The organism is Burkholderia cepacia complex sp. TUM26381, from assembly GCF_057439935.1.
Window position 1 is genome coordinate 1,240,092 of sequence record NZ_CM172006.1, and the last position, 57,671, is coordinate 1,297,762.

The following is a 57,671-nucleotide window of genomic DNA, read 5'->3' on the forward strand; positions in this document are numbered from 1 at the left end:
GTGCTGCGCCACCGTCCGCACGGCGTCGTCGCGGTGTTCGGCCCGTACAACTTCCCCGGCCACTTGCCGAACGGCCATATCGTGCCTGCGCTGATCGCCGGCAATGCGGTCGTGTTCAAGCCGTCGGAACTCGCACCGGGCGTCGCGCGCGCGACGGTCGAAGTGTGGAAGGAAGCCGGGCTGCCGGACGGCGTGCTGAACCTCGTGCAGGGCGAGAAGGACACGGGCATCGCGCTCGCGAACCATCGGCAGATCGACGGGCTGTTCTTCACGGGCAGCTCGGACACGGGCACGCTGCTGCACAGGCAGTTCGGCGGTCGCCCGGAGATCGTGCTCGCGCTCGAGATGGGCGGCAACAACCCGCTCGTGATCGGCGAAGTCGAGGATATCGACGCGGCCGTGCATCACACGATCCAGTCGGCGTTCCTGTCGGCCGGCCAGCGCTGCACGTGCGCGCGCCGCATCTTCGTGCCGCAGGGCGCCTTCGGCGACCGCTTCCTCGCACGCTTCGCCGACGTCACGTCGAAGATCACGGCCGACGTGTTCGATGCCGATCCGCAGCCGTTCATGGGCGCGGTGATCTCGGCCCGCGCGGCCGCGAAGCTGGTCGACGCGCAGTCGCGCCTGATCGAGCAGGGCGCGAAGCCGGTCATCGCGATGACGCAGCGCGATCCGCGCCTCGGCTTCGTGAACGCCGCAATCGTCGACGTGACGAACGTCGCGAACCTGCCCGACGAAGAACATTTCGGCCCGCTCGCGCAGATCGTCCGCTATGCGACGTTCGACGACGCGATCGAGCGCGCGAACGACACGGCGTTCGGCCTGTCCGCCGGCCTGCTGGCCGACGACGAGAAGGCATGGGAACACTTCCGCCGCACGATCCGCGCCGGGATCGTCAACTGGAACCGGCCGACCAACGGCGCATCGTCCGCCGCGCCGTTCGGCGGCGCGGGCCGCTCGGGCAACCATCGCCCGAGCGCGTACTACGCGGCCGACTATTGCGCGTACCCGATGGCGTCGGTGGAAAGCACGCAACTGACTTTGCCCGCGAGCCTGTCGCCGGGCCTGCATTTCTGATCGAGGGAACGACGATGAACGCACAAGAAGCCAATTTCGACGGGCTCGTCGGCCCGACCCACAACTACGCCGGCCTGTCGTTCGGCAACGTGGCGTCGCTCAACAACGAGAAGTCGGCCGCGAACCCGAAGGCCGCCGCGAAACAGGGGCTGCGCAAGATGAAGCAGCTCGCGGATCTCGGGTTCGCGCAGGGCGTGCTGCCGCCGCAGGAGCGGCCGTCGCTGCGCCTGTTGCGCGAGCTCGGTTTCTCGGGCAAGGACGCGGACGTGATCGCGAAGGCCGCGAAGCAGGCGCCCGAGCTGCTCGCCGCGGCGAGTTCGGCGTCGGCGATGTGGACCGCGAACGCGGCCACCGTCAGCCCGTCGGCCGACACGAGCGACGGCCGCGTGCACTTCACGCCGGCGAACCTGTGCAGCAAGCTGCATCGCGCGATCGAGCACGACGCGACGCGTCGCACGCTGTCGACGCTGTTCGCCGATCCCGCGCATTTCGCGGTGCATGAAGCGCTGACGGGCACGCCGGCACTCGGCGACGAAGGCGCGGCGAACCACACGCGCTTTTGCGCCGAATACGGCAAGCCGGGCATCGAGTTCTTCGTGTACGGCCGCGCGGAATACCGCCGCGGGCCCGAGCCGAAGCGCTTCCCGGCACGCCAGACCTTCGAGGCGAGCCGCGCGGTCGCGCATCGCCACGGTCTGGCCGAAGAAGCGACGGTCTATGCGCAGCAGGATCCGGACGTGATCGACGCGGGCGTGTTCCACAACGACGTGATCTCGGTCGGCAACCGCGACACGCTGTTCACGCACGAGCGCGCGTTCGTCAACAAGCAGGCAATCTACGACACGCTGACCGCTGCGCTCGACGCACGCGGTGCGCGCCTGAACGTGATCGAGGTGCCGGAAGCTGCCGTGAGCGTGAACGACGCGGTGACGTCGTACCTGTTCAACAGCCAGCTGCTGTCGCGCGCGGACGGTTCGCAAGTGCTCGTCGTGCCGCAGGAATGCCGCGAGAACGCGAACGTTGCCGCCTATCTCGACCAGCTCGCAGCTGGCAACGGCCCGATTCACGACGTGCTCGTGTTCGACCTGCGCGAAAGCATGAAGAATGGCGGCGGGCCCGCGTGCCTGCGCCTGCGCGTCGTGCTGAACGACGCGGAGCGCGCGGCCGTCACGTCGAACGTGTGGATCAACGACACGCTGTTCGCGTCGCTCGACACGTGGATCGACAAGCACTACCGCGATCGCCTTGCACCGTCGGACCTCGCCGATCCGGCGCTGCTCGAGGAATCGCGCACGGCGCTCGACGAGCTCACGCAGATCCTGCGCGTCGGTTCGCTGTATGACTTCCAGCGCTGAGGCACGGATGCCGCCCACCGCGCTGCTCGACGATTTTCTCGCGTTCACGCTGGACGGCAGCGTACCGGCCGAGCAGCACGGTAGCTGCGCGGGCGGTGCGGTGCGCTGGCGGTGGCCCGGCGACGGGCTGCTCGTGCTCGAACCGGCGGCAGCCGACGCGGCGGCCCGCGCGAGCGTGCTCGTGTCGGCCGGCGTGCATGGCGACGAGACGGCGCCGATCGAGCTGCTGTCGATGCTCGTGCGCGATCTCGCGTCGGGCGCGCTGCCGCTCGCGTGCCGGCTGCTCGTCGTGCTCGGCAACGTGCCGGCGATGCGCGCGGGCGAACGCTATCTCGACGACGACCTGAACCGCCTGTTCAGCGGCCGTCACGCGCAGGTGCCCGCGAGCCGCGAAGCGCCGCGCGCCGTGCAGCTCGAAGCGGCGGCCGCCGCGTTCTTCGCGGCCGCGCCGGCAGGCAGCGCACGCTGGCATATCGACATGCATACGGCGATCCGCGCATCGGTGTTCGAGCAGTTCGCACTGCTGCCGCACACGGGCACACCGCCGACGCGCACGATGGTCGAATGGCTCGGCGATGCGCGCATCGCGGCCGTGCTGCTGCATACCGCGAAGGGCAACACGTATTCGCATTTCACGGCCGAGCACTGCGGCGCGCTCGCGTGCACGCTCGAACTCGGCAAGGTGCGGCCGTTCGGCCAGAACGACCTGACGCGTTTCGCGCCGGCCGACCGGGCGGTGCGCAAGCTGGTGTCGGGGGCGTCGACGGATGTTGATGCGCGAGGCGGCCATCCGTCGCTGCCGCGCGTCTTCACGGTGATCGACCAGATCACGAAGCAGAGCGACGCGCTCGAGCTGTTCGTCGCGGCCGACGTCGCGAACTTCACCGCGTTCGCGCGCGGCACGGTGCTCGCGCAGGACGGCGACTACCGCTACACGGTGACGCACGACGAGGAGCGGATCGTGTTCCCGAATCCGACGGTGAAGCCTGGCCTGCGCGCCGGTCTGCTCGTGATCGACACGACGCGCGAGACGATTGCGGCACTCGTCTGACCGATCGGTACGGCCGCACTCGGCGTGCGACCCCGCCTTGCGTATTTGCGACATCGTCTTGCAAGTTTGGCGGCCGGCCCGGCCGGCGTTGCGTGCGCACCGCAGCATCGTGCGCCGACGGCCGCTTTGCCATACCGGGCCGCGCGGATTGGTACAATCGCGGCCTTGCGGCTGTTGCGCCGCATCACGGCGCGGCAGCCGCATTGCCGTGGTCATCTGACCCTGCAATGATGCATGCGCCCGTAGTTTCGGAACATTCGAGTATCGAGGAGAACACCTGATGAAGTTGGATTGGCGTAAAGTGGCCGCGCATGCGGTGGTGGCGGCATCGGCGGTGGCGGCAGGCAGCGCGGTTGCCGCGGATCTCAAGGAGATCCGGTTCGGCGTCGAGGCCTCGTACGCACCGTTCGAATACAAGACGCCCGACGGCAAGCTGACCGGCTTCGACATCGACATCGGCAACGCGGTGTGCGCGAAGCTGAAGACGAAGTGCGTGTGGGTCGAGAACGACTTCGACGGCCTGATCCCTGCGCTGCAGGCACGCAAGTTCGACGCGATCAACTCGGACATGACGATCACCGATCAGCGCAAGCACGCGATCGCGTTCACCGACCCGATCTATACGATTCCGAACCAGCTGATCGCGAAGCAGGGCAGCGGCCTGCTGCCGACCCCGCAGTCGCTGAAGGGCAAGCGCGTCGGCGTGCTGCAGGGCACGATCCAGGAAGCGTACGCGAAGAAGAAGTGGGCGCCGGTCGGCGTTGAAGTCGTGCCGTACCAGACGCAGGATCTGGCCTATGCCGACCTGAAGTCGGGCCGTCTCGACGCGACGTTCCAGGATTCGGAAGCTGGCTCGAAGGGCTTCCTGACGAAGCCGCAAGGCCAGGGCTTCGCGTTCGCGGGCGGCACGGTCAGCGACACCGAGATCCTCGGCTCGGGTGTCGGCTTCGGCCTGCGCAAGAACGACGCGGCGCTGAAGACCGCGCTCGATCAGGCGCTGAAGGACCTGAAGGCCGACGGCACGATCGACAACCTCGCGAAGAAGTACTTCAGCGTGCCCGTGACGCTCAAGTAAGCGTTTCGTTCGAACGCACGATGCAAGCAAACCGGCCGCTGATGCGGCCGGTTTGTTTTTGCGGAGCGCAAACGCCGGAGGCGGCCCGGGCGTCAGCCGTGCTGGGCGGGGAAGAACCGCCCCAGCTCACGCGCGAGCTCGTTGAGGATGCTCATTTCCTGTTGCGAGATCTTGCGGGCCGGCTGCGCGCCGGCCCAGTCGCCGTACAGCAGCGCGACCGTGGTCGTATCGACGCGCACCGGCAGCAGCACGAACGCACGCGTGTCGTCGAACACGTCGAGGTACCACGCGGGCAGGCGCTTGAGCATCTTCGGTTCCTGCGCCTGCTCGATGAAGATGCCGACCGAATTGGTGATCGCGAGATGGAACACGTCCGGCTCGAAGCGCTCGTCGAAGCGCAGCCGGTAGAGCGCCGCGTCGACGCCGGGACCGAAGCCCAGGCGCGCGGCGAAGGTGCCGTCGTCGTGCCGGACGAACATCACGGTGCGCGTGAATGCGAGGCTGGCGAGCAGGCTTTCCGACGCGAGCGCGAGCACCGGCGTCAGCACATGCTCGGACGGCAGCGCACGCAGGTCGGCGAGGCCGGCTTCGAGGCAGGCCTCGGGTTCGGCCTGCGCGCGCGCGATCGCATCGGCGTTCGCGCGCAGTTCGACGATCTCGCGCATCACCGTGTCGCTCGCTTCCTCGTGCGCGAGCTGCTCGGCGATCTCGACGAGTGCGTCGGGTTCCGTGTCGAGCGCCAGCGCATAGTGCTGCGCAAGCGCGTCGATGTGCGCATCGCGCTGCGGACTGTCGGGCATCGCGAGCACGCTTGCGACGTCGGTCGAGCAGCGGCTCACCGCACGCAGCCAGTTCACGCGCTCGATCCGCTCCTCGTCGGCGGGGAGTTCGCGGCCGAATGCGTCGACGCGGTTCAGATGGTGGTGATCGTCGGCGATGCCGTCCCGGATCGTGTCGGGCAGCCGCCAGCGCGTGGCCGCCTCGAGCCCGATCTCGTCGAAGCCGACGCCGAGCACGGCGACGCAGGCGGCCGATTCGTCGCCATGCATCTCCGCTGCGCGGCGGCGGATCTTGTCCCATTCGCTGTCGAGATAGCAGACCACCAGCAGCTTGCCGACCTGGCGCATCAGCGTACAGACGACGGCTTCCTCGCCCGCGCGCAGGTCGGCGCGCTCGGTGAGCTTGCGTGCGACGCAGCCGGACAGCAGCGCACGGTTCAATTCCAGCTTCGCGTCGATGCGCCGCGGCGTGCTGTGGTGGAAATGGTCGACGAGCTTCAGCCCGACGACGAGATGGCCGACGGCGTCCATGCCGAGCACCATCAGGGCGCGGGTCACGGTCGTGATGTTGCCGCCGAACGCCATGTACATCGCGGAATTCGCGAGCCGCAGCACTTTCTGCGTGAGCGCGAAATCCGACAGCACGACGCGCACGAGCGCGGTGAAGTCGAGGTCGTCGTTCTTCATCGCGGCCATCGTGGCGCGCAGCGATTCCGACAGCAACGGGAAATCGCCCCGTTCGTTCATCCGGGCCCACAGCTTGTCGAGCAACGCAGTGCGGGGCAGGTGTTCGGTGATTGACATACGGATCTGTCCGGTTCGCCGCGCGTCAGGCGGCGGCGTGCAGGTGCAGCTGCTGCGCCTCGAAGCGCCGCGCGAGCTCCTCGGACGGCAGCGCCTGGCAGACGAGCCAGCCCTGGATGTGATTGCAGCCCATCTCCGTCAGCAGCTCGCGCTGCGCCTCGGTCTCGACGCCTTCGGCGACGAGCTCGAGATCCAGTGTTTGCGCGAGGCCGACCACTGCCGACACGATCGCGCGGTCGTTGCGCGACGTCAGCAGGTTCTCGACGAAGCTGCGGTCGATCTTCAGCTTCGCGAGCGGGAAGCGCTGCAGATAGGCGAGGCTCGAGTACCCGGTGCCGAAATCGTCGATCGCGAAGCGGATGCCGAGATCGGTCAGCTCCTCGAGCAGCACTTTCGCGTGCGCGGGATCGTGCATCAGCAGGCTTTCGGTGATTTCGAGCACGATGCGGCGCGGGTCGATGCCCGTCAGCGCGATCGCCTCGCGCACGCTCTGCGTGAAGCGCGGGTCGCGGAACTGCTGCGGCGACACGTTGACGGCCACGTATTGCAGCGCGAGCCCCTGTCCGTCCCAGGCAACGAGTTGCATGCACGCGGCCTTGAGCACCCAGTTGCCGAGGTAGTTGATCAGGCCGATCGATTCGGCGAGCGGAATGAAGGTCGCGGGCGGCACGAGGCCGTGCACCGGATGGCGCCAGCGGATCAGCGCCTCGACGCCGACCACCGCGCCCGACTGGCTGCGCGTGATCGGCTGGAAATGGAGCGAAAACTCGCCGTTGCGCACGCCGTCGTACAGGTCGGCTTCGAGCTTGAGCCGCTCGGCGTCGGCCGGATCGTCGACGGGCGCATGGAAGGCGAGCGCGTTGCCGCCCGATGCCTTCGCTTGCGCGAGCGCATGGTCGGCGCGGCGCAGCAGCGGACTGTGATGCTGCGCCCGATGCGGCGCGGCACGTTCGTCGGGGTAGAGCGCGATGCCGATGCTCGCCGACAAGTGCACGGTCTGCCCCTGGTACACGTAGGGCTCGCGCACCGCGGCCTGCAGCCGGCGCGCGAGCGCGTCGGCGGTATTGCTCGCCTGCGTGCGGCCGGAGGCGCTCAGCACGACCGCGAACTTGTCGCTCGCGACGCGCGCGAGCTGCTCGTTCGGCGTGACGAGCGCCTTCAGCCGCTGCGCGGTCTCGCGCAGCAGCGTGTCGCCCGCGTCGTAGCCGAGCGCGCGGTTGATCCGCTGGTAGTCGTCGAGGTCGAGCAGCAGCAGCGCCGCGCAGGTGCCGTCCTCGTCGGCGGTCTGCTGCGCGCGCATCAGCGCCGGCACGAGCGCGGACAGGTTGTCGAGCCCCGTCATCGGATCGTGGTGCATTTCATACGTCAGCTTTGCTTCGAGCGCGCGCCACGACGACACGTCGAACGCCGCGATCGCGAAGCCGTCGACGCCGTGATGGCGGCTCTTGAACGCGCGGATCTCGACGTCCAGCGGGTAGGTGAGCGACTTGACGATGCACATCGTCGCCTTCTCGACCTGGCCGGAACGCGCGGCGCGGGCAAGCAGCCCTTCGAGCGCCGGGGTATCCTGTTCGGCGATGAGGTCGCGCAGCGTCAGCGTGTGCAGATAGTCGCGGTGATAGCCGATGAAGCGCAGGCTCGCGTCGGAGACGTACAGAAAGCGCAGCTCGCGGTCGACATGGGCGAGGAAGTCCACCGTGCCGACCGTCTGTTCCAGCCAGTTGCGCACGGAATCGTCGCGGCGCGGCGCGCCGGCGCGCGCGGGCATCAGCGCGCCGCCCGACCAGGCGAAGCGGCGCAGCGTATGCAAGGCGCTGCGCCAGGAGCCCTTGCGTGACGTCTGTTTCCTGTTGGCTTCCATGTTTCTCGCTGACGTGAAGGGCTGGAACCGGTTGTCCGCAAGGAATAACGGCAGACTGTGCGGAATCTTTAACGGACCGGCCGCGGCTGGCGCTGCCGGCGGTCCGGATCGTATGCGCAGGTGTTCGACAGGCGAACGCCTACGTGGCCTACATCGAGGCTGACTTTATAAGAAATGAGGACGCAGATGAAGCGAAAACTGTTGCTGGGCGCCGTTGCGGCGCTGGTGGCCGGCCATGCGCTGCTGGCGCAGGCGGAACTGAAGCCGGGCGCCGCGGCGCCCGATTTCACGACGCAGGCGTCGCTGGGCGGCAAGACTTACACGTACTCGCTCGCGGACGCGCTGAAGCAGGGGCCGGTCGTGCTGTACTTCTACCCGGCCGCGTTCACGAAGGGCTGCACGATCGAGGCGCATGCGTTCGCGGATGCGGTCGACCGTTACAAGGCTTACGGCGCGACGGTGATCGGCGTGTCGGCCGACAATATCGACACGCTGACGAAGTTCTCGGTGAGCGAGTGCCGGAGCAAGTTCCCGGTCGCGGCCGACCCGGACGCGAAGATCATCCGCGAATACGACGCGAAGCTGCCGGCGCTCGACCGCGCGAACCGCGTGTCGTACGTGATTTCGCCGGAAGGGAAGGTTTTGTACGAGTACACGAGCCTGTCGCCCGACAAGCATGTGGAGAACACGCTCGCCGCCGTGAAGGCGTGGGCCGACGCGCATCCGAAGCAGTAAGCGGCGGCGCCTGGCGTGAAAGCGGCCCGTCGTGCGGGCCGCGGGCATGCGCGTACGCGCCGCCGGGCGGCGGCGCGCGGCGGGGCGTTATGCGCGCAAGGCCTGTTCGATCGGCACGCTGCCGCCGACGAAGCCGACGATCTTGCGCGAGATGCCGAGCTTGATCGCCTCGATCGCGGCCCAGGCAACGTCCTGGCGCGACACGGGCGGTGCGGGATCGAGCCATGCGTCGGTCAGCGCGATCTTGCCGACGCCCGGATCGTCCGTGAGCGGGCCCGGGCGCAGGATCACGTAGTCGACACCCGACGCGATCACGCGATCGTCGCCTTCGCGTTTCATCTGCGAATAATGGCGAATGGCATCCGGCGCCTGCTCGGGCCGGTAAGCCGACAGCGAACTGATCACCACGAGCTTCTGCGCGTTGTAGGCCAGCGTGTATTCGGCCGCGCGGGCCACCGCGTCGCGGTCGACCTGTTCCTCTTCGGCCGCGCCCTCCGATTCGGCCGAGCCGGCCGCGTAGATCACGTGCGTGATGCCCTGGAATGCGTGCGAGAAATCGTTCGTCAGATCGGCCTCGGCGACCCGTGCGCCCGCCAGCGCATAGCCGTGGCGGCGCACGAGCGCCGTGACCTCGAACTCCGGCTGCTTGAGCAGCAGATCCGCGCAGGCCTGGCCCGTTCGGCCGGTCGCGCCAATCAGCAGTACCTTCGTTGTCATGAAACCGCTCCTTGCTCGATGCGTCATCCATCCAGATAGGGACGGACGACGGATAACTCAAGTGTAATGTCGAATTGGCCCGGCCGCGGGTGCGTATTAAGGGGCGTACCGGCATCGGGCGTACCGGCATCGGGCGTACCGGCGTCGGGTATATCGGCATCGGGCGCAAGCAGGGCGGCGCGGGCACGCGATCTGCGGTGTCGCGGCTGGCGGTCGGGCGTTCATTCATGCAACGGATGCGGGAATGACGCGCCGACCGGCTATCATGTGCGCGATGGATTTTTCGCCGTGACGCGTGATAACGCGCCGGCCCACCGGTTGGAGTACACATGGCATTACCCCTGGACAACGTCAGCATGGCCGTGTTCTGCGACTTCGAGAACGTTGCGCTCGGCGTGCGCGACGCGAAGTACGAGAAATTCGACATCAAGCCCGTGCTGGAGCGCCTGCTGCTGAAGGGCAGCATCGTCGTGAAGAAGGCCTATTGCGACTGGGATCGCTACAAGGGCTTCAAGGCGTCGATGCACGAGGCGAGCTTCGAGCTGATCGAGATTCCCCACGTGCGCCAGTCGGGCAAGAATTCGGCCGACATCCGGCTCGTCGTCGACGCGCTCGACCTCTGCTACACGAAGTCGCACGTCGATACGTTCGTGATCATCAGCGGCGATTCCGACTTTTCGCCGCTCGTATCGAAGCTGCGCGAGAACGCGAAGAAGGTGATCGGCGTCGGCGTGAAGAAATCGACGTCGGACCTGCTGGTCGCGAACTGCGACGAATTCATCTTCTACGACGACCTGGTGCGCGAGCAGCAGCGCGCGCTCGCGAAGCGCGAACAGCAGCAGCGTGCGGGCAACGGCGGCGCGAAGCGGTCCGACGAGCCGTCGTCGCGGAAGCACGACCTGGACGCACGCAAGGCCGAGGCGATCGCGCTGGCGGTCGAGACGTTCGATGCGCTCGCATCAGAGCGCGACGACGTCGGCAAGATCTGGGCGTCGGTGCTCAAGAGCGCGATCAAGCGCCGCAAGCCGGATTTCAACGAGTCGTACTACGGGTTCCGCGCGTTCGGCAACCTGCTCGACGAAGCGCAGGCGCGCGGCCTGCTCGAAGTGGGGCGCGACGACAAGTCGGGCGCATTCGTGTCGCGGGCCCGCCAGCCGGCGGTCGTGGAGCATGTCGCGACGGGCGGTGAAGGCGGCACGCACGGCGGCGCGCACCACGGTCACGGTACGCGTGCGGCCGAGCCGGCGCGGGCCGGGCGCAATGCGCAACGTCGCGGGCAGCGGGCGGAAGCGGTCGTGCACGAAAGCGTGCAGGTCGAGGCGGACGAGGAAACGGTTGCCGAGGCCGTCGAGGCGGTGACGCCGCCGGCTGAAATAGCCGAAGCGGCCGACGCGCATGGCGATGCGAAGGATGGCCGCAAGCGTGCGCGCAAGAGCGCGGCGAAGAAGACCGGCGCGAAGAAGGGCGTGGCCGCGAAGGGCGCGGGCCGTCACGCGGCCGGGAAGAGCGGCGACGCTGCCCGCGATGCGGCGACGCACGCGCACGGCAAGCATGCCGACGACGCGCACCGCGACGCGGAGCAGGGCGGCGAGCGGCACGTCGCGGTGGCGCACGCCGAGCCGGCAGCCGGCGATGTCGGCGGCGAGGTTGCCGCCGCCCAGCCGTCGCACGACGCGGCGCCGGCCGAAGCGGCTGCCGAAGGGCCGGCTGCTGCCAAGAAGAAGCCGGCCCGCAAGGCGGCACCGCGCGCGCGCCGTCCGCGCAAGACGGCGGCCGACGCTGCCGAGTAACGCCGGCCGGGTGCCTTCCCGGGCGGAGCGGCACCCGCACCGCGATACGGGCCGGCGCAATGCCGGCCTGCCGCGCTAGCCGTTCAGCGCATACGGCCGCGTCATCACTTCGAGGAAGTGGCCGTCCGGATCGTCGAAGTACACGCCGCGTCCGCCGTTGTGGCGGTAGATGTCATCGGGTTGCCGCTTCGCCGGATCGGCCCAGTGCGCCAGCCCGCGCTCGCGGATGCGCGCCAGCACGCGATCGAAGCCGGCTTCGTCGAGCAGGAACGCGTAATGCTGCGACCGGATTTCCCCCGCCTGTTCGTAAAAATCGAGCGACACGCCGTTGTCGAGCGCGACGACCAGCATCGCGCCGAACGGCGTCGGCGGCGGCAATTCCAGGAGTTCGGTGAGGAAGCGGCTCGACGCACGCTTGTCGCGGCACCAGACGATCGTATGGTTCAGCTGGACGTTCATGGTGTGTCCCCGTGAAGGGCCCCGCGGTGGGCATGGACTCACGATAGCCGATCGTCGCTGGCGTTCAAGCGCAAAAAATGGCCGCCCACCGGGCGGCCGCTTTCATCACTCGCCGGCGACTGCCGGCCCGCCGGTATTGCCGCGGCGGTTGCGCCGCTTCTCGCCCCACACGCGGAACCGGTCCATGTACAGGTAGACGACCGGCGTCGTATAGAGCGTCAGCACCTGCGACACGATCAGGCCGCCGGCGATCGCGATCCCGAGCGGCGCGCGCAGCTCGGCGCCGTCGCCGCTGCCGAACGCGAGCGGCAGCGCGCCGAGAAGCGCCGCCATCGTCGTCATCATGATCGGGCGGAAGCGCAGCAGGCACGCCTCGTGGATCGCGTCGAACGACGATTTCTGGTTGTTGCGCGTCTGGTCGATCGCGAAGTCGACCATCATGATCGCGTTCTTCTTCACGATGCCGATCAGCAGGATCACGCCGATCAGCGCGATGATGCTGAACTCGGTCTTGAACAGCAGCAGCGCGAGCAGCGCGCCGACGCCGGCCGACGGCAGCGTCGACAGGATCGTGATCGGGTGGATGTAGCTCTCGTACAGGATCCCGAGCACGATGTAGACGGCCAGCAGCGCGGCGAGGATCAGGATCGGCTGGTCGTTCATCGACTGCTGGAACGCCTGCGCGGTGCCCTGGAAGCTGCCGACGATCGTCGGCGGGACGCCGACCTGCGCCATCGTCTGGTAGATCACCTGCGTCGCCTGCGACAGTGACACGCCCGGCGGCAGGTTGAACGAGATCGTCGTCGCGACGAACAGCCCCTGATGGTTGACCGACAGCGGTGTCGTGCTCGGCCCGAACGTCGCGATCGCCGACAGCGGGATCATCGTCGACTTCGACGTCGACACCGACGCGCCCGACGACGCGCTCGACTTGCCGCTCGCCGCGATCGAGTTGAGCGCCTGGTTGCGCGCGGAATCGGACGCGATCGCCGCGGCGCTTTGCGTGGCCGTGCCGGCGCTCGACGTGCCGGCCGACGTCGCGACATAGGTGCCGGCCGCCGCGTTGGTGGTCTGCGAGCCGTTCGCGCTGCCGCCCGACGTGCTGATCCACACCTGGTTCAGCATCTCGGGGCTCTGCCAGTATTTCGGCGCGACTTCCATCACGACGTGGTACTGGTTCAGCGGGTTGTAGATCGTCGAGACCTGGCGCTGGCCGAACGCGTCGTACAGCGTGTTGTCGATCTGCGCGGGCTTGATGCCGAAGCGCGCGGCCGTCGCGCGGTCGATCGTCACCATCGCCTCGAGGCCGCCTTGCTGCTGGTCGGAGTTCACGTCGGTCAGCTCCGAGCGCTTCTGCAGCGCCTCGGTCAGGATCGGCCCCCACTTGTACAGGTCGGCGCTCGAATCGCCGAGCAGCGTGAACTGGTACTGCGCGTTGCTCTGCCGGCCGCCGACGCGGATGTCCTGCGCGGCCTGCAGGAAGGTGCGCGCACCCGCGACGTCCGCCAGCGGCGGGCGCAGCTGCTGGATCACCTGGTCGGCCGACAGCTTGCGCTCGGTGCGGTCCTTCAGCGTGACGAACATGAAGCCCGAGTTGGTCTGCGTGCCGCCGGTGAAGCCCGCGACGCTCTTCACGTTCGGGTTGCTCTGCACGATCCGCATCATCTCGGAGAACTTCAGCTTCATCGCCTGGAACGACGTCGACTGGTCGGCCTGGATGCCGCCGATCATCAGCCCGGTGTCCTGCTGCGGGAAGAAGCCCTTCGGCACGACGATGTACAGGTAGACGTTCAGCCCGATGGTCGCGAACAGCGTCAGCAGGATCAGCAGCGGCCGGCGCAGCGCCCACGACAGCGAGCGCTCGTAGCCGCGCTGCATGCGCGAGAAGCCGCGCTCGAGGAAGCGCCCGAAGCGGCCTTCGCTTTGCGGGTCGTGCGACTCGGGCAGCAGGCGCGCGCACATCATCGGCGTGACCGTGAGCGACACCGCGAGCGACACGGCGATCGCGAGCGACAGCGTCAGCGCGAATTCGCGGAACAGGCGCCCGACGATGCCGCCCATCAGCAGGATCGGCAGGAACACCGCGACGAGCGAGATGCTCATCGACAGCACCGTGAAGCCGACCTCGCGCGCGCCGTCGAACGCGGCCTGCATGCGCGACTTGCCGTTCTCGATGTGCCGCGAGATGTTCTCGAGCACGACGATCGCGTCGTCGACGACGAAGCCGGTCGCGACGATCAGCGCCATCAACGACAGGTTGTCGATCGAGAAACCGAGCAGGTACATCGCGCCGAACGTGCCGATGATCGAGATCGGTACCGCGACACTCGGGATCAGCGTCGCGCGCCAGTTGCGCAGGAACAGGAACACGACCATCACGACGAGGCTGACCGCGATCAGCAGCGTGTGCTCGGTGTCCTTCAGCGACGCGCGGATGGTGGTCGAGCGGTCGAGCACCGGCGTGACCGTGATGTCGGCCGGCAGCGACGCGGTGAGCTGCGGCAGCGCCGCGCGCACGCGGTCGATCGTGTCGATGATGTTCGCGCCGGGCGAGCGGTAGAGGATCACGAGCACCGCGCGCTTGCCGTTCGACAAACCGAGGTTGCGCAGATCCTCGACCGAATCGACGACGTCCGACAGGTCGGACAGCCGCACGGCCGAGCCATTGCGGTAGGCGACGACGAGGTCGCGGTATTGCGACGCCTGGGAGGCCTGGTCGTTCGTATAGAGCTGGTAGTGCTGCGGGCCGAATTCGATCGCGCCCTTCGGCGCGTTGGCGTTCGCGGAAGCCAGCGCCGCGCGCACGTCCTCGAGGCCGATCCCGTAGTGGAACAGCGCCTGCGGTTCGAGCTCGACGCGCACGGCCGGGTTCGCGGAGCCGCTCACCGTGACCTGGCCGATCCCGTCGATCTGCGACAGCGACTGTTGCAGCACCGTCGACGCGGAGTCGTACAGCTTCGCGGGCGACGACGTTTCCGACGTCAGCGACACGATCATGATCGGCGAATCGGCCGGGTTGACCTTGCGGTAGGTCGGGTTGCTCTTCAGCGCGGCGGGCAGGTCGGCGCGTGCCGCGTTGATTGCGGCCTGCACGTCGCGCGCCGCGCCGTCGATGTCGCGGTTCAGGCCGAACTGCAGGATGATCCGCGCATTGCCGACCGTGCTCGTCGACGTCATTTCGGACACGTCGGCGATCGAGCCGAGGTGCCGCTCGAGCGGGCTCGTCACGCTGGTCGCGACCGTTTCCGGGCTCGCGCCCGGCAGCGACGCCTGTACCGAGATCGTCGGGAAGTCGACCTGCGGCAGCGGCGACACCGGCAGCTTGATGAACGCGAACAGGCCCGCGAGCGCGACGCCGAGCGCGAGCAGCGTCGTCGCGACGGGGCGGGTGATGAAGGGGCGCGACAGGTTCATGTCGGCACTCGCTGGGCCGCCGCGTGTTCCGACGGATGCGTTTTCGGGAGATGGGGGGGCTGCGCCCCCCCACGCGAACGAAGTGAGCGTGGGGGTCGTTTCATTTACGCATCCGTGCGCGTGTCGGCACCGGGGCCGTGGCGTTCGAACCAGCCGCGCACGCGGCGCGCGAGCGAGTCGAAGCCGAGGTAGATCACGGGCGTCGTGAACAGCGTCAGCACCTGCGACACGATCAGGCCGCCGGCGATCGCGATCCCGAGCGGCTGGCGCAGCTCGGAGCCCGCACCGGAGCCGACGATCAGCGGCACCGCGCCGAGCAACGCGGCGAGCGTCGTCATCAGGATCGGCCGGAAGCGCAGCAGACACGCCTGGTAGATCGCCTCGCGCGGCGGTTTGCCTTCGACGCGTTCGGCTTCCAGCGCGAAGTCGATCATCATGATCGCGTTCTTCTTCACGATACCGATCAGCAGCACGATGCCGATGATCCCGATGATGTCGAGGTCGTGCCCGGTGATCATCAGCGCGAGCAGCGCGCCGACGCCGGCCGACGGCAGCGTCGACAGGATCGTGATCGGGTGGATGTAGCTCTCGTACAGCACGCCGAGCACGATGTACATCGTGATGACCGCCGCGAGAATCAGGAACAGCTGGTTCGACAGCGATGCCTGGAACGCGAGCGCCGCACCCTGGAAGCGCGTCTGGAACGACGCGGGCAGGTTGATGTCCTTCTCCGCGGCCTCGATCGCCTTGACCGCTTCGCCGAGCGACGCGCCCTGCGCGAGGTTGAACGAGATCGTCGTCGACGGGAACTGCGACAGGTGCGCGACCAGCAGCGGCGACGGCCGTTCGTGGAACGACGCGATCGACGACAGCGGCACCTGGCCGCCACCGGCCGACGGCAGGTAGATGTCGTTCAGCGATTGCGCGTAGTGCTGCTCCTTCGGCTCCGACTCGAGAATCACGCGGTACTGGTTCGACTGCGTGAAGATGGTCGACACGATGCGCTGGCCGAACGCGTCGTACAGCGCGTTGTCGACGGTCGCCGGTGTGATGCCGAAGCGCGCGGCGCTCGCGCGGTCGATCTCGATGTACACCGACTGGCCGTTGCTCTGCAGGTCGGTCGCGACGTCGGCGAGCGACGGCTCCTGCTGCAGCCGCGCGACGAGCTTCGGCACCCAGGTCGCGAATTCGTCCGAGTTCGGGCTCGTCAGCATGAACTGGTACTGCGTCGGGCTGACGGTCGAATCGATCGTCAGATCCTGCACCGACTGCATGAACAGCGAGATGCCGGTGATGTTCGACACGCGGTGCTGCAGGTTGCGGATGATCTGCGCGGCCGTTTCGGAACGGTCGTCGCGTGCCTTCAGGTTGATCAGCATCCGGCCGCTGTTCAGCGTGATGTTGCTGCCGTCGACGCCGATGAACGACGTCAGGCTGTCGACGTTCGGATCCTTCAGGATCTCGGCCGCGAGCGCCTGCTGGCGTTCGGCCATCGCGCCGTACGAAATCGACTGCGGCGCCTGCGTGATCGCCTGGATCACGCCGGTGTCCTGCGCGGGGAAGAAGCCCTTCGGCACGTACACATAGAGCAGGGCGGTCAGCCCGAGCGTCAGCAGCGCGACGACGAGCGTCGAGCGCTGGCGGTTCAGCACCCATTCGAGCGCGACCGCGTAGCGCGCGATCACCCAGTCGATTGCGCGGTGCACGCGTGCCTCGAAGCGGTGGCTCTCGGGCGGCGGCGAATGGCGCAGCAGCTTCGCGCACATCATCGGCACGAGCGTGAGCGACACGATCGCCGAGATCACGATCGTCACCGCGAGCGTGATCGCGAATTCGTGGAACAGGCGCCCGACCACGTCGCCCATGAACAGCAGCGGGATCAGCACCGCGATCAGCGACACCGTCAGCGAGATGATCGTGAAGCCGATCTGCCGGGACCCTTTCAGCGCGGCCTCGAGCCCCGTTTCGCCTTCCTCGACGTAGCGCGCGATGTTCTCGATCATCACGATCGCATCGTCGACGACGAAGCCGGTCGCGATGGTGAGCGCCATCAGCGACAGGTTGTTCAGCGAGAAGCCGGCCATGTACATCACCGCGAGCGTGCCGATCAGCGACAGCGGCACCGACAGGCTCGGGATGATCGTCGCGTAGACGTTCGCGAGGAACAGGTACATCACGAGCACGACGAGCGCGACCGCGAGCAGCAGCTCGAACTGCACGTCGCGCACGGCCGCGCGGATCATCGTCGTGCGGTCGGTGACGATCTCCACGTCGAGCGCGGCCGGCAGCGTTTCCTGCAGCTTCGGCAACTGCGCCTTGATCGCGTCGACCGTCTGGATCACGTTCGCGCCGGGCTGGCGCTGCACGTTCAGGATGATCGCGGGGTCCGAATTCACCCACGCGCCGAGCTTGGTGTTCTCCGAGCCGGCGACGACCGTCGCGACGTCGGTCAGCATCACCGGGCGGCCGTTCTTGTACGCGACGACCGCGCTGTTGTACTGGTCGGCGCTCGTCAGCTGGTCATTCGCGTTGATCGTGTACGCGCGCGTCGGGCCGTCGAAGTTGCCCTTCGGCGTGTTCACGTTCAGGTTCGAGATCGTCGTGCGCAGGTCGTCGAGGTTCATCCCGTACTGCGCGAGGGCGGTCGGGTTCGCCTGGATCCGCACGGCCGGGCGGTTGCCGCCCGACAGGCTGACGAGACCGACGCCCGCGATCTGCGAGATCTTCATCGCGAGGCGCGTGTCGGCCAGGTCCTGCACCTGCGTGAGCGGCAGCGTCTTCGACTTGACGGCGAGCGTCAGCACCGGCGCATCGGCCGGGTTGACCTTCGCGTAGATCGGCGGGGCTGGGAGGTCGGACGGCAGCAGGTTGCCGGCCGCGTTGATCGCGGCCTGCACTTCCTGTTCGGCGATGTCGAGCGGCAGGTCGAGCGAGAACTGCAGCGTGATCACCGACGAGCCGGCCGAACTCTGCGACGACATCTGGTTCAGCGACGGCATCTGCCCGAACTGGCGTTCGAGCGGCGCGGTGACCGACGAGGTCATCACCTCCGGGCTCGCGCCCGGATAGAAGGTCTGGACCTGGATCGTCGGATAGTCGACTTCCGGCAGCGCGGCGAGCGGCAGGAAGCGCAGCGCGACGAGACCGGCGAGCAGGATCGCCGCCATCAGGAGCGCGGTGCCGACCGGCCGGAGAATGAAGAGGCGGGATGGATTCATCGAGCGGCCCGCGCGTTATTGGGCCGCTGCTTGCGACGCGCCGTGCTTGTGTCCACCGCGATGGCCGGCTGCGCCCGATGCAGCCGATGCACCCGACGCCGCACCGGCGCCGCGCGCGCCCGACGCACTCTTCGGCTTGTCGGCCGGAATCGAGATCTTCGAGCCTTCGCGCAGGCGGTCGGAGCCGTCGGTCACCACGCGTTCGCCGAGCGTCACGCCGCTGGCGATGCTGGTGCGCTCGCCGTCGACCGGGCCGATCGTGACCTTGCGTACCGTGACCGTGTTGTCGGGTTTCACGACATAGACGAACTGGCCGATCGAACCCGTCAGGACGGCGGACGTCGGCACGATCGTCGCGTTGCGCAGCACGTCGACGAGCAGCCGCGTGTTCACGAACTGATTCGGGAACAGCATGCCTCCCTTGTTATCGAAGTTCGCGCGCAGCTTGACCGTGCCGGTGCTCGTGTCGATCTGGTTGTCGAGCGTCGCGAGCGAACCCGTCTCGAGCGGCACCGTGTTGTTGCGGTTGTAGGCGGTGACCGACAGCTTCTGGCCCGCGTTCACCTGCTTGAGGATCTGCGGCAGGTTGTCTTCCGACGTCGTGAAGATCACGCTCATCGGCTGCAGTTGCGTGATCACGACGAGGCCGTTGGCGTCGCCCGGCGTCACGTAGTTGCCCGGGTCGACCTGGCGCAGGCCGACGCGGCCCGAGACCGGCGCCGTGATGCGCGCATACGTGAGGTTCAACTTCGCGGAATCGATCGCGGCCTGGTCGGTCTTCACCGCGCCTTCGTACTGCTTGACGAGCGACGCCTGCGTATCGACGGTCTGCGACGCGATCGAGTCCTGCGACAACAGCGTCTGGTAGCGCTTCAGGTCGAGGCGCGCCGTTGCGAGCAGCGCCGAGTCGCGTGCGTGCGTGCCTTCGGCGTTCTCGAGCGACACCTGGTACGGGCGCGGGTCGATCTGCGCGAGCACGTCGCCTTTCTTGACGATCTGGCCTTCCTGGAACGACACCGACTGCAGGTAGCCCGACAACTGCGTCTTGACCGTCACGTTCGCGAGCGGCGTCACGGTGCCGAGCGCCGACAGCACGATCGGCATCTCGCCCTGTGTCGCGGTCGCGACCTGTACCGGCTGCGGAACGTTCGCCATCGCAGCGGGGCCGCCGCGGCCGCGATGGCCGCCTGCGCCGCTGGCGCCCGCGCTTTGCGCCGTGCTGCCGGCTGCCGGCGTGCGGTTCCACGGGTGCCACCACAGCAGGCCGCCGATGACGACGACCGCGATCGTCCCGATCATCAGCGTGCGGCGCGGGCGCTGCGCGGCGGGGGACGCGGGGTCTTTCGAAGGGGGCGTGGGCTTTTGTTCGTTATCCATCGTGTTCTGTCAGGAAGACGGCGCGGCGTGCCGGAAATCGGACTGCTGGGCTGCGCGTGGGCGGGCGGGTGACGGGACGGGGTGGCCCGGCTCGGTCCGGGACCCCGCCGACTCGCGCGGGAAAAGAGCGGTGCGCACCGCGAATGCGGCGCGACGATGGGCATGATCCTACGTCCCGTCCCCGTTACAGTCCAGTGGTCTATCTTTCAACGGGTTACTGTCGTTACAGAACGCGACAGGACGGTGACGGAACGATTACACGCTGATGCGCCGGGCCGGAGCGCCGCCGATCTCGCGGGTGATTTTCGCGATGCATTCGTGCAGCGCGGGCACGACGTGTTCCTGCAGCCATTCGGGCGAACACTGGTGCGCCGCGCCGCCGCAATTCACCGAGTAGCGCTGGCCCGACGGGCCGACGAAACCGGCTGCCACCGCATTCAGGCCCTCGCGCCATTCGCCGATCGCGATCGCGTGGCCGTCGCGCATCGCTTCGTCGAGCGCGGGGGTCAGGCGTGCGGACACGTGCGGCCAGTCGTCGCCCGCCGTGGTGCGCAGCGACTCGAGCAGCAGGCGCCGCTCGTCTTCCTCGAGTGCGGCGAGATACGCGCGGCCCACGGCCGTGCGGGCGATATCCATCCGCGAGCCGATTTCGAGGCGCGTGACGAGCACGGCCGAGCGCGGCCGGATCACGTCGATCGCGACCATGTCGAGCCGGTCGCGCACCGCGAGGTGCACGGACAGCGACGTGCGTTCGGCCAGCTCGATCATGAACGGCCGCGAACGCGCGCGAATGTCGAAGTTGCGCAGGAAGCCGTGGCTCAGTTCGAGTACCGACGCGGTGAGCACGAAGCGCTCGCTGTCGGGCAACTGGAACAGGAAGCCGGCACTGACGAGCGTCGCGGTGATGCGCGAGACGGTCGGCTTCGGGATGCCGGTCAATTCGGTCAGTTCGCGGTTGCTGACGGGGGCGTCGGCAGCCGCGATGCGGCGCAGCACGGCGAGGCCGCGGGCGAGGGCGGTGATCTCGTCGGGTGACGATTCACGGTCCCGCGACGCGGGAGAGGTTACAGTTGTCGACACGAGGGATTCTCTCTAATTCCGAAACTCGATTTCAATTTTGTTGGTATTGTAGGACTATTGTCAAAAGATGCATGTTCCGCGGGCGAACCGGTCATTGGATGAGATTTTACGGGTTCACCCTTGGTTTATTAGGAAAACGCTCAAATGAGCGTTGCCGGAAAGTGCATGAGCCGGTGCAAATACCGCTTGACTTGTCGGGCGGAAACGGAAAGAATGTCTCACGTTTTCGAAACATCGTTTCAAGAGTTTAACCGGCAACGATGTTTCGCGCAGTCTCTCAGGTTCTAGCACGGCCCTCGGAATGGCTAGAACTTTTTTAGCGCCACGGTCTCCGTGGCGCTTTTTTTTGCCCGTCTTTTTGACTGTCCGCCCGGACGCGTCAGACCCGCATTATCCCCCGATCCTCGGAAGCGCCCGTCCAACGCCCGTGTGGGCGCGTCCGGCGTGCGCTTGCGCGCGCGACCGGCGCCCCGCACGCGTGCCGCTCACGCGATTCGCTCGCACAAAAAAAAAGCGCGATGCCCGCACTGGGCATCGCGCATGAAACGGCGTGGAGCGCCGACGAATGAACGGTGATGAAGAAACGGGGCGCCCGGGTAACGGGCACACTCCCTCGCGCGACCCGGTCAGGCCTTCGCGAGCTTGATGCTGGTCTGCTCGGCCGTCAGGTAGCCGACGCTGGCGCCGAAGCGGTCCTTGAAGTTCGCGCGCACGAGCGGATCGAGCGTCGGCTTGACCTTGTCGTGCAGCGGCGATTCCCAGTCGCCTGCGTGCTGGAAGTTGCTCATGATGTACGTCCAGCCATTGATCTCGTCGACCGCGTGCAGGCCCGTCGATTCGGCGCCGGCCGGGCACGACAGCACGCGCACCAGCGACTTCGTATCGACGTTGTACGCCCACAGGAAGTTGTTCACGTGCATGCCCGAGTCTTCGCCGATGAACAGCGTGCGCAGCTTTTCGGAGAACTTCAGGTTGTCCGGGTTGGCGATCTTGTCCGGGTTCGCGAGGTTGCCGAGCCCGTCGGCCGCGGCGAGGTCCTCGCCGACGAGCGCGGCCGGCGCGCCCATGTCGACCGGCACCCATTCGCTGTCGATCGCGCCGCCCGTCGTGTCGCGCTGGCTGGCCTTCAGGTTCAGTGCGTAGACGGCACCGGCGGCGATCTTCTTGTCGACCGCGACGTCGCGCGACACCGCATTGCCCTTGACCATCGACGTTTCGATCCGCGACATCGCCGTGTAGACGATCTTGTCCTTCGCGTTCACGGTCGTGCCTTCGAGCTTCGTGAAGCCCATGCTGCCGCCGACCAGCGCCGCATAGCGGTGCGTCTCGAGGAACGCGGCCGCCTTTTCCATCCCCGGCTTTACGCGCATCCAGTTGAACTTGCCGCCGAAGTGGATCTTCGTGTAGCTCGCATCGTTCGGGTCGGCGGTCACCAGGTCCATGATGTCCGACGCCTTCAGCGTGTTCGCGAGCGCTTCGATCTCGCTGCTGGTCGCGTGGCCGATCTTGATCCACGTGAGCGTCGCGGTGCCGGCGCCGGCGGACGACGTCTGCGCCCACTTCGCGACGTACAGCGTGCCGGCCGACAGGTCGGCCGCCTTGTCGGCGACGAACATGAACAGGCCGCCGTTGGTGGCGTCGTCACCCATCATCACGGTGCGCTGGTCCGGCATCACCTGGATCAGCTCGTGCGAGATGCGGCCGAGGCAGTAGTGCTTCTTCACGGTGCCCGAGCCGTCCGGGTTCACGGTGATTTCGGGCAGGTGGCCGTAGTGGTAGGGGTTCGCCTTCGTCTCGTCGCCGAACGTGTTCTTGCTGAACGCCTTGAACTGCGCGTCGGTTGCAACCTTCGTCGCGTCCGGCTCGTATTCCTCGCTCGACAGGTGCGTGCCCCACGGCGACAGGCTCGCGCCGCAGGTGATCCACAGGCCGTGCGCCTTCGACGTGTCGACGTTGTGGTACTTCACGACCTTCAGCGCGCCGGTGGCCGGATCCTGGTCGAGCGAGAGCACCGCGATCGGCGACGGCAGCTGGCCGTACTGCGATGCGCTCGCCTGGTCGCGCGTCGTGTATTCGAACTGCACGACCGCGAACACCGTGTTGCCCTTCACGCCGGGCACGTTCGCGTTCTTCAGCGTCAGCAGCGAGCTGCCGTCCGGGCAGTCGGAATAGAACTGGCGCTCCTTGCCGGCGACCGAGCGATCGATGATCGGCTGGTTGTTGATGTCGTAGTAGCCGCCCGCGAGCGTCGTGCCGCCCTTGCCGTCCGGCACCATGTCGCCCGTCACGAAGAACGGCCGGTACGCGAGCTTGAAGTTGCGCGACGAGCCGTCCGAGAACGACACCGACAGCGTCGAGCCGACCGTCGTCGTGGCCATCGCGGCCGCGTTGTCGAGCGTCGGTGCGGCCATCGCCGAGAACGTCGCCGACGTGTACGCGGCGGCGACCGGGGCCGGCGTCGATGCGGGATTGTCGTCGCCGCCGCAACCCGTCAGCAGGGCCGGCAGCGCGAGACCGGAAAGGGGAAGCATCGGCGCGCCGGCGAGGATCTTCAGGGCCTGACGACGGGAAGCATTGGGCAACGCGGGCATGTGGAGTCCAGTTTCAGTTGTTGGAAGAATGGCCTTCGCGAAGCAGGCGCTCGGCAAGCTTCGCGAAGGCATATTGAAAACTGGACGGAAGTGTAAGGACGCTCGATGAAAGTTTTTTGAATTGAAAACGTAATGATGCGTCGGGCGTTCGTCAGACGGTCAATCGCGCTCCGGTGTCGCCGAGATGCGGTGGATCGACAGGTCGGCCCCGTCGAATTCGGCTTCGCGGCCGAGGCGCAGCCCGACGGTCGCTTTCAGCGCGCCGTAGACGAGCGTGCCGCCCGCAGTCGCGATCGCGATGCCGCCGAGCGTGCCGACCAGTTGCGACAGGAACGACACGCCGCCGAGACCGCCGAGCGCGGGGAGCCCGAACACACCGGCCGCGAGGCCGCCGAGCGCGCCGCACATGCCGTGCAGCGGCCACACGCCGAGCACGTCGTCGATGCGCCACTTGTTCTGCACGCAGGTGAACATCGCGACGAACAGCACGCCGGCGGCCGCGCCCGTGACGAGCGCGCCGATCGGATGCATCACGTCGGAGCCGGCGCACACCGCGACGAGGCCCGCGAGCGGCCCGTTGTAGGTGAAGCCCGGGTCGTTGCGGCCAGCCATCCACGCGGCGAGCGTGCCGCCGACCATCGCCATCAGCGAGTTCACGGCGACGAGGCCGCTGATCTTGTCGAGTGTCTGCGCGCTCATCACGTTGAAGCCGAACCAGCCTACCGCGAGCACCCACGCGCCGAGCGCGAGGAACGGGATGTTCGACGGCGGGTGCGCGGCGATCCGGCCGTCCTTCGCATAGCGGCCGTGGCGCGCGCCGAGCAGCAGCACGGCCGGCAGCGCGACCCAGCCGCCGAACGCATGCACGACGACCGAACCGGCGAAATCGTGGAACGGCGCACCGAACGCGTGCGTGAGCCAGGCCTGCACGCCGAAGCGCTCGTTCCACGCCATCCCTTCGAAGAACGGATAGATGAAGCCGACGATGATCAGCGTCGCGACGAGTTGCGGGTTGAACTTCGCGCGCTCGGCGATGCCGCCGGACACGATCGCGGGAATCGCCGCCGCGAAGGTCAGCAGGAAGAAGAAGCGCACGAGCGCATAGCCGTTGTGCTGCGACAGCGTGCCGATGTCGTCGAAGAACTCGACGCCGTACGCGATCGTGTAGCCGATGAAGAAGTACGCGAGCGTCGACACGGAGAAGTCGACGAGGATCTTCACGAGCGCGTTGACCTGGTTCTTCTTGCGGACCGTGCCGAGTTCGAGAAATGCGAAGCCCGCGTGCATCGCGAGCACCATGACGGCGCCGATCAACAGGAACAGTGTGTCGACGCCGGATTTCAGACCATCCATGCCGTGGCTTCCTTGCGCAAAAAACGGGCAAGGAACGCAAGTATCGAGCCAACTTGGTGAACGGCTGCGTGGAGTTGGTGCCTGCGCGCCGCGCGGTGCGGCATTCCGGTGAATCGTGCACGAGGTGAGGGCGCGGCCGGCGACGGTTGGTGGCGGCGCCGGGTGCACGCGCGTGGTGCGATGCGTGCTGAACTGGTGCGTGCGGTGGGCGGGGTGGTGCGGCGTGGTGCGCGGCGGTGCATGATGACGCACCCATTTGGCGCGTCAGTGGCGGGCGAACAGCGTGGGCGGCCGGCGCAGCTGCAGCGCGCGTGCCGACCAGTAGGCGGCGACGGCCGACAGGCCGAGCGCGGCGAACGCGAGTGCCGCGAAGCCCGCAAGCGACTGGCCGTCGCCGTCGGGGCCGAGGATGCCTTCCATGACGATCAGCGCGGCCGTCCAGAAACCGATCAACGCCTGCGTGAGCAGGCGCGCGCACGCGATGCGGCGCGGACGCCCGGATTCGGCGAGGCGGCGCGCCGACGGTGCGCGCAGGCAAAGGAAGAGGATGGCGGCGAGCAGCGCGGCCAGGGCGATGAGCCAGTCGACAAGGAAAGCCATAAGAAAAAGGGGACACGGACAAAGTGGATTGAAGCGTGCCCACTTTAGAGGCGTAGCGCCTGCGATTGAATCAGACAAGTCCGAAATTGAAAGGCATTTTTAATGATGGGTCGTTATTTGGCCTGTTCCACAGGCGGTATCATCGACACCGGTCCAACCACGAGGCCGTGCGACGCACGGCCGGAGATTGCTGATGAACATGAAGACATCGCGGGCGCGTCGCGTGCCCGGGTCCGTGCTGGCGGCCGTGGCCGCCGGTGCGCTGCTGTTGCTCGCGGGCTGCGAGAAGTCCGGCACGCCGGCCGCCCAACCCGATACGGCCGCGAGCGCGGCCGCCGATGCCGCGAACAATGCGGCGAAGGCGCTCGACCAGGTGGCGAGCACCGTCAACCAGCAGCTCAACGCTGCGAAGGCCGGTATCGCGTCCGCGGCGTCGGCGGTGCCGCCGCTGTCCGCAAGCGGCCTCGCGTCGGCCGCACAGGCGCAGATCGATGCGGCTGCCTCCGCGGTCGTCGCGCATGCGGCGTCCGAGGCAGGCGCGAAGATCGCGGAAGCCGGCAAGAAGCTCCAGCAGTGGAGCCAGCAGAACGCTGCGGGTGCCAAGCCCGCGAGCGGTGAGTGACGCGGGCTTGCACGATCCGCAAAATGTAATTATGATGGTTACACATGTCGCCGGTTGCAGTTCGGGCCGGCGTCGCCGAGTGAGTCAGGAATGAATACCAGCAGCCGGTTCGCGTTTGCCGTTCACGTGCTCACCTTGCTGTCGATGAAGGAAGGCGTGCCGTTGTCGTCCGACATCATCGCGGGCAGCGTGAATACGAATCCGGCACTGATTCGCCGGTTGCTGTCGATGCTGGCGGCGGCGGGGCTGACCACGTCGCAGCTCGGTGCGGGCGGCGGTGCGCTGCTGGCGCGCGAGCCCGACGAGATCACGCTGCTCGACGTGTATCGTGCGGTCGACGATGCGCAACTGTTCGCGCTGCATCGCGAGGCACCGAATCCCGCGTGTCTCGTCGGGCGGCACATCCAGGGTGTGCTGACCGGCTATATCGGCGATGCGCAACGCGCGATGGAGGCATCGCTCGCCACGCGCACGCTGGTCGACGTGACGGCCGATCTGCTGGATCTCGAACAGCGCACGCAACGGGCCGCACGCGCCGGCGGGTGAGCGGCGGCAGGCAGGGCAGGAGGCCGGACGGCGCGCAGGCGCGCGACCGGCGCAACGGGGGCTTTGCCCCGTTTTTTTCGGATTTAAGTGTAATTAAAAGTGTTACATATTTTTCTTTGTGGAGAATCGACATGACGCAACGTTCCCTGAATATCGCGCTGTTCGGCGCAACCGGCACGATCGGCTCGCGCATCGCCGCGGAAGCCGTGCGACGCGGTCATCGCGTCACGGCGCTGTCGCGCCATCCGGGCGCCTCCGTTGACGGCATCACCGCGAAGGCGGCCGACCTGTTCGACGCGGCCAGCATCGCGGCCGCGCTGCCGGGACATGACGTCGTTGCGAGCGCATACGGCCCGAAGCAGGAAGATGCGGCGAAGGTCGTCGCGGTGGCGAGGGCGCTGGTCGCCGGCACGCGCCAGGCTGGCCTGAAGCGGCTCGTCGTGGTGGGCGGCGCCGGTTCGCTCGAAGTTGCGCCCGGCAAGCAGCTCGTCGACAGCGAAGGCTTCCCGGAAGCGTACAAGCCACCGGCGCTCGCGCACCGCGATGCGCTCAACTACCTGAAGACGGTCGCCGATCTCGACTGGACGTTCTTCGCGCCGGCCGCGCTGATCGCCCCGGGCGAGCGCACGGGCGCGTTCCGCACGGGCGTCGGCAAGCTGATCGTGGACGCGCAAGGCAACAGCAAGATCTCGGCGGAAGACTACGCGGTCGCGTTCGTCGACGCGCTCGAGCAGGACAGCTTCGTGCGCGAGATCGCGACGGCCGCGTACTGAGCGGTGTGACGGCCGGCAGCGAATACGGGCCAGTCCGGCCCGGGCGCTGCAGGCACGTGCCAGCGCGCAGGCATTTCAGGCGATTCCTCCTTGACGGGAGGTGTCGCCTGTTTCGTCTGGTGATGCGGAATCGTTGCGGATTGGTATTTATACCGGTCGACGCGGCTAAGCCGTTTTCATATTGTTCCCCGTTGTGCAGGATGAATAGAATAAATTTCTATCGACGAGGGAATGGAGAAATGGACGCCATCGATCGCAAGCTGCTGGAGCTGCTGCAGGCGGATGCCACGCTGCCGATCGCGGAACTGGCACAGCGCGTGAACCTGTCGCAGACGCCGTGCTGGAAGCGCGTGCAGCGGCTCAAGGAAACCGGCGCGATTCGCGCGCAGGTTGCGCTGTGCGATCCGCGCAAGCTCGGGGTCGGCACGACCGTGTTCGTCGCGATCCGCACGAACCAGCACACCGAGGAGTGGGCGCAGCGCTTCACGCAGGCCGTGCGCGACATGCCGGAAGTGGTCGAGGTCTACCGGATGAGCGGCGAGACCGACTACCTGCTGCGCGTCGTGGTGGCCGGCATCGACGACTACGACCGCGTGTACAAGCAGCTGATTCGCGCGGTGCCGCTGTTCGACGTCAGTTCGTCGTTCGCGATGGAGCAGATCAAGTATTCGACCGCGCTGCCCGTGCGCGATCTTGCCGAGCCGACCTGACGGGCAGGGCCGGCGCGCCGGCCCTGCCGGCGGCGCGGGTCAGCGGCCGCGCGCCAGTGCGCGCGCGCGTTCGTCGGCCAGCGCGTCGCGACGCACGAAATCCGCGACGAACGGGCTGGCCGGATGGTGATGCAGCGCATATGGCGTATCCCATTGCGCGAGCTGGCCGTCCTTCATCACGCCGATCCGGTCGGCGATCGCGAACGCTTCCGCCTGATTGTGCGTGACGAGGATCGCGGTGTGACCCGTGTGCTTCAGGATGTCGCGCAGCTCGAACGCGAGCCGCTCGCGCGTATCGACGTCGAGATTCGAGAACGGCTCGTCGAGCAGCAGCAATTCCGGTGACGGCGCGAGCGCACGCGCGAGGGCGACGCGCTGCTGCTGGCCGCCCGACAGTTCGTGCGGAAACGCGTCGCCTGAATCGGCGAGGCCGACGAGTTCGAGCATTTCCGCGACGCGCATGCGCCGTTCGGTTTTCGCCATGCGCCGCAAGCCGAACGCGACGTTGTCGGCCGCGCTCAGGTGCGGGAACAGCGCGTAGTCCTGGAACATCATGCCGATGCGCCGCCGCTCGGGCGGCACGTCGAGCGACGGTGCCGCGACGGGCGCGCCGTCGAGCACGATGCGCCCCATGCGCACGGGCTCGAAGCCGGCGATCGCGCGCAGCACGGTGGTCTTGCCGCAGCCGGACGCGCCGAGCAGGCAGCCGATCTCGCCGCGCGGCAGCGCGAGGCTCAGCCCGTCGACCACCGTGCGGCGGCCTTGCGGCATGTCGTAGGCGATGCAGAGGTCGTCGAGTTCGAGCAGGTTCACGGTGTCAGGCTCCGATCTTGTGGCGGGTGCGCGCGAGCAGGATCACGGGCACGAGCCCGGCCAGCACGATCGCGAGCGCGGCGACCGCGCCTTCTTCATAGGTACCGCGCGCGGCTTCCGCATACAGCCAGGTCGCGAGCGTGTCGAAATTCAGCGGGCGCAGCAGCAGCGTGGCCGGCAACTCCTTCATCGCGTCGACGAACACCAGCAGCGCGCTCGTCGTGAGCGCGGGCCGCAGCAGCGGCAGGTGAACGCGGCGCAGCGTGCCGCCGGCCGTTTCGCCGAGCGAACGCGCAGCCTGTTCGAGCGACGGCGGAATGCGGGCGAGGCCGGCCTCGATGCCGCCGGCCGGAATCGCGAGAAAGCGCACGGTATAGGCGATCACGAGTGCGGTCGCCGAGCCCATCAGCAGTAGCCCGTCGCGGCCGAGCGCCGCACCGAACAGCCGGTCGGCCGCGGCGAACGGGATCAGCAGGCCGATCGCGAGCACGGTGCCCGGCACCGCATAGCCGAGGCTCGCGATCCGCGCGCACAGGCGGGCCGGGCCCGCACGGGCACTGTCGCGTTGCGCACGCGCGGCCCATGCGACGACGAGCCCGCACGCGAGCGTTGCAGCAGTGGCGGCGGTCGCGATCGTCAGCGTGTTCGCCAGCCCCGTCATCAGTTGCGCGGACACGCCGCCGACGAGATGCAGCCGCTTGCCGGTCTCGACCGCGAGGTACGCGGCCGGTGCGCCGAAGCCGATCAGGACGGGCAACCAGCCGAGCACGGCGGCGCCCAGTGCGGCCGCGCCCGTCAGGCGGCGCGGCGCGATCGGCCGCATGCGCCGGCCGTGCGCGTAGCGCTGGCGGCGGCGCCCGTAGCGCTCGAGCCCAATCATGCCGACAACGATCGCGAGCATCGCGAGCGCGATCTGCGCGGCGCCGGCAAGATCGGAGCGCGTGATCCACGTCGTGTAGACCGACACGGTCAGCGTCTGCACGCCGAGGAATTCCGATGCGCCGATGTCGTTCAGCGTTTCGAGCAGGGCGAGGCTCATGCCGACCGCGATAGCGGGCCGCGCGAGCGGCACGACGACGCGCCAGAACGTCGCGATGCGCCCGGCGCCGAGCGTGCGCGCGGCTTCGAGCAGGCTTGCGGACTGCATGACGAACATCGCGCGCGTGCTCAGATACACATACGGATACAGCACGAAGCCGAGCACGAAGATCGCGCCGGGCAGCGAGCGCAGGTCGGGCAGGCGGAACTGGCGCGGGCTGTCGAAGCCGAGCAGCCAGCGGATCGCGCTCTGGACCGGGCCGATCGGGTGCAGCAGGTCGAGATACGCGAACGCGACGATGTAGGTGGGGACGGCCAGCGGCAGCAGCAGCGCCCACGTCAGCATCCGGCGGCCGGGAAAATCGTAGGCGGTGACGAGCCACGCGCAGCCGGTGCCGATGATCGACACGATCGTGCCGACGCCCGCAAGCAGCAGCAGCGTATTGACGAGCGCCTGCGGCAGCACGAATTCAGCGAGATGCGCCCAGTGCGCGAGATCGGCATCGAACGCGGCGGCGACGAGCACCGCGAGCGGCGCAGCGACCGCCGCAGCGATCGCCAGCGCCGCGAGCAGCCACAGGCTGCCCGCGCGTGGCCGCAGGCGCGGCCGGGAGGGTTCGCGGCGCGCGCCGGCGGACGATGCGTCAGTTGTCAAAGCCGACCTTGTCGACGAGCTGGCTGGCCTGCTTGCGATACTTTGCGATGTCCGTCAGCGACAGCGGATCGACTTTCAGCGCGCCGAAGCTCGCGATTACCGGATCGAGCTTCACGTTCGCGCGCACCGGGTATTCGTAGTTGGCCTGCGCATACAGCGACTGCGCTTCCGGCGACACCAGGTATTCGAGCAGCTTCACCGCGTTGGCCTTGTGCGGCGCGTGCTTCGCCACCGTCGCGCCGCTGATGTTCACGTGCGTGCCGCCGCTCTTCGCGTTCGCGAACGTCGGCCGCACGACCTTGATCGCGTCGCCCCATTTGCGCGCGTCGCTGCCCGGCTCCGCATTCTTCATGTGGCCGACGTAGTAGGCGTTCGCGAGGCCGACGTCGCAGATGCCGCCGAGGATGTCGCGCGCGACGTCGCGGTCGCCGCCGGTCGCCTTGCGAGCGAGGTTCGCCTTCACGCCGCGCAGCCACTTCTCGGTCGCGGCTTCGCCGTCGTGCGCGATCATCGCCGCGACGAGCGCCGTGTTGTACGGATGCTGGCCCGAGCGGATGCAGACCTTGCCCTTCCATTTCGGATCGGCGAGATCTTCATAGCGGAACGCATCGACCTTCAGGTCCTTTTCGACGTACAGCACACGATCGCGCAGCGACAGTGCGTACCAGTCGCCGTTCGCGCCGCGCAGGTTCGCGGGAATCGCGTCGTCGAGCGCCTTCGAGCGCACCGGTTGCGTGACACCGCCATCGACGAGGTCGAGCAGGTTGCCGACGTCGACCGTCATCAGCACGTCGGCCGGCGATTGCGCGCCTTCCGCCTTCACGCGCTCAAGCAGGCCGTCCTTCACGAATACCGTGTTGACCTTGACGCCGCTCTGCTTCGTGAACGCGTCGATGAGCGGCTGGATCAGCTTCGGCTCGCGGGTGGTGTACAGGCTCACTTCCTCGGCCGCGTGGGCGAGCGGCGCGAAGGCGGCCGCGGCCAGGGCGAGGGCGCCGGCGAGCGGCAGCAGGCGGGTGCGCGGATTCGACATGAAGACTCCGGTGGGGCAGGTGGACGAGGGAGCGTTCCGGGGCGCGCCTGCCGCCCGAGCATCCGGAACATTACAAAATGAAAGACTCAGGATTCTAGATCGAAATGGGAACGATTACCAAATGAAAGCTTGCGGAAAGCAGCGGCGAAGGTGCAGGCGGGGATCGGGAAACGGGACGTCGCAGTGCGGGCGCAAGCGCGTAGAATGCCCGCTTCGACGAATTTGACGGAGACGCACCGACCATGAACGATCAGCGCAAGAAGAACCCTGTCCGCAACGTGAGCATCCTGATCGTCGTGGCCGTGCTGCTCGTGATCGGGACGATCCTGTACAACGCGATTTCGCAGAAGCGCGCGTACGACGAGGCCCATCCGGCCGAGGCCGCGAGCGCGGCGTCGCACTGACGTGCCGGTGCGTGGCCCGGGCGGGCCGCGCTTGCGGGGCAGATGCAGGGGGAGATTCCGCGGTTTCCGGCGCGACAGATGCCGCGCGGAACCGGGACGGTAGCGGGCGCCGAAGCAGGCGCGCCGCGCAGGCAGGTCAGCCGTGCGTCAACGTGACGCAGCGGCGAATTTCGGACGTATCCGGGCGTAGAACACGACCGCGAGCAGCGCGAGCCACGCCGCGCCGACATACAGCGCGACGCGCGTGTCCTCGAACCAGCCGAGCATCACGATCACGAAGCCCATGAACGCGATCGTCAGCGCCGGCGCGACCGGCCACAGCGGCACCTTGAACTTCAGCGTCGCGACTTCGGCGCTCGACAGGCGGCGGCGCATCGCAACCTGCGACAGCAGGATCATCAGCCAGACCCACACGGTCGCGAACGTCGCGATCGCGGCGACCATCAGGAACACGTCCTTCGGCATCAGGTAGTTCAGCACCACGCCGACGAGCAGCGCGCCGGCCATCACGAGCACCGTGACCCACGGCACGCCGTGCCGCGACGTCGTCATCAGCACGCGCGGCGCCTGGCCCTGACGCGCCATCCCGAACATCATGCGGCCCGCGCCGAAGATGTCGCTGTTGATCGCCGAGATCGCCGCGCTGATCACGACCAGGTTGAGGATCGTCGCGGCCGACTTCACGCCGAGCGCCGAGAAGATCTGCACGAACGGGCTGCCGTCGCCGCCGACGCCCGTCCACGGGCTGATCGACATCAACACGACCATCGTCAGCACGTAGAACAGCAGGATGCGCGCGGGCACCGCGTTGATCGCGCGCGGAATGACGCGCTCCGGGTCCTTCGCCTCGCCGGCGCTCATCCCGATCACCTCGATTCCGCCGTACGCGAAGATCACGACCGACAGCGATGCGATCAGCCCGCCGACGCCGTTCGGCAAGAAGCCGCCATGGTTCCACAGGTTCGCGAACGTCGGCACGTCGGCCGAATGGCCGAAGTGCATGCCGGTCAGCAGGATCGCGACGCCGCCGCCGATCATCGCGACGATCGCGCCGACCTTGATGATCGACAGCCAGAACTCGAGCTCGCCGAACACCTTCACGTGGCACAGGTTCAGCCCGCAGATGATCGCGACGACGCCGAGCACCCAGATCCATTGGGGGACATCCGGAAACCAGAAGCCCATGTAGATGCCGAATGCCGTGATGTCGGCGATCGCGACGATCACCATTTCGAGCGTGTAGGTCCAGCCGGTGACGAATCCCGCGAACGGGCCAAGGTTCTCGGTCGCGTAATGGCCGAACGAACCGGCGACGGGTTCGCGCACGGCCATCTCGCCGAGCGCGCGCATCACCATGTAGACGGCCGCACCGCCCAGGATGTACGCCAGGATCACGGCCGGGCCCGCGAGCTGGATCGCGGACGCCGAGCCGTAGAACAGGCCCGTGCCGATCGCCGAGCCGAGCGCGAGAAAGCGGATGTGCCGCGCGCTCAGGTGGCGCTGCAAGTTTTTCATCGAGTCTCCGATATCGTTATGCGACGGACCGGGCGAGCGGGGCCGGTCCGATTGGCTCAAGTTGTCTATACAACTTGAATGTGAACGAATGATAACAAGCCAGGCCCGGTGACCGGAATCGGGTATTCCCTGACTGGCGCGGCGAGCGGAATAGGGCGTGGGGCGGTCGCGCGGCGGGCGAGCGGGCCGCGTGAGGCAGGCGGGTCATGCTGCGGGTGATCGTTGAATCGGGTGCGCCGGTGGCCGATCCGCGGCGTGCGCGGGCCGGCCCGCCGGCAGGAACATTCGGGGTCAGGCGGGCAGGCGGATCACGCTCGCATCCTTGCGGATCAGCAGCGACGACGCGAGCATCTGCTTGCACTGGTGCGCGAGCACTTTCAGGTCGTGCGTGAGTTCGGCGCCGACCGCCTCGGATTTTTCCGCGGACACGACCATCGCGTCGAGGTCGCGCGTGATCTGCTTCGACGCTTCGAGCTGGTCGGCAGGCGGCGGCTCGCCGGCCTCGGCCTTCTCGAGATTGTCGAGCACGGCGGCGAGGCCGCGCCGCAGCGCGTCGTCGTGCTCGAGGCCGCCGTCGGCTGCGCATGCGTTGCGGATCAGCGGCGCAGCGGCCGTGATCTGCGCGCCGAGCACGTGCGTCTGCACGAGCAGGTCGTTCAGCTCGGGCACGAAGCGCTGGTGCGCCTTCGGCTCGATCATCATCCGCTGGAACGCCTGCCCGAGGTTCGCGAATGCGATGTGCACGTCCTTGCGTGCAAGGCGGTAGCGGTAGTCGTCGTCGAGGCTCGCGGCGGGCGATTCGACGACCGCCGCCACGCCCGGGACGACGGCCGCGCCGTCGGCGGCCGGCACTGGCGGCGGCGACAGGCCGCGCCCGGCGCGCCACACGGCTTCGAAATACTTGCGGGTGGACGTCAGCATGTCGGTGACGAGCTTGCCCATCAGCCGGTATTCCCAGTACGGGAACAGCCGGCTCGCGGCGATCGCGATCATGCAGCCCACTACCGTGTCGATCGCGCGCTCGCCGATGATCCGCATGCTGCCCGGTGCGAGCAGGTGGAACATCAGCAGCACGTACGACGACGTGAACACGACGCTGGCCGCGTAGTTGAACAGCAGCAGGCTGTAGCTCATCACCATCGACCCGAACATGATCGCGATCAGCAGGTGCGGCTCCTTCACCGTGTAGATCAGCGCGATGCTGGCCGCGCAGCCGATCAGCGTGCCGATGATCCGCTGCGCGTTGCGCTGTTTGGTCAGCGAGTAGCCGGGCTTCAGGATGATGATGGTCGTCATCACGATCCAGTACGCGTTCGTGAGCGGCAGCAGCCGGCCGATCCAGAAACCGACCGCCACGGCGATCGTCACGCGCAGCGCGTGGCGGAAGCTCGGCGAGCGCATGTTCAGGTTCGAGAAGATCAGCAGCGGCGACATGCGGCGGCGCTGCAGGAAGCGGGTGAGCGCCTTGTCGATCTTCAGTTCGGTTTGCTGCGGATCGGCATGGCCCGACAGGTTGCGGCGCATCCGGTCGATCAGGCGCGTCGCGCTCCAGATGCGCCGGAACGTCGCGAGCACGGCCGCATACGCTTCCGCGTTGGTGGCCGCGAAGTTCTTCTTGCGCATCAGCTCGATCTCGTACTCGATCGCGCGCAGCTCGGCCTTCACGCTGATCCGGGAATGCGGCGCACGGTTCTCGAGCACCGCGAGGCCGATCTCCTCGAGATCGGCGGCGGCCTTGCGGATCAGGTCGCGGTAGAAAATGATCAGATCCGAGCCGCCGAACGTATTGCGCACGAGCGGGTAGTCGGTATGCGCGCCGACGAACAGCTCGTGAAGATCGACGCTGTTGATGAACAGGTTGTACATCGTCGTGCGGCCGGGGTCGAGCTTGCCGCGCCGCAGCTTCGGCAGGTTGCGCAGCACGATGTCGCGCGCGGTTTCCTGCGTTTCGACCGCGGTGATCTGCCGGGCGACGAGGTTGCGGTAGCACTCGTCGAGGTCGGCATCGAGATCGTAGAACTGCGCGCGCGCGAGCAGGTAGTCGGCACAGGCGAACAGGCTCTCGGCCAGCGCCTGCTGCTCGATCCGGCGTGCCTGCCATTGCGACACGAGCGTGGCCCAGTACGTGTACCAGAGGCCGCCTGCGAGAATCCAGCCGGCGTTGATGAACGCCTGCAGCGGCGTGAACTTCTCCTCGAGTGTCATCACCATCATGAACAGCGTCGCGAAGCTGATCTGCGGCCAGCGGTTGCCGTAGACGACGATCAGCGACAGCACGAACGTGAGCGGCACGATCGTGAGCCACAGCGCGAAGATGTTCGGTGTCGCGAGGCCGGTGGCGAGCGCGGCCAGGAAGCCGATCACGCTGCACGCGAGCATTTCGTTGTGCTTGTACTTGAGCGGGCCCGGCATGTCGACGACGCAGGCGCCCAGCGCGCCCGTCGAGATCGTGAAGCCGAGCTCGCGGTTGTGAAACACGATCAGGCAGAGCACGGCCGGCAGCGATACGCCGACGGCGATCCGCAAGCCGCCGAAAAAGTACTGGCTGTAGAAAAACTTTCTGATTTCGACCGAATAGCGCATCGATGGGCTGAATGGCAGACGAAGACGCCCGGGAGCGGCGTATTGACTGGCGACGAGTCTATCGTATTTCGCGGTCCGCAAAACCTGGCTTTCCGGCAGAGCTTCGCGGCGGCGGTCCATTTGCTATCCTTGGTGATCTTGTTCGCCCGGCCCGGCCGGTGCGAGGTTCCGACGCCCGCTTCATGCTCCATCTCTTCTATTCGAACCGTCACGAAACGCTGGCCGACGCGCTGCTCGAGGATCTGGCCGCGTTTCCGGCCCGCAACGGCCCGTGGGCGCAGCAGCAGGTCATCGTGCCGAGCGCTGCGCTGCGTCGTCGTCTCGAGCTCGACATCGCCGCGCGCAACGGCGTGTGCGCGAACGTCGAGTTCACGTATCTCGCGCAGTGGCTGTGGGCGCAGATCGGCCGCGTGCTGACGGTGCCCGCGCGCTCGCCGTTCGCACCCGACCGGCTCGTGTGGCGCTGCTACCGGCTGTTCGCACAGGCGGCCGACGGCGCGCCGTGGCTCGCGTCGCCGCGGCTCGCCGCTTACCTGTCCGCGTCCGACGATGCGATGCGCTACGAGCTTGCGCAGCGCGTCGCGGCCGTGCTCGATCACTACCTGACCTATCGCCCCGAATGGCTGGCCGCGTGGCAGGCCGGCGAATCCGTGCTCGCGGGCGATGGCGCGCCGCGCGGAATCAGCGATGCCGCACGCGACGACGAGCGCTGGCAGGCCGCGCTGTGGCGCGCGCTGCTTGCTGAACTGAGCGACAGCGGCACGCCGCCCGCACACCGCTTTCTCGTCGAAGCGCGCCATCTCGATGCCGACGCGCTCGCGCGCGCCGACTGGCCCGAATCGGTCAGCGTGTTCGCGCTGCCGACGATGCCGCCGCTGCATGTCGCGTTGTTGCGCGAACTGTCGCGCTGGATCGACGTGCGTGTCTATGCATTGAACCCGTGCCGCGAATTCTGGTTCGACATCGTGACCGCCGCGCATGCCGAGGCGCTCGACGCCGCCGGGCGCCTCGACTACCAGGAAGTTGGCCATCCGCTGCTCGCCGAATGGGGCCGGCAGACGCAGGCGCAACTGCACATGCTGCATGAGCTGACTGAAAGCGCTGCGTCAGGCGATGCGTCGCGTTTCGTCGAGAATCCCGCGCCCACGTGGCTCGCGCGGGTGCAGAACGCGATCCTCGCATTGCAGCCGGAGGCCGAAACCGGCGACACGCCAGCCGAGCGCGGGATCGAGGTGCATGTGTGTCACAGCCTCGCGCGCCAGCTCGAGGTGCTGCACGACCGGTTGCTTGCTTGGTTCGACGCGGACGCAAGCCTGCAGCCGTCCGACGTGCTCGTCGCGGTGGCCGATCTCGCCGCGGCCGGGCCGCTGATCGACGCGGTGTTCGGCACGGCCGGCGCAGGCGGTTCGCGCGTGCCTTACCGGATCACCGGCCTGCCGCCGTCGCAGGCGAACCCCGTTGCACGCGTACTGCTCGACTGGCTCGCGCTGCCGGAGCGGCAGGTCGGCGCGCCGGAGCTGGTCGAATGGCTGCGCGTCGATGCGGTGGCGGCGCGCTACGACATCGACGCGGCCGCGCTCGAGACCGTGCAGACCTGGCTCGCGGCGGCCGGCGCACGGCGCGGGCTGTCGCCGCTCGTGAGCGACGACGCGGCCGTGCCCGCGCCGCGCCATACGTTCTCCGATGCGCTCGCGCGGCTCTTTCTCGGCTATGCGATGCCCGAAGGCGCGGCGCCGATCGGCGCGTGGCTGCCGATCGAGGCGGCCACGGGCAGCGAGGCCGAACTGCTCGGCCGGCTCGCGCGTTTCACCGACGATCTCGACGGTTTCGCGCGGCGGCTTGCCGAGTCGCACACGCCGCGCGGCTGGAGCGAACTGTTTGCCGACACGCTCGCGCGCTTCTTCGATTCGGGCGCCGTGTATGCCGACGCGCTGGCCGGCGTGCGCGATGCGCTCGACGCGATGCTGGCCGCGATGGCGGAAGGCGCGCCCGACGAGGCATTGCCGGCGGCGGTCGTCCGCGCCGGGCTGGCCGCGGCGCTCGACGATCCGGCACGGGGCGGCGTGCCGTGGGGCGGCGTCACGTTCTCGTCGCTGACGAGCTTGCGCGGCCTGCCGTATCGCGTCGTCTGCCTGCTCGGGATGGACGACGGCGTGCTGCCGAGCCTCGCGCGCGCGGACGAATTCGACCTGATGGCCGTGCTGCCGAAGCTTGGCGACCGGCAGCGCCGCGACGACGAGCGCAACCTGTTTCTCGACCTGCTGCTCGCCGCGCGTGACCGGTTGCTGATTGCCTATACGGGCCGCAGCATTCGCGACAACGCGCCGTTGCCGCCCGCGGCGCTCGTCGACGAACTGCTCGATCATCTGGCGATCGTCACCGCCGGGCCCGATGCGGCGCCGGACGCAGTCGATGCCGCGCGGCGCGCGTTCATCGTCGAGCATCCGCTGCAACCGTTCGCTGCCGCGTATTTCCAGCCCGGCAGCGCGCTCGTTTCGTATGACGCCGAGCGGGCGACGCTCGCGTCGCTGCTCGCCGCCGAAGCGTCGCGCGACGGGCCGCGCGAGCAGCCGTTCTTCGCGCAGCCGCTGCCGGCGGAGCCGGTCGAGCCGGTCGCGTTCAGCGAATTCGAGCGCTTCTGGCGGCATCCGGCGCGTGCATTGCTGCGCGGCCGGCTCGGCATCGTGCTGGCCGACGCGCAGGCCGAACTGCGCGACACCGAGCCGTTTTCGCTCGACTTTGCCGGCAGCGATGCGCTCGCCGAACGTGTGTTGCCGCTGTTGATCGAAGCGGACGAGGGCGGCGTGCACGATCACGCGCTGCGCATTGCAGACGCGAGCCCCGAGCTGCCGGGCGGTGCGACGGGCGCCGTGTGGCGCGACCAGGCGCTCGGCTCGATGACGCAGTTGGCGTCGAACGTGCGCCGCGCGCTGGCCGACGGCATCGAGCGGCGGGCATTCTCGCTCACCGTCGTGCCGGCGTGGCCCGACACCGGGCAGGCCCTGTTCGGCACCGATGACGCGATGCTGTCGGCCGACGCGGTGAGCGCGCCGCTCGAACTGAACGGCACGCTGAACCGGTTGACGCCGGCCGGTCAGATCATCTATCGCTATGCACGGCCGAGCGCGCGCGACTATCTGTCCGCGTGGCTCGCGCATCTCGTCTACTGCGCGGTCGAGCCCGGCGGCCCGCGCCGCACGCTGTGGTTCGGCAGCGGCGGCGCGTTCGAGCTGACGCCCGTCGCGGCGCCGCTCGAGCAGCTTGCACCGCTTGCCGCGCTGTTTCGCGCGGGGCGGCGCATGCCGCTGCGGTTCTTTCCGCGCAGCGCGTGGGCGAGGGTATCCGACGGCGAGGCCAAAGCCGCGAGCGTGTGGATCAATGAACGCGTCGTGAGCGAAGCCGACGATCCGGCCATCGCGATCGCATGGCGCGGTGCGCACCCGTCGCTCGACGAGCCGTTCGGCACCCTTGCGCGGCTCGTGTTCGAACCGCTGATCGCGCATCTGAAGGAGGTCGCATGAGCGCCGTGTCGCAGCCGCAGCAGGCGCTCGAACTCGACGTGTTCGCGTGCCCGCTCGACGGCGTCAACCAGATCGAGGCGTCGGCCGGCACCGGCAAGACCTGGAACATCTGCGCGCTGTATGTGCGCCTGCTGCTCGAAAAAGATCTCGGCGCGGACGAAATCCTCGTCGTGACCTTCACGAAAGCAGCGACGGCCGAACTGCACGAGCGGATTCGCAGCCGGCTCGCGCAGCTTGCGCATGCACTCGACACGGGCGACGACGGCGGCGATCCGTTCATCGCGCGCCTGCTCGAGACCACGCTTGGCGACGAAGGCGCGCTCGATCCCGAGACGGCCGCGAAGCGGATCCGGCGTGCGCTGCGTGCGTTCGACCAGGCCGCGATCCATACGATCCACGCGTTCTGCCAGCGCGCGCTGCAGGAAGCGCCGTTCGCGGCGGCGATGCCGTTCGCGTTCGACATGGAGGCCGACGACGCGTCGCTGCGCTTCGAACTCGCGGCGGATTTCTGGCGCACGCGTGTCGAACCGGCGGCCGCATGCTGGCCGGGCTTCGCCACCTGGCTCGTCGAATCGGGGGCCGGCCCGGCCGCGCTCGATGCGCAGCTCGCGCGCCGGCTGAAGAAGCCGCTCGCCGCGCTGCGCTGGGACGGCGTGACCGAGCCTGACGAATCGGCCGAAGCGGCCGCGGCCGAATGCTTCGCCGAGGCGGCGCGGATGTGGGCGGCCGAGCGCGATGCGATCGATGCGCTGCTGCGCACCGCGCAGCCCGTGCTCAATCAGCGTTCGCACAAGCCCGACGCGGTCGCCGATGCGCTGGCTGCATGGACGGCGCATTTGGCGCAGGGCAATGCGACGGCCGCACTGCCGAAAGCCGCACTGAAGCTCACGCAAACCGCGCTGACGAAGGCGACGAAAAAGGGCGGGTCAACGCCCGCGCATGCGTTCTTCGATGTCGCGGACGCGCTCGACGCCGCAGTGGCCGCCGCCGAGGCCGCGCAGCGCGCGCGCTGGCTCGCGCTGATCGCCGAATGGCTCGACATGGCGCCCGGCGAGCTGGCCGAGCGCAAGCGCACGCGTCGCGTCGTGTCGTTCGACGATCTGCTTGCGAACCTGTATCACGCGCTGCATGCGCATCCGTGGCTGGCCGAGACGCTGCGCGCGCGCTATCCGGCCGCGCTGATCGACGAGTTCCAGGATACCGACCCGCTGCAGTTCGCGATCTTCGACCGGATCTTCGCGCCGGGCGGCCCGCTGTTTCTCGTCGGCGATCCGAAGCAGGCGATCTACAGCTTCCGCGCGGCCGATCTGCATACTTATCTTGCGGCGCGCGCGAGCGCGAGCGCGTGCTACACGCTCGCGGTCAACCAGCGTTCGACGCCCGCGATCGTCGATGCGTGCAACCGCTTCTTCATGTCGAATCCGCGCGCCTTCGTGCTCGACGGGCTCGACTATTACGCGGTGCGCGCCGGCACGCGCGCGCGCGCACCGTTCTTCGACGAAACCGATCCGGGCCCGGCCGGCGATTTCCGCGTGTGGGCCCTGCCCGGCGGCGAAGGCACGCTGCTCAAGCGCGACGCCCAGGCGCAGGCCGCGCAGGCCTGCGCGGCCGAAATCGCGCGGCTGATGCGCGGTGCGCGCGAAGGGCGCGTGCGGCTCGGCGACAAGCCGCTGTCGCCGGGCGACATCGCGGTGCTCGTGCAAACGCACCGGCAGGGCAGTCTCGTGAAGCGCGTGCTTGCCACGTGGGGCATCGGCAGCGTCGAACTGGCACAGGCGTCGGTGTTTTCCACCGGCGACGCCGAGCAGCTCGAGCGCGTGCTGGCGGCGATCGATGCGCCGGGCGACCTGCGGCGTCTGCGCGCGGCGCTCGCGTCCGACTGGTTCGGCCTCGATGCCGGCGCATTGTGGCGCATGGAGCAGGGCGACGGCGATGCCTCCCGCGACGCGTCGGCGGCCGACGGCGCCGATGCGATGAGCTGGGTCGAGCGCTTCTCGCGGTATCGGCTGTTGTGGCGCGAACGCGGTTTCGCGGTGATGTGGCGCACGTTCACGCGCGAGCTGCGGATCGCCGAACGGCTGATGGCCGGTGCGGACGGCGAGCGTCGCGTGACGGACATCAACCATCTGGCCGAGCTGACGCAAGCGCGCGCATCCGCGCAGCCGGGTATCGCGCCGACGCTGCGCTGGCTCGCCGCGCAACGGCTCGACGGTGGCGGCGAGGAGGCGCAGTTGCGGCTCGAATCGGATCGCAACCTCGTGCAGATCGTGACCGTGCACAAATCGAAGGGCCTCGAATACGCGGTCGTGTTCTGTCCGTTCCTGAACGACGGCGGGTTGCGCGAGCCGCCTTCGTCCGCGCTGCCCGATGCGCGCGAGTATCACGACGATGCGGGCGACGCGGTGCTGCATTACGGATGCGACGACGAGGCGGCCGCGCATGCGGCGCGGCAGGCATTGCGCGAGCAGGCCGCGGAACGTGCACGGCTCGTCTACGTGGCGCTCACGCGCGCGGTCTATCGCTGCTACGTGGTCGCGGGGCCGTACCTGTCGTCGCGTTCGACGCGCGAAGCGCGGCGCAGCGTGCTCAACTGGCTTGTCGCCGGCGCCGGCCAGTCGTTCGATGCGTGGCTCGACGAACCGCCCGACGAAGCTGCGCTCGACGCGGCGTGGCAGGCGCTCGCAGGCGGCCCCGTGTGCGTCGCGCCGCTGCCGGCGCCCGCGCGCCGCGAGCGTCTCGCGGCCGGGCACGACGCCTCGCAGACGCTCGCGGCGCGCCATGCGACGCGCGTGCTGCGCGATGCGTGGCGGATGGCGAGTTTCAGCTCGCTGACCGCGTCGATGGCGCGCGAGGAGGCGGGTGTTGCGGCGGTACCCGACGACGAGCTGCGGCCCGATCACGATGCGCTTGCCGAGGTGACGCCGGACGGCGAATGGCTGTTCGCCGACCCGGTCGTGGCCGAGCCGCCGGACGACGACATCCTCGTGTTCCCGCGAGGAGCGGCCGCCGGCGAATGCCTGCACCGCCTGTTCGAACTCAGCCGGTTCACGGAACCCGAATCGTGGCACAAGGCCGCGCTCGGCGCGTTGCACGACCGGCCGGTCGAGGCCGAACCGGAGCTCGCGACGCGCCTGCCGGCGATGATGGCGCAGCTCGTCGACGATGTCGTGCACACCGAGCTCGTGCCGGGCATGCGGCTCGTCGATCTCGATCCGGCGAAGCGGCTCGACGAAATGGGTTTCCTGTTCCCGGCGCCGTCGCTCGACCTGACGGCGCTGCGCCGGCTGCTGGTCGCGCACGGTTATCCGGACGTTGCACTGGAGGCGGGCATGCTCGCCGGTTTCATCAAGGGTTTCATCGACATGATCGTCGAACACGACGGCCGTTTCTGGATCGTCGACTGGAAGTCGAACCATCTCGGCACGACGCCGGATGCCTACGGCCCGCGCGCGCTCGACGTCGCGATGGCCGATCACGCGTATCACCTGCAGGCGCTGCTCTACACGGTCGCGCTGCATCGCTACCTGCGCGGGCGGCTGCCCGATTACGACTACGACACACACATCGCGGGCTATCTGTACCTGTTCGTGCGCGGCGTGCGGCCGGGCTGGCGCAGCAGCGGCGAGCCGGCCGGCGTGCATGCGCGGCGGCCCGCGCGCGCGCTCGTCGACGCACTCGACCGGATGATGGAAGGGGGCCGCGCATGAATGCGTCCGACGACATGCTCGAATTCACCGGCGGCCTCGTCGCACGGCTGCCCGAGCCGGCCGATTTCGGCATCGCGCTCGCGGAAGGGTTTGCACGGCGCATCGGCGATCTTGCGCGGCGTGCCGGTGCGCCGTCCGCGTCGGCACGCTGGGCGGCGCGCGCCGCGTTCGCGACGAGCCGCGCGACCGCGGGCGGCCACGTATGCGTCGCGCTCGGCGCACTCGCGCAGCGCTACGAAGCGCCGCTCGACGAGGTGCGTGCCGCGCTCGCGGCAAGTGGCGTGGTTGCGTTCGGCACGCTCGCGCGCGGCGACGAGCGGCCGCTGATCGTCGACCGGCACGATCACCTGTACCTGTCGCGCTATTTCGATTACGAACGGCGTCTGGCCGATGCGCTCGTCGCGCAGGCCGGCGTTGCCGCGCCCGACGAAGGCCTGTCGCCCGACCGGTTGCGCGACAGCCTCTCACGATACTTCGGGCCGGCCACCGGCGAAGTCGACTGGCAGCGCGTGGCGGCGATCGTCGCGCTGACGGGGCGCGTGACGATCGTCAGCGGCGGTCCCGGCACGGGCAAGACGACGACCGTCGTCGGCGTGCTGGCTTGTCTGCTCGACGCACACCCGGGGCTGCGCGTCGCGCTGGCCGCGCCGACCGGCAAGGCCGCGCAGCGGATGCAGGAGGCGCTGCATGCGCGCGCCGGCGATCTGCCGCCCGAACTCGCGGCGCGCCTGCCCGACACGTCGTACACGCTGCATCGGCTGCTGGGCGGTGGCGGGGCGGCCGGCTTCCGGCATCATCGCGACAATCCGTTGCCGTACGATCTGATCGTCGTCGACGAGGCGTCGATGATCGACGTCGCGCTCGCCGCGCATCTGCTCGACGCGCTCGCGCCGGGCGCGCGGCTCGTGTTGCTTGGGGACAAGGATCAGCTGGCCGCGGTCGAGGCCGGCGCCGTATTTGCGGAGCTGAGCGCGCGACCGACGTTCACCGCTGCGGCGCGCGCGCGCATCGCGCAGGCACTCGGCATCGACGACGCGTCGTTCGCCGCGGCGTTGCCGGTGCCGGACGAAGCTGCGCCGGCGATGGCGCCCGCTGCGAGTCCGGCTGCCGCAGCCGTTCGCGCGCCGGCGTTGCCATCGGCGTCTGCTTCCGCTTCCGTTTCACGCATGCCGGCGTCCCGGCCGAAAGCCGATCCGCGACAGGCATCTCTGTTCGACGACGAACCGCAGGATGACGAAGGTTCGTCGGCCGGGACGGTATCGCCACCGCTCGCCGTAACGGCGCCGGCTGATATCGGCGGCGCCGTTTCAGCAGGCGGCACACCCGCATGGATCGAGGTCGACGAACTCGCCTGGCTCGATGACGTCGAACTGCCGCCGTTCGACGCGGGTGATATGGCGCTTGCGTCGGTCACGGCAGCCACATCGGCATCGACCGACGAAGCCGCCGCCGCGTCCGGCATCGTGCTCGCTCCGGCGCCGCTCGCCGACTGCGTCGTGTGGCTCGAGCGCAATTACCGCTTCGGTCTCGATTCGCCGATCGGGCGGCTGTCGCTGGCGATCCGCAGCGGCGACGTGCAGGCCGCACTCGATGCACTGCCCGCGGACGACGCAGCCGCGGCGTCCTTCCACGACGATGCGGGCGATACGCTTGCGTCGTCGACGGTCGAGCGGCTTGCACGGCGATTCGGCGCATACCTCGACGCATTGCGCGACGCGCTGGCCGCGCCGGTGCCCGATCCGCTGCCGCTGTTCGATGCGCTCAACCGGTTCCGGATCCTGTGCGCGACCCGCAGCGGCTCGCGCGGCGCCGAACACGTCAATGCGCTGGTGGCCGCGCACGTGCGGCATGCGGCGCGCGTGCCGCTCGCGGTCGGGGCGCACTGGTTCACCGGGCGGCCGATCATGGTGACGCGCAACGACTATGCGCTGGGGCTGTTCAATGGCGACATCGGCATCGCGCTGCCCGACGCGCACGGTGTGCTGCGCGTGTGGTTCCGGCGCGCGGACGGCACCGCGCGCACGGTGTCGCCCGCTGCGTTGCCGCCGCACGAAACGGCATTTGCGCTGACGGTGCACAAATCGCAGGGCTCGGAATTCGACGAAGCCGCGCTCGTGCTGCCGGCATCGTTCGGCCGGGTGCTCACGCGCGAGCTCGTCTATACGGCCGTCACGCGCGCCCGCACGCGCGTGCAGGTGATCGGGCCGCGGCGCGTGCTGGCGCAGGCGGTCGCGACGCGCACGCAGCGCGATTCGGGGCTGGCGGCACGCGTCGACGAGGCGCTCGCACGGCGCCGCAAGGAGGCATCGCGATGATGATCCGCTACACGCTCGATCCGGCCGACGTCGAATGGACGGCCGTGCGCGCGCAGGGTGCGGGCGGGCAGAACGTGAACAAGGTGTCGAGTGCGATTCATCTGCGCTTCGACATCCGCGCGTCGTCGCTGCCGCCGGTCATCAAGGAGCGGCTTCTCTCGTTGTCGGACCAGCGCATCACGCGCGACGGCATCGTCGTGATCAAGTCGCAGGAATATCGCACGCAGGAGAAGAACCGCGAGGCCGCGCTCGCGCGGCTCGATGCGCTGATCGGCGGCGTCGCGTATACGCCGCGCGCACGGGTGGCGACGCGGCCGACGCGTGCGTCGAAGGAGCGGCGGCTCGAGCACAAGTCGCGCCGTAGCGTGGTGAAGTCGGGACGAGGGAAAGTGGTCGACTGACGAGCGAATGGCCGGCGGCCCTCGCAGGCCGGCGTCCACCGCCTGCGCGGCTAGCGCATCACGGTCCCCGCGCTGTCGAGCACGAAGTCGACGCAGAACACGACGAGCCGGCGCTGTGCGCGGATCGCGACGGCGGCCGTATAGCAGTCGCGGCCTTCCGTCAGCGAGAAGTGCGGGCCCATCAGCGCGACGCGCCCGGGTGCGGCGATCGCGCGCTGGAAGTATGGGCGGCGCGACCAGTTGCTGTGGGTTTCCGGGAACAGCGGCGCGAGGCGGGTGACGCTCGCCTGGTTGTCGTCGGCAGGTGCGCCGATCGACGGCAGGAACTGCTCGCCGATCTCGTCGGTGACGAACACGCGACGCGCGGCCGGCACCGCGAACACGCGTTGCGCGGCATCCTGCAGGTTGCCGCTCGCCGAAAACGCGGCCGCACCGGTGAGTACCAGCCGTTCGATTGCGTCGAAGCCCGGCTGCTCGGCGACGACGGGCGTGTGCCGGCGGGCGATGAAGCGCCGCCACGCGGCGTCGAGCATCGCGGGCGCTGCCGCGCTCGCGTGCGCGATCGATGCATCGGGCTGGCCGAACTGGAAACCCTGCACGAAATCGATGTCGGCTTCCATCAGCGCCTGCAGCGCGTCATCGCTTTCGACGCCTTCGGCCAGCACCATCGCGCCGGCCTGGTGCAGCATCGACACGAGGTGATGCATGATGCGGCGGTCGTCGGCCGAGCCGGTCGAACGCTCGACGAGCGAGCGGTCGAGCTTGACGATGTCGGGCCGTGCCCGCCACACGCGGTCGAAGTTCGAGAAACCGGTGCCGAAATCGTCGATCGCGATCAGGAAGTCGCGATGCTGGATCATGTCGATCGTGCGGGCGAGCGCGGCTTCGTCGCGCGCCGGCTGTTCGACGACTTCCAGCACGATGCGGTTCGGCGGCAGCGCGAAATGCCGGCACAGCGCCTCGACGAACTCGCGCTGCACGAGGCCCGTATCGAGCACGCGTGGCGTCACGTTCAGGAACAGCCAGCCGTCGCCGATGCCCTGTGCAACGAAGTTGGCCGTGTGCAGGCAGCGCGCGAGCCGGTCGAGCAGCAGCGCGTCGGCGTCGGCGCGCGTCCGGTCGAAGAGGGCGGTGGGCGATATCAGCGCGCCGTTCGCGTCGACGACGCGCAGCAGCGCCTCGTAACCGACGACGCGCTTGTGCGTGATCGACAGCACGGGCTGGAATACGCTGCGCAGCGTCGTCGTGCGATAGGTGGCGACCCAGCCGCCGGGCGTCGGCGTGAGGCGTTCGAGCAGGGAGTCGAGCGATAGGTCGCGGGCGGGCTTCATGTCAACGGTGCCCGGGAGCGAGCGGCGGCGCCCCACCACGCTGATGCAGTCGCATGCGCAGGCGGGCGCGAGAGAACGTGAGGCATCGAGACCGCCTTCTGCGGATAGGTTTCCCGAGTGTAACGGGATTGCGGCGGCGCGCGTATCAGGGAAACTCCAGACGCAAACGGTACACCGCGCCATCCCGGCCCGTGCGCAGCGGCGATCCGCGCCGCACGCGTGCGCGCCTTGCATGACCGCCACGAAGCGAAGGGCGCTGCAGCGGCCGATGACAATCCCGCGCAATGCCGGTGACATGACCGTGCGCTGCGGGTGCTGCGGGCGCTGGATGTGCGGGTGATGCGGGAAATCCCGGCGGCCGGGCGTCGCCGTCAGACGAATGCCGATGCGCTGCGGTGCCATTCGCGGCGCGTCGGCAGACCGGTGCCGCATCGCCATCGCTGTACGCCGGGCGACGATGCGCGCACGCGGACCGTCAGGTCGCTTCGCCGCCGCGCGGCCGGATCCCCGGAATCCGCTTGATCACGCCGGTCGCGAGCGCGGTGCCGACGAGTACGATCGCGCAGCCTTCGATCATCACGGCCGACACGTGTTCGCCCAGGAACAGCGCGCCCCACAGCAGCCCGAATACGGGGATCACGAACGTCACGGTAATCGCGCGGGTGGGGCCGACATGCGCGATCAGGTAGAAGAAGATGAAATACGCGATGCCCGTGCACGCGATGCCGAGGGCAAGTACCGAGCCCCATGCGTGCACGCCGACCGGCGCGGGCGGCCAGGTGGCGATCGCGAACGGCAGCAGCAGGACGGATGAGCCGATCATGCTGCCGGCTGCATTGACGAGCGGATCGACGCCGCTGAGCTTGCGCTTCGTGTAATTGGCCGCGATGCCGTACAGCAGTGTCGCGCCGAGCGCCGCGGCGGCGGCGAGCGCGGTCGCGCTGGCGCCCGTGTCGCCGTGCGCGTTCGCGATCTGGTTCCACACGAGCGTGAGCACGCCGGCAAACCCGATCACGAGGCCGAGTGCGCGCGGCAGCGACAGCTTGTCCTTCAGCCACAGGTACGCGACGAGCGCGCCCCACAGCGGCGTCGTCGCGTTGATCACCGACGTCAGGCCGGCCGACAGCGTCAGTTCGGCGAACGCGAACAGGCAGAACGGGATGCCCGAATTCAGCGCGCCGACGACGAACAGCGGCCACACGTGACGGCGCAACCGGGTGCCGAGGTCGGCGGGTTTGAAGCGCGTGAGCGCGAAGCCGGTGAGAAACAGCGCACCGATGCCCACGCGCAGGGCCATCAGCGGCGCGACGCCGAAATCGACCACGCCGATCCGGATGAACAGGAATGATGCGCCCCACAGGGCAGCGAGCACGGTCAGCAGGAAAGCATTCTTGGGCGACATCGTTTGGCGAGGGCGGGGACGGGATGCGAAGAATCTTACACCGCGTTACCACGCCGTCGTTTCACAATGGGATGAAACGACAAGAAACGGGAATGGGGCCGGTTGCGGGGGCCGGGCGGCCGTCCGTCGACGGCCGTGCCCGGTCAGTGATGGCGCCAGCCGCCGCGCCCGCCAAAGCCGAAATTGAGCGACAGCGCCGGTCCCCAATAACCGCCCCACGCGGGTGCATACGCGGGGGCCGGATAGTAGTAGGCGGGGCCGGGGTCGACGTACACGGGCGCCGGCTGCACCGGCACCGGTGCGGCCGTGTAATAGCCGCCAGGATAGTAGCCGTACGGGTAGTAGCAGCCGGCGAGCGTCGTGCAGGCGAGCGCCGCGGCGACGAGGGTCCTGTTCATGATGTCTCTCCGGCGGAGCCGGCAATCGGCAGATGCTTAAGCTTAGGCCGCGCGCCGATGACACGGTGTGCAAAACGGTAACGGATCATTTCCGGGCGCGGGCGGGCATATTGCGGTGCCGCATGCGAAAACGGCGCTTCCGCATCGCGGAAACGCCGTTGGACCGGCCAGGCTGCCGCCGCGCATTGCGCGGCGGACCGTGACCGGCGGCTTACTTGCCGACCTGGTTACCGATGATGCCGCCGGCTGCCGCGCCGCCCAGCGTCGACAGCGCGCTGCCGCCGATCGCTGCGCCGGCGACGCCGCCGACACCCGCGCCGATTGCCGTGTCGCGCTGACGCCTCGTCATCGAATCGCAGGCCGACAGACTGGCCACCGTCGTGACGAGGAGAGCGCATACCCCAATACGCCGAATCGAAATCATGATCGTTGTCCTTGTGGTAGTGAATGGAGGGCGCGCGACCGGCTGGCGGCCACGCATGCCCCCAATCTACGCGCCGCCTGGCGGGGCTGCTGTAAGGACTTGTTAAGGCTCGCGCGGTTTCGTAATCAATTGTTTCCCGTGCATCGGCAGGCACACGACATGCGCAAAAAAGCCCGCTCGAAAGCGGGCTTCGTGCATCGCGAGGCGATTCCGGTGCGGATCGCCGCGGGTGCTTACTGACGGTGATAGATCTCGGCGCCGGTCTTCACGAACTCGACCGCCTTCACTTCCATCCCCTTCTTCAGCGCTTCGGTTTCCGACACGCCTTGCTGCGCCGCGAACTCGCGCACGTCCTGCGTGATCTTCATCGAGCAGAAGTGCGGGCCGCACATCGAGCAGAAGTGCGCGACCTTCGCCGAATCCTTCGGCAGCGTCTCGTCGTGGAATTCGCGCGCCTTGTCCGGATCGAGACCGATGTTGAACTGGTCTTCCCAGCGGAACTCGAAGCGTGCCTTCGACAGCGCGTTGTCGCGAACCTGCGCGCCCGGGTGACCCTTCGCGAGGTCGGCGGCGTGCGCGGCCAGCTTGTACGTGATGATGCCTTCCTTCACGTCGTCCTTGTTCGGCAGGCCGAGGTGCTCCTTCGGCGTCACGTAGCACAGCATCGCGGTGCCGAACCAGCCGATCATCGCGGCGCCGATGCCCGACGTGATGTGGTCGTAGCCCGGCGCGATGTCGGTCGTCAGCGGCCCGAGCGTGTAGAACGGCGCTTCCTTGCACCAGTCGAGCTGGAGATCCATGTTCTCCTTGATCAACTGCATCGGCACGTGGCCGGGGCCTTCGATCATCACCTGCACGTCGTGCTTCCACGCGATCTGCGTGAGTTCGCCGAGCGTCTTCAGTTCGCCGAGCTGCGCTTCGTCGTTCGCGTCGTAGATCGAGCCGGGACGCAGGCCGTCGCCGAGCGAGAAGCTCACGTCGTACGCCTTCATGATCTCGCAGATCTCTTCGAAGTGTTCGTACAGGAAGCTTTCCTTGTGATGCGCGAGGCACCACTTCGCCATGATCGAGCCGCCGCGCGACACGATGCCGGTCATCCGGTTCGCGGTGAGCGGCACGTACTGCAGGCGCACGCCCGCATGGATCGTGAAGTAGTCGACGCCTTGCTCGGCCTGCTCGATCAGCGTGTCGCGGAAGATCTCCCAGGTCAGGTCCTCGGCCTTGCCGTTGACCTTTTCCAGCGCCTGGTAGATCGGCACCGTGCCGATCGGCACCGGGCTGTTGCGGATGATCCACTCGCGCGTTTCATGGATGTGCTTGCCGGTCGACAGATCCATCACCGTGTCGCCGCCCCAGCGGATCGCCCACGTCATCTTGTCGACTTCCTCGCCGATCGACGACGTGACGGCGGAGTTGCCGATGTTCGCGTTGATCTTCACGAGGAAGTTGCGGCCGATGATCATCGGCTCGGATTCCGGGTGGTTGATGTTCGCGGGGATGATCGCGCGGCCGCGCGCGATTTCGTCGCGCACGAATTCGGGCGTGATCTCGGCCAGCGCGTTTGCGCCGAAGGCCGCGGCGCCGAACGCCTGGCCCGGGTGCTGGCGGCCCATCATCGCGGCGAGCTTCGCGCCGTTCGGGCCGCTCGACTTCAGGCTCTCGAGGTATTCGGCGCGGCGCTGGTTCTCGCGGATCGCGATGTATTCCATTTCCGGCGTGATGATGCCCTGGCGCGCGTAGTGCATCTGCGTGACGTTCCTGCCGGCCTGCGCGCGGCGCGGGTTGCGGTGCAGGCCCGGGAAACGCAGGTCGGCGGTGGCCGGGTCGGCCGCGCGTTCGAGGCCGTAGCGGCTCGACAGGCCGGAGAGCACTTCGGTGTCGCCGCGCGCTTCGATCCAGCCCTGACGCAGCGCGGGCAGGCCCGCGCGGATGTCGATCTTGGCTTCCGGATCGGTGTAGGGGCCCGACGTGTCGTACACGTAGATCGGCGGATTCTTTTCGCCGCCGAAGCCGGTCGGCGTGTCTGCCTGCGTGATTTCGCGCATCGGCACGCGGATGTCGGGCTGCGAGCCGGTGACATAAACCTTGCGCGAATTCGGCAGCGGCGCGACAGCGGCGGCGTCGACGTGAGCGTCGGCGGACAGAAACTTCGGATTGGCGTTCATGCAATCTCCTGTGTGAGCGCCGGACAGGCGCGTCGGCGCTTGCCCGGAGCCCTTGACGTATGTGGGGCTCGAGCTAAGCAGGAGACGAGGCTTGGTGAGGCGGCGGATTTCGTCAGAAGGAAGGCGGCGAAATCCGTACGCTTCCCTGCGCTGGCATTATCCAGATCAGGTTCAAAGGGTATTTCTCACCCGCAATGCCGGTTGTTTGACCGAACGCATTGCAGGACCCCCGCGTTAGCAAGGGCACACGATACACCGGGTTTGCGGCGGTTTCAACCGGGCGTAGAGTGGTTATCCCGGTGCAGCCGCAACATGGCGGGCGGCGCGGCAGGCCGGGTGCACCGCAGCACATGCCTTTGCCGATCGGTCCGGCAGCCCGGTCGGCGGCGGCCGAGCGGTGCAGCATGACGGGTTGTCCGGCCTGCATAAAAAATATTTTCAGAGCGGCTGTCATTTCCCGCGACGTCGTCCGTCTATTCGGCTCCTCAAACCCATGTTTCGGAGAGATGTCATGAAAAACGTACTGATTGCCGCTTGCGTCGCCGCTCTTGCCACGTTCGCAACGGGCGCCTATGCGCAGAACGATGCGATGTCGAAGGACGGCACGTCGATGTCGAAGGACGCGATGGGCCACGACGCGATGGCGAAGGATGGCGCGATGAAGAAGGACGGCATGAAGAAGCACGCGATGAAGAAAGACGCGATGAAGAAAGACGCGATGGGCCACGACGCGATGTCGAAGGGCGACGCGATGAAGAAGGACGCAATGAGCCCGTCGAACTGACGGATGCGTGCGGGGCGCGGCCAGCCGGCTGCACGCGCGCATCGCGTCCCGTCGCATCACCCCGGAGTCTTCATCATGCAAACCGTTCCTGCAACGGATCGCGCGCCTGCGACGCCACCGGCACGCCCGATCCATCCGCCGTGGGTGCGCGTGAGCCACTGGCTCAACGCGCTCGCGGCGATCCTGATGGCGCTGTCCGGCTGGCGCATCTACGACGCGTCGCCGATCTATCCGTCATTCACGTTCGCGCATGGCATCACGATCGGCGGCTGGCTCGGCGGTGCGCTGCAATGGCATTTCGCGGCGATGTGGCTGCTGGTCGTCAACGGGCTGTTCTACCTCGCGATGTCGATCGCGACGGGGCGCTTCGCGCGCAAGATGCTGCCCGTCACGCCGGCGTCCGTGTGGCGCGACGTGCGCGCCGCGCTGGGCGGGCGGTTGTCGCACAACGACCTGAGCGTCTACAACGCGGTGCAGCGTGCCGCGTACCTGACCGCGATCGTCGATCTCGTCGTGCTGGTGCTGTCGGGACTCACGATCTGGAAGTCCGTGCAATTCCCGTTGCTGCGCGAACTGTTCGGCGGCTACGACAACGCGCGCGTCGTGCATTTCTGGGCGATGTCGCTGCTCGTCGCATTCTTTGTCGTTCATGTCGCGATGGCGCTGCTGGTGCCGCGCTCGTTGCTCGCGATGCTGCGCGGCCGCTGACCCGCAAGCCGCGAGCGAAGGAAATCATCATGTCGGAATCCGAAAACAGGCGCGGCGAGCCGCGCTGGACGCTCGACCGGAAGTCGCTCGAACTCGATGTGCGCCGCGAGCTCGAGATGCCGTCTCGGCGCCTCTTCAACCGGCGCGTGCTGACGCTCGGCGGCCTCGCGATGCTGACCGGCTGCACGCTGCAGGACGACGCGTCGGTCAACACGTTCCTCGAGAAAGTGTCGCGCATGAACGATCGCGTGCAGGCCTGGCTGTTCAGTTCCGACCGGCTCGCGCCGACCTACACCGAAGCCGACATCACGCGCCCGTTCCCGTTCAACGCGTACTACGGGATCGACGACGTGCCGCACGTCGACGAGTCGACGTACCGCCTCGTGCTGTCCGGCCGCGTAACGGGCAAGCGCGTGTGGACGCTCGACGAACTGCGCGCGCTGCCGCATGCGGAACAGATCACGCGGCATATCTGCGTGGAAGGGTGGAGTGCGATCGGCCGCTGGGGCGGCACGCCGTTCGGCGCGTTCCTCGCGCGTGCCGGCGCCGACACGCGGGCGAAATACGTCGGCTTCAAGTGCGCGGACGATTACTACGAGAGCATCGACATGCCGACCGCGCTGCATCCGCAGACGCTGCTCGCGCTCGAGTACGACGGCCGCCGGTTGCCGCCGGAATTCGGCTTCCCGATGAAGCTGCGGATGCCGACCAAGCTCGGCTACAAGAACCCGAAGCACATCATGGAAATCTTCGTGACCGATACGTATCCGGGCGGCTACTGGGTCGATCAGGGGTACAACTGGTTCGGCGGATCGTAAGCGGCGCGCGTGACGCGCTCACGCGTCACGCCGATTCGCGCACCTGGAGATCGACGCGCAGGCCCACGGCCGCCGCCATGTTCACGAGCGCGTCGAGCCCGAACAGGTTGATCTTGCCGCGCAGCAGGTCGGAGACGCGCGGCTGCGTGACACCCAGCCGTTGCGCTGCCTGGACCTGGCTGAGCTCGAGCTGCGCGATGCGCTGCTTGAGCGCGATCATCAGTTCGGAGCGCAGCTTCATGTTCTCGGCTTCGGCCGGCTGGCCTTCGATTGCGTCCCAGACGTTGGTGTAGCGTTCATCGGTCATCGTTTCAACTCCATCATCGGCGTGCGATAACGCCGGGCGGCCAGGCCGATATCGGGTTTGCTCGTGCGTGCCGATTGTTTCCGGAAGCAGTGAAGCACGTAGACGGCATCGGCGAATGTCGCGACGTAGACGATCCGGAACGCGCCGCTCGCATCGCGCAGGCGAATTTCCCGCACGCCGGCGCCGATGGCGCGCATCGGCTTCCAGTCGTCGGGCGCAAGGCCGCGCTGTACCTGGTCGATCTGGTGGCCGGTGTCGCGCCGCGCGGGCAGCGGAAAGCCACGACGATCGTCAGGTGCGCTGCCGACGAAAACAACCGGCTTCGGCGGAAGGAGCGTTGAATCATACAAAATTTTGTATGGGTGGTACGGGTTTCGAAGGGCGGCTGTGGACCGCTAGAACAGGGCGTGTCGCCCGTCACGATAAGCGCGAAGCAGCGGCCGGCGCGCTTGATTGGCCGTCCGGCCGATGGTTGGTTCGGTCGGGGCGGATTGCGATGGATTGCGTGTGGAAGCTGCACCGACGCCGGCAACGCGCGCGCATTGTGAATCCGGCCCCGGATTTCACCGGCCCGCCGACCGAAAGCCCGCCGGCCGAAAAATGTCGCGCCGAAACGTCAGTCGCTATCCTTTCAGACAGGTCTGACGATGCTTTCGAATCCTTGATGCCATAATGCCGAGCGTGTGCAGCCGAAGCGGTTGCGCGCATTTTTTTTGTCCCTCTGCCGCCGCTTGCCGGTTCTCTTTCGTCGCCGTTCGCACTGCCATGTCGTTCCGCACGTTCGCTCTGCCTTCCCGGTCCCGCCAGGACCGTTTGCCGGCATCGCCGGCGTCTCTCAGCGGAGCACGTGGCGCGACGTGCGGGCGGGTTGCACGATGACCCCGCTCGACCGCCTCCTCGATTTCTTCGCCCGCTTTTCGTTCCGGATCCGCCTGCCGCAAAGCCGCGGCGGCCGCGTCGCGCTGGCGCTCGTGTTCATCTATTTCGTCTGGGGTTCGACCTACAGCGGCCTGCATTTCGCGCTGCAGTCGTTCCCGCCGCTGTTGCTGTCGGGGCTGCGCAACCTGCTCGGCGGGATCGGCCTGTTCATCTTCGCGCTGCGCCGCAAGCCCGAATGGCCGACGCTGCTGGAGATCCGCAACGCGGGGATCGTCGGCACGATGCTCGTCGCGCTGTCGTCCGGCACGATCGCGCTCGGGATCAGCTCGGTCAGCAGTGGCTCGGCCGCGGTGATGGTGGCCACGGTGCCGCTGTTCGCGACGGTGATCGCGGCGGTGGCCGGCCGGCCGGTGACGAAGGGCGAGTGGGCGGCCGTCGCGCTCGGGATGGTCGGTATCGTCGTGCTGAACTCGGGGGGCGCGGCCGCCCAGAATTCGGCGCTCGGCACGATCTGCGTGCTGGCCGGCGCGCTGTTCTGGGCAGGCGGCGCGCACCTCGCGACGCGGCTCAAGCTGCCGTCGGACCTGTTCCTGTCGACATCGCTCCAGATCGGCCTCGGCGGCCTGATGTCGACGCTCGTCGCCTGGCTGATCGGCGAACGCATCGAACACGTGATGGCGGGGCCGGTATTCGCGTTCCTGTACCTGATGGTGTTCTGCACGATGGCCGCGTATGTCGCGTACGGCTATCTGATCCGCCACACGAGCCCGATCATCGCGAGCAGCTGCATGTACGTGAACCCGATCGTCGCGGTTGCGCTCGGTGCGCTGCTGCTCGGCGAGCCGGTGACGATGGCGACCGTGGTCGCGACCGTCGCGATTCTCGGCAGCGTCGGATTGTCGTTCGTATTCGATCCGGCGCGTCGACCGGCGGCGCGTGCGGCGGCAGTGGCGGCCGAGCCGGCGCAGACGGCGGACGTTGCGTCCGCACCCGAGCAGATTGCGATTCCCGAAGCGGCGCCGATCCTCGCGCCGTCCGCCGTTCCGCTGGCGGTGCCGACGCCGGCGGCCGTGATGGATCCCGCTGCGGTGATCGACCCGGCACCGGCCTTTGCGCCGCCGCCCGTCGAACAACCGGCCGCGTCGCGCACCGACGCGTGACGCCGCCGTGGCCGGACGCGCTCAGCCGCGCCGGCCGCCGCGATGGTGGAACCAGCCCGCGAGCGCGGTAAACAGCAGCCCGGCCGCGCACATGCCGATCCAGCCGAACGCATGCCATGCGGCGACACCGGCCGACGAGCCGAGCGCGCCGCCGATGAAATAGCACACCATGTACACCGTGTTCACGCGGCTGCGCGCCTCGGGCTTCAGCGCGTAGATGCGCGACTGGTTCGAAATCTGCGCGGCCTGCACGCCGACATCCAGCACGATCACGCCGATCACGAGCCCGACGATGCTCGAACCCGACAACGCAAAGATCACGAACGACAGCGCGAGCAGCGCGATCGCGAGCGAGATGATCGCGCGCGGGCCGCGCGTGTCCGCGAAGCGGCCCGCGTATGGCGCCGCGAGCGCGCCCGCCGCACCGACGATCCCGAACAGGCCGGCTGCCTGCGGACCGAGATGGAACGGCGCACCGGCGAGCAGCAGCGTGAGCACCGGCCAGAACGCGCTGAACGCGGCGAACAGCGCGGCCCCCGTCAGCGACGCCTCGCGCAGCCCGCGCAGTTCGACGGCCAGGTGCCACATTGAGCCAAGCAGCTTGCCGTACGGCAGCGTCGACGTGGGCGTGCTGCGCGGCAGCCGCATCACGATCACGGCGGCGAGCGCGACGAGCGCCGCGACGGATGCGCCGAACACCGCGCGCCAGCCGAAATACTCGGCGACGAAGCCGGCGGCCGTGCGTGCGAGCAGGATGCCGAGCAGCAGGCCGCTCATCACGGTGCCGACCGCATGCCCGCGTTCGGCAGGCGGCGCGATTTCGGCGGCGAACGGCACGGCCTGCTGCGCGATGGTCGCGAGGATGCCGATCGCGAGGCTCGCGCAGGCGAGCACGGCAAGCGACGGCGCGGTGGCCGCCACAATCAGCGCGACCGACAGGCCGGCGATCTGCAGCAGGATCAGCCCGCGGCGATCGAAGCGGTCGCCGAGCGGCGCGAGCAGGAACATGCCGGCCGCATAGCCGAGCTGCGTCGCGGTCGGTACCGCGCCGATCCATGATGCGCCGTCGGGAAAGGCCGCGCGGAAGCTGTCGAGCAGCGGCTGGTTGTAGTAGATGTTCGCGACCGACACGCCTGCGATCGTCGCGAGCAGCAACAACAGGCTGCGCGAGTAGTGGGGCGAGGCGGCGTCGGTCGGACGGTCGGTGGAGGCGGTGGACATGGCTGCGCGGACGAAGTGGGACGGCGTGGCAAGCGGCGCACGCGCCGGGAGGCGCAGGCGGGCCGGGCGCCGGTCGAGGCTGCCGATCATACCGGAGCGACG

43 protein-coding genes and 1 riboswitch (1 of these 44 only partly in view) are annotated in these 57,671 nt (G+C 68.2%); of the genes, 19 read left to right on the forward strand and 24 right to left on the reverse strand.

Annotated features, from left to right (window positions below; genetic code table 11):
- The 4 genes from astD to ACWMMN_RS05995 all read left to right on the forward strand — a co-directional run.
- Window positions 1–1,077: the 3' portion of a succinylglutamate-semialdehyde dehydrogenase gene (astD, locus tag ACWMMN_RS05980; protein ID WP_059235277.1), read on the forward strand. Its footprint begins 387 nt before the window's first position; the window shows 1,077 of its 1,464 coding nt (coding positions 388–1,464); its start codon lies beyond the left edge, outside the window; it ends in the stop codon at window positions 1,075–1,077.
- Window positions 1,078–1,091: 14 nt separating this feature from the next.
- Window positions 1,092–2,432, forward strand: coding sequence for an N-succinylarginine dihydrolase (gene astB / locus ACWMMN_RS05985; protein ID WP_059235275.1), 1,341 nt, complete (start codon window positions 1,092–1,094; stop codon window positions 2,430–2,432).
- 7 nt (window positions 2,433–2,439) lie between these two features.
- Entirely contained in the window at window positions 2,440–3,483 is a 1,044-nt protein-coding gene (gene astE, locus ACWMMN_RS05990) for a succinylglutamate desuccinylase (RefSeq protein ID WP_059235273.1), read from the forward strand.
- Window positions 3,484–3,763: 280 nt separating this feature from the next.
- The gene (locus ACWMMN_RS05995; protein WP_059235270.1) at window positions 3,764–4,558 is read left to right on the forward strand and encodes an ABC transporter substrate-binding protein; all 795 of its coding nucleotides are present in this window, start codon (window positions 3,764–3,766) and stop codon (window positions 4,556–4,558) included.
- Window positions 4,559–4,650: 92 nt separating this feature from the next.
- Here the strand turns inward: ACWMMN_RS05995 and ACWMMN_RS06000 are convergent, their stop codons facing one another.
- Window positions 4,651–6,141 carry an HDOD domain-containing protein gene (locus ACWMMN_RS06000; RefSeq protein ID WP_486423089.1) on the reverse strand — a complete coding sequence of 497 codons (1,491 nt, stop codon included), beginning with the start codon at window positions 6,139–6,141 and terminating at the stop codon, window positions 4,651–4,653.
- Window positions 6,142–6,166: 25 nt separating this feature from the next.
- Complete coding sequence (cdpA, locus tag ACWMMN_RS06005; RefSeq protein WP_196486604.1) at window positions 6,167–7,909, reverse strand: cyclic di-GMP phosphodiesterase CdpA; 1,743 nt, start codon at window positions 7,907–7,909, stop codon at window positions 6,167–6,169.
- Window positions 7,910–8,188: 279 nt separating this feature from the next.
- On the opposite strand from cdpA, the gene ACWMMN_RS06010 reads away from it, so the two are divergent.
- Complete coding sequence (locus ACWMMN_RS06010) at window positions 8,189–8,737, forward strand: peroxiredoxin (protein ID WP_059235263.1); 549 nt, start codon at window positions 8,189–8,191, stop codon at window positions 8,735–8,737.
- An 87-nt stretch (window positions 8,738–8,824) separates the two neighbouring features.
- On the opposite strand, the gene ACWMMN_RS06015 is transcribed toward ACWMMN_RS06010, so the two are convergent.
- Window positions 8,825–9,454 (reverse strand): NAD(P)H-binding protein, encoded by a 630-nt coding sequence (locus tag ACWMMN_RS06015; RefSeq protein ID WP_174992014.1) that lies wholly within the window; start codon window positions 9,452–9,454, stop codon window positions 8,825–8,827.
- Between the two features lie 329 nt (window positions 9,455–9,783).
- Here ACWMMN_RS06015 and ACWMMN_RS06020 point away from each other — a divergent pair, with 329 nt between their 5' ends.
- Window positions 9,784–11,244 carry an NYN domain-containing protein gene (locus ACWMMN_RS06020; protein ID WP_486423090.1) on the forward strand — a complete coding sequence of 487 codons (1,461 nt, stop codon included), beginning with the start codon at window positions 9,784–9,786 and terminating at the stop codon, window positions 11,242–11,244.
- Between the two features lie 75 nt (window positions 11,245–11,319).
- On the opposite strand, the gene ACWMMN_RS06025 is transcribed toward ACWMMN_RS06020, so the two are convergent.
- The 8 genes from ACWMMN_RS06025 to ACWMMN_RS06060 all read right to left on the reverse strand — a co-directional run bounded on the left by ACWMMN_RS06025 (window position 11,320) and on the right by ACWMMN_RS06060 (window position 25,336).
- Complete coding sequence (locus ACWMMN_RS06025; protein WP_059235257.1) at window positions 11,320–11,703, reverse strand: VOC family protein; 384 nt, start codon at window positions 11,701–11,703, stop codon at window positions 11,320–11,322.
- A gap of 105 nt (window positions 11,704–11,808) precedes the next feature.
- Window positions 11,809–15,117, reverse strand: coding sequence for an efflux RND transporter permease subunit (locus ACWMMN_RS06030; RefSeq protein WP_059235255.1), 3,309 nt, complete (start codon window positions 15,115–15,117; stop codon window positions 11,809–11,811).
- Window positions 15,118–15,221: 104 nt separating this feature from the next.
- Window positions 15,222–18,335: an MdtB/MuxB family multidrug efflux RND transporter permease subunit gene (locus ACWMMN_RS06035; protein ID WP_174992015.1), complete on the reverse strand. Its 3,114-nt coding sequence runs from the start codon at window positions 18,333–18,335 to the stop codon at window positions 15,222–15,224.
- A gap of 15 nt (window positions 18,336–18,350) precedes the next feature.
- Window positions 18,351–19,712: an MdtA/MuxA family multidrug efflux RND transporter periplasmic adaptor subunit gene (locus tag ACWMMN_RS06040; RefSeq protein WP_340623930.1), complete on the reverse strand. Its 1,362-nt coding sequence runs from the start codon at window positions 19,710–19,712 to the stop codon at window positions 18,351–18,353.
- 255 nt (window positions 19,713–19,967) lie between these two features.
- The gene (locus ACWMMN_RS06045; protein ID WP_059235249.1) at window positions 19,968–20,792 is read right to left on the reverse strand and encodes an IclR family transcriptional regulator; all 825 of its coding nucleotides are present in this window, start codon (window positions 20,790–20,792) and stop codon (window positions 19,968–19,970) included.
- Window positions 20,793–21,418: 626 nt separating this feature from the next.
- Complete coding sequence (locus ACWMMN_RS06050; protein WP_486423091.1) at window positions 21,419–23,383, reverse strand: PhoX family protein; 1,965 nt, start codon at window positions 23,381–23,383, stop codon at window positions 21,419–21,421.
- 159 nt (window positions 23,384–23,542) lie between these two features.
- Window positions 23,543–24,736, reverse strand: a complete 1,194-nt coding sequence (locus ACWMMN_RS06055; protein WP_059235246.1) for an ammonium transporter — start codon at window positions 24,734–24,736, stop codon at window positions 23,543–23,545.
- A 264-nt stretch (window positions 24,737–25,000) separates the two neighbouring features.
- Window positions 25,001–25,336 carry a hypothetical protein gene (locus tag ACWMMN_RS06060; RefSeq protein WP_174992017.1) on the reverse strand — a complete coding sequence of 112 codons (336 nt, stop codon included), beginning with the start codon at window positions 25,334–25,336 and terminating at the stop codon, window positions 25,001–25,003.
- Between the two features lie 193 nt (window positions 25,337–25,529).
- On the opposite strand from ACWMMN_RS06060, the gene ACWMMN_RS06065 reads away from it, so the two are divergent.
- From ACWMMN_RS06065 to ACWMMN_RS06080, 4 genes are all read left to right on the forward strand, one after another.
- Complete coding sequence (locus ACWMMN_RS06065) at window positions 25,530–25,958, forward strand: BCAL1086 family glycoprotein (RefSeq protein ID WP_059235242.1); 429 nt, start codon at window positions 25,530–25,532, stop codon at window positions 25,956–25,958.
- 90 nt (window positions 25,959–26,048) lie between these two features.
- Window positions 26,049–26,504: an Rrf2 family transcriptional regulator gene (locus ACWMMN_RS06070; RefSeq protein ID WP_059235240.1), complete on the forward strand. Its 456-nt coding sequence runs from the start codon at window positions 26,049–26,051 to the stop codon at window positions 26,502–26,504.
- Window positions 26,505–26,635: 131 nt separating this feature from the next.
- Window positions 26,636–27,277, forward strand: a complete 642-nt coding sequence (locus ACWMMN_RS06075; RefSeq protein WP_059235238.1) for an NAD(P)-dependent oxidoreductase — start codon at window positions 26,636–26,638, stop codon at window positions 27,275–27,277.
- A 239-nt stretch (window positions 27,278–27,516) separates the two neighbouring features.
- Window positions 27,517–27,987 carry an Lrp/AsnC family transcriptional regulator gene (locus tag ACWMMN_RS06080; protein WP_059235236.1) on the forward strand — a complete coding sequence of 157 codons (471 nt, stop codon included), beginning with the start codon at window positions 27,517–27,519 and terminating at the stop codon, window positions 27,985–27,987.
- A gap of 39 nt (window positions 27,988–28,026) precedes the next feature.
- Here the strand turns inward: ACWMMN_RS06080 and ACWMMN_RS06085 are convergent, their stop codons facing one another.
- Genes ACWMMN_RS06085 through ACWMMN_RS06095 form a run of 3 tightly spaced genes read right to left on the reverse strand, consistent with a single transcriptional unit; the run spans window position 28,027 to window position 31,526 of the window.
- Complete coding sequence (locus tag ACWMMN_RS06085) at window positions 28,027–28,758, reverse strand: ABC transporter ATP-binding protein (protein WP_155627193.1); 732 nt, start codon at window positions 28,756–28,758, stop codon at window positions 28,027–28,029.
- 46 nt (window positions 28,759–28,804) lie between these two features.
- On the reverse strand, window positions 28,805–30,493 hold the full coding sequence (locus ACWMMN_RS06090) for an ABC transporter permease (protein ID WP_174992019.1): 1,689 nt from the start codon (window positions 30,491–30,493) through the stop codon (window positions 28,805–28,807).
- Window positions 30,483–31,526: a Fe(3+) ABC transporter substrate-binding protein gene (locus ACWMMN_RS06095; protein ID WP_059235231.1), complete on the reverse strand. Its 1,044-nt coding sequence runs from the start codon at window positions 31,524–31,526 to the stop codon at window positions 30,483–30,485. Before ACWMMN_RS06095 ends, ACWMMN_RS06090 begins: the two co-directional genes overlap by 11 nt.
- Before the next feature lie 242 nt (window positions 31,527–31,768).
- On the opposite strand from ACWMMN_RS06095, the gene ACWMMN_RS06100 reads away from it, so the two are divergent.
- A complete protein-coding gene (locus tag ACWMMN_RS06100; protein WP_009688068.1) occupies window positions 31,769–31,930 on the forward strand; it encodes a hypothetical protein in 162 nt (53 codons plus the stop codon).
- Between the two features lie 147 nt (window positions 31,931–32,077).
- Here the strand turns inward: ACWMMN_RS06100 and ACWMMN_RS06105 are convergent, their stop codons facing one another.
- Window positions 32,078–33,445, reverse strand: a complete 1,368-nt coding sequence (locus ACWMMN_RS06105) for an amino acid permease (RefSeq protein WP_059235229.1) — start codon at window positions 33,443–33,445, stop codon at window positions 32,078–32,080.
- 291 nt (window positions 33,446–33,736) lie between these two features.
- Window positions 33,737–36,028, reverse strand: coding sequence for an FUSC family protein (locus tag ACWMMN_RS06110; RefSeq protein ID WP_059235227.1), 2,292 nt, complete (start codon window positions 36,026–36,028; stop codon window positions 33,737–33,739).
- Between the two features lie 182 nt (window positions 36,029–36,210).
- On the opposite strand from ACWMMN_RS06110, the gene recC reads away from it, so the two are divergent.
- Genes recC through arfB form a run of 4 tightly spaced genes read left to right on the forward strand, consistent with a single transcriptional unit; the run spans window position 36,211 to window position 45,972 of the window.
- On the forward strand, window positions 36,211–39,549 hold the full coding sequence (gene recC / locus ACWMMN_RS06115; RefSeq protein ID WP_059235225.1) for an exodeoxyribonuclease V subunit gamma: 3,339 nt from the start codon (window positions 36,211–36,213) through the stop codon (window positions 39,547–39,549).
- A complete protein-coding gene (gene recB / locus ACWMMN_RS06120; protein ID WP_486423092.1) occupies window positions 39,546–43,256 on the forward strand; it encodes an exodeoxyribonuclease V subunit beta in 3,711 nt (1,236 codons plus the stop codon). The genes recC and recB overlap by 4 nt, the downstream gene beginning before the upstream one ends.
- Window positions 43,253–45,571, forward strand: coding sequence for an AAA family ATPase (locus ACWMMN_RS06125; protein WP_486423093.1), 2,319 nt, complete (start codon window positions 43,253–43,255; stop codon window positions 45,569–45,571). Before recB ends, ACWMMN_RS06125 begins: the two co-directional genes overlap by 4 nt.
- Complete coding sequence (gene arfB / locus ACWMMN_RS06130) at window positions 45,568–45,972, forward strand: alternative ribosome rescue aminoacyl-tRNA hydrolase ArfB (protein ID WP_486423094.1); 405 nt, start codon at window positions 45,568–45,570, stop codon at window positions 45,970–45,972. Before ACWMMN_RS06125 ends, arfB begins: the two co-directional genes overlap by 4 nt.
- A 50-nt stretch (window positions 45,973–46,022) precedes the next feature.
- Here the strand turns inward: arfB and ACWMMN_RS06135 are convergent, their stop codons facing one another.
- From ACWMMN_RS06135 to thiC, 5 genes are all read right to left on the reverse strand, one after another.
- A complete protein-coding gene (locus ACWMMN_RS06135) occupies window positions 46,023–47,303 on the reverse strand; it encodes an EAL domain-containing protein (protein ID WP_059236838.1) in 1,281 nt (426 codons plus the stop codon).
- A gap of 475 nt (window positions 47,304–47,778) precedes the next feature.
- Window positions 47,779–48,705 carry a DMT family transporter gene (locus ACWMMN_RS06140; protein WP_486423095.1) on the reverse strand — a complete coding sequence of 309 codons (927 nt, stop codon included), beginning with the start codon at window positions 48,703–48,705 and terminating at the stop codon, window positions 47,779–47,781.
- Between the two features lie 143 nt (window positions 48,706–48,848).
- Entirely contained in the window at window positions 48,849–49,103 is a 255-nt protein-coding gene (locus ACWMMN_RS06145; RefSeq protein ID WP_059235216.1) for a hypothetical protein, read from the reverse strand.
- Window positions 49,104–49,314: 211 nt separating this feature from the next.
- Window positions 49,315–49,527: a glycine zipper 2TM domain-containing protein gene (locus ACWMMN_RS06150; RefSeq protein WP_059235214.1), complete on the reverse strand. Its 213-nt coding sequence runs from the start codon at window positions 49,525–49,527 to the stop codon at window positions 49,315–49,317.
- A gap of 233 nt (window positions 49,528–49,760) precedes the next feature.
- Window positions 49,761–51,692, reverse strand: a complete 1,932-nt coding sequence (thiC, locus tag ACWMMN_RS06155; protein WP_059235212.1) for a phosphomethylpyrimidine synthase ThiC — start codon at window positions 51,690–51,692, stop codon at window positions 49,761–49,763.
- A 124-nt stretch (window positions 51,693–51,816) separates the two neighbouring features.
- Window positions 51,817–51,933: riboswitch (TPP riboswitch) on the reverse strand.
- Window positions 51,934–52,203: 270 nt separating this feature from the next.
- Here thiC and ACWMMN_RS06160 point away from each other — a divergent pair.
- The 3 genes from ACWMMN_RS06160 (at window position 52,204) to ACWMMN_RS06170 (ending at window position 54,002) form a co-directional block, all read left to right on the forward strand.
- Entirely contained in the window at window positions 52,204–52,476 is a 273-nt protein-coding gene (locus tag ACWMMN_RS06160) for a pentapeptide MXKDX repeat protein (RefSeq protein WP_059235209.1), read from the forward strand.
- A gap of 75 nt (window positions 52,477–52,551) precedes the next feature.
- Window positions 52,552–53,184, forward strand: a complete 633-nt coding sequence (locus tag ACWMMN_RS06165; protein WP_059235208.1) for a cytochrome b/b6 domain-containing protein — start codon at window positions 52,552–52,554, stop codon at window positions 53,182–53,184.
- A 29-nt stretch (window positions 53,185–53,213) separates the two neighbouring features.
- Entirely contained in the window at window positions 53,214–54,002 is a 789-nt protein-coding gene (locus ACWMMN_RS06170) for a molybdopterin-dependent oxidoreductase (protein ID WP_059235206.1), read from the forward strand.
- Between the two features lie 25 nt (window positions 54,003–54,027).
- On the opposite strand, the gene ACWMMN_RS06175 is transcribed toward ACWMMN_RS06170, so the two are convergent.
- On the reverse strand, window positions 54,028–54,309 hold the full coding sequence (locus ACWMMN_RS06175) for a helix-turn-helix domain-containing protein (protein WP_486423096.1): 282 nt from the start codon (window positions 54,307–54,309) through the stop codon (window positions 54,028–54,030).
- Complete coding sequence (locus ACWMMN_RS06180; RefSeq protein ID WP_486423097.1) at window positions 54,306–54,659, reverse strand: type II toxin-antitoxin system RelE/ParE family toxin; 354 nt, start codon at window positions 54,657–54,659, stop codon at window positions 54,306–54,308. Before ACWMMN_RS06180 ends, ACWMMN_RS06175 begins: the two co-directional genes overlap by 4 nt.
- A 525-nt stretch (window positions 54,660–55,184) precedes the next feature.
- Here ACWMMN_RS06180 and ACWMMN_RS06185 point away from each other — a divergent pair.
- The gene (locus ACWMMN_RS06185; protein ID WP_340623939.1) at window positions 55,185–56,348 is read left to right on the forward strand and encodes an EamA family transporter; all 1,164 of its coding nucleotides are present in this window, start codon (window positions 55,185–55,187) and stop codon (window positions 56,346–56,348) included.
- 21 nt (window positions 56,349–56,369) lie between these two features.
- Here ACWMMN_RS06185 and ACWMMN_RS06190 read toward each other — a convergent pair whose 3' ends face one another.
- Window positions 56,370–57,569: an MFS transporter gene (locus tag ACWMMN_RS06190; protein ID WP_486423098.1), complete on the reverse strand. Its 1,200-nt coding sequence runs from the start codon at window positions 57,567–57,569 to the stop codon at window positions 56,370–56,372.
- Between the last annotated feature and the right edge of the window lie 102 nt (window positions 57,570–57,671).

Bases quoted from the DNA above. Each gene is read 5' to 3' on its own strand.
- astB (WP_059235275.1), top strand. From the start codon at position 1,092: ATGAACGCACAAGAAGCCAATTTCGACGGGCTCGTCGGCCCGACCCAC.
- astE (WP_059235273.1), top strand. From the start codon at position 2,440: ATGCCGCCCACCGCGCTGCTCGACGATTTTCTCGCGTTCACGCTGGAC.
- ACWMMN_RS05995 (WP_059235270.1), top strand. From the start codon at position 3,764: ATGAAGTTGGATTGGCGTAAAGTGGCCGCGCATGCGGTGGTGGCGGCA.
- ACWMMN_RS06000 (WP_486423089.1), bottom strand. From the start codon at position 6,141: ATGTCAATCACCGAACACCTGCCCCGCACTGCGTTGCTCGACAAGCTG.
- cdpA (WP_196486604.1), bottom strand. From the start codon at position 7,909: ATGCCCGCGCGCGCCGGCGCGCCGCGCCGCGACGATTCCGTGCGCAAC.
- ACWMMN_RS06010 (WP_059235263.1), top strand. From the start codon at position 8,189: ATGAAGCGAAAACTGTTGCTGGGCGCCGTTGCGGCGCTGGTGGCCGGC.
- ACWMMN_RS06015 (WP_174992014.1), bottom strand. From the start codon at position 9,454: ATGACAACGAAGGTACTGCTGATTGGCGCGACCGGCCGAACGGGCCAG.
- ACWMMN_RS06020 (WP_486423090.1), top strand. From the start codon at position 9,784: ATGGCATTACCCCTGGACAACGTCAGCATGGCCGTGTTCTGCGACTTC.
- ACWMMN_RS06025 (WP_059235257.1), bottom strand. From the start codon at position 11,703: ATGAACGTCCAGCTGAACCATACGATCGTCTGGTGCCGCGACAAGCGT.
- ACWMMN_RS06030 (WP_059235255.1), bottom strand. From the start codon at position 15,117: ATGAACCTGTCGCGCCCCTTCATCACCCGCCCCGTCGCGACGACGCTG.
- ACWMMN_RS06035 (WP_174992015.1), bottom strand. From the start codon at position 18,335: ATGAATCCATCCCGCCTCTTCATTCTCCGGCCGGTCGGCACCGCGCTC.
- ACWMMN_RS06040 (WP_340623930.1), bottom strand. From the start codon at position 19,712: ATGGATAACGAACAAAAGCCCACGCCCCCTTCGAAAGACCCCGCGTCC.
- ACWMMN_RS06050 (WP_486423091.1), bottom strand. From the start codon at position 23,383: ATGCCCGCGTTGCCCAATGCTTCCCGTCGTCAGGCCCTGAAGATCCTC.
- ACWMMN_RS06055 (WP_059235246.1), bottom strand. From the start codon at position 24,736: ATGGATGGTCTGAAATCCGGCGTCGACACACTGTTCCTGTTGATCGGC.
- ACWMMN_RS06060 (WP_174992017.1), bottom strand. From the start codon at position 25,336: ATGGCTTTCCTTGTCGACTGGCTCATCGCCCTGGCCGCGCTGCTCGCC.
- ACWMMN_RS06065 (WP_059235242.1), top strand. From the start codon at position 25,530: ATGAACATGAAGACATCGCGGGCGCGTCGCGTGCCCGGGTCCGTGCTG.
- ACWMMN_RS06070 (WP_059235240.1), top strand. From the start codon at position 26,049: ATGAATACCAGCAGCCGGTTCGCGTTTGCCGTTCACGTGCTCACCTTG.
- ACWMMN_RS06075 (WP_059235238.1), top strand. From the start codon at position 26,636: ATGACGCAACGTTCCCTGAATATCGCGCTGTTCGGCGCAACCGGCACG.
- ACWMMN_RS06080 (WP_059235236.1), top strand. From the start codon at position 27,517: ATGGACGCCATCGATCGCAAGCTGCTGGAGCTGCTGCAGGCGGATGCC.
- ACWMMN_RS06085 (WP_155627193.1), bottom strand. From the start codon at position 28,758: ATGCCGCAAGGCCGCCGCACGGTGGTCGACGGGCTGAGCCTCGCGCTG.
- ACWMMN_RS06095 (WP_059235231.1), bottom strand. From the start codon at position 31,526: ATGTCGAATCCGCGCACCCGCCTGCTGCCGCTCGCCGGCGCCCTCGCC.
- ACWMMN_RS06100 (WP_009688068.1), top strand. From the start codon at position 31,769: ATGAACGATCAGCGCAAGAAGAACCCTGTCCGCAACGTGAGCATCCTG.
- ACWMMN_RS06105 (WP_059235229.1), bottom strand. From the start codon at position 33,445: ATGAAAAACTTGCAGCGCCACCTGAGCGCGCGGCACATCCGCTTTCTC.
- ACWMMN_RS06110 (WP_059235227.1), bottom strand. From the start codon at position 36,028: ATGCGCTATTCGGTCGAAATCAGAAAGTTTTTCTACAGCCAGTACTTT.
- recC (WP_059235225.1), top strand. From the start codon at position 36,211: ATGCTCCATCTCTTCTATTCGAACCGTCACGAAACGCTGGCCGACGCG.
- recB (WP_486423092.1), top strand. From the start codon at position 39,546: ATGAGCGCCGTGTCGCAGCCGCAGCAGGCGCTCGAACTCGACGTGTTC.
- ACWMMN_RS06125 (WP_486423093.1), top strand. From the start codon at position 43,253: ATGAATGCGTCCGACGACATGCTCGAATTCACCGGCGGCCTCGTCGCA.
- arfB (WP_486423094.1), top strand. From the start codon at position 45,568: ATGATGATCCGCTACACGCTCGATCCGGCCGACGTCGAATGGACGGCC.
- ACWMMN_RS06135 (WP_059236838.1), bottom strand. From the start codon at position 47,303: ATGAAGCCCGCCCGCGACCTATCGCTCGACTCCCTGCTCGAACGCCTC.
- ACWMMN_RS06140 (WP_486423095.1), bottom strand. From the start codon at position 48,705: ATGTCGCCCAAGAATGCTTTCCTGCTGACCGTGCTCGCTGCCCTGTGG.
- ACWMMN_RS06145 (WP_059235216.1), bottom strand. From the start codon at position 49,103: ATGAACAGGACCCTCGTCGCCGCGGCGCTCGCCTGCACGACGCTCGCC.
- ACWMMN_RS06150 (WP_059235214.1), bottom strand. From the start codon at position 49,527: ATGATTTCGATTCGGCGTATTGGGGTATGCGCTCTCCTCGTCACGACG.
- thiC (WP_059235212.1), bottom strand. From the start codon at position 51,692: ATGAACGCCAATCCGAAGTTTCTGTCCGCCGACGCTCACGTCGACGCC.
- ACWMMN_RS06160 (WP_059235209.1), top strand. From the start codon at position 52,204: ATGAAAAACGTACTGATTGCCGCTTGCGTCGCCGCTCTTGCCACGTTC.
- ACWMMN_RS06165 (WP_059235208.1), top strand. From the start codon at position 52,552: ATGCAAACCGTTCCTGCAACGGATCGCGCGCCTGCGACGCCACCGGCA.
- ACWMMN_RS06170 (WP_059235206.1), top strand. From the start codon at position 53,214: ATGTCGGAATCCGAAAACAGGCGCGGCGAGCCGCGCTGGACGCTCGAC.
- ACWMMN_RS06175 (WP_486423096.1), bottom strand. From the start codon at position 54,309: ATGACCGATGAACGCTACACCAACGTCTGGGACGCAATCGAAGGCCAG.
- ACWMMN_RS06185 (WP_340623939.1), top strand. From the start codon at position 55,185: ATGACCCCGCTCGACCGCCTCCTCGATTTCTTCGCCCGCTTTTCGTTC.
- ACWMMN_RS06190 (WP_486423098.1), bottom strand. From the start codon at position 57,569: ATGTCCACCGCCTCCACCGACCGTCCGACCGACGCCGCCTCGCCCCAC.